64 protein-coding genes and 2 tRNA genes (1 of these 66 cut by a window edge) are annotated in these 54,823 nt (G+C 66.0%); 45 read left to right on the top strand and 21 right to left on the bottom strand.

The window, feature by feature from the left end:
* The 3 genes from WEB52_05235 to WEB52_05225 form a co-directional block, all read left to right on the top strand.
* Positions 1–114: the 3' portion of a class F sortase gene (locus WEB52_05235; GenBank protein ID MEX2225837.1), read on the top strand. 561 nt of this gene lie to the left of the window's left edge; 114 of the gene's 675 nt are visible here — the last part of the coding sequence; its start codon lies off the left edge, out of view; the stop codon is at positions 112–114.
* Positions 115–390: 276 nt separating this feature from the next.
* Complete coding sequence (gene gyrA / locus WEB52_05230) at positions 391–3,138, top strand: DNA gyrase subunit A (GenBank protein ID MEX2225836.1); 2,748 nt, start codon at positions 391–393, stop codon at positions 3,136–3,138.
* 84 nt (positions 3,139–3,222) lie between these two features.
* The gene (locus tag WEB52_05225) at positions 3,223–3,720 is read left to right on the top strand and encodes a GNAT family N-acetyltransferase (protein MEX2225835.1); all 498 of its coding nucleotides are present in this window, start codon (positions 3,223–3,225) and stop codon (positions 3,718–3,720) included.
* On the opposite strand, the gene ndk is transcribed toward WEB52_05225, so the two are convergent.
* Both ndk and tsaB read right to left on the bottom strand, forming a co-directional pair.
* Positions 3,721–4,170, bottom strand: coding sequence for a nucleoside-diphosphate kinase (ndk, locus tag WEB52_05220; protein ID MEX2225834.1), 450 nt, complete (start codon positions 4,168–4,170; stop codon positions 3,721–3,723). It abuts the gene before it with no gap.
* A gap of 58 nt (positions 4,171–4,228) precedes the next feature.
* A complete protein-coding gene (tsaB, locus tag WEB52_05215; GenBank protein MEX2225833.1) occupies positions 4,229–4,888 on the bottom strand; it encodes a tRNA (adenosine(37)-N6)-threonylcarbamoyltransferase complex dimerization subunit type 1 TsaB in 660 nt (219 codons plus the stop codon).
* A 163-nt stretch (positions 4,889–5,051) separates the two neighbouring features.
* On the opposite strand from tsaB, the gene WEB52_05210 reads away from it, so the two are divergent.
* From WEB52_05210 to WEB52_05195, 4 genes are read left to right on the top strand one after another with little or no spacing between them, the layout of a single operon-like run.
* Entirely contained in the window at positions 5,052–6,449 is a 1,398-nt protein-coding gene (locus WEB52_05210) for a S41 family peptidase (GenBank protein MEX2225832.1), read from the top strand.
* 9 nt (positions 6,450–6,458) lie between these two features.
* Positions 6,459–7,124, top strand: a complete 666-nt coding sequence (locus WEB52_05205; protein MEX2225831.1) for a histidine phosphatase family protein — start codon at positions 6,459–6,461, stop codon at positions 7,122–7,124.
* 55 nt (positions 7,125–7,179) lie between these two features.
* The gene (lysA, locus tag WEB52_05200; protein ID MEX2225830.1) at positions 7,180–8,505 is read left to right on the top strand and encodes a diaminopimelate decarboxylase; all 1,326 of its coding nucleotides are present in this window, start codon (positions 7,180–7,182) and stop codon (positions 8,503–8,505) included.
* A gap of 3 nt (positions 8,506–8,508) precedes the next feature.
* Positions 8,509–9,561, top strand: coding sequence for a D-2-hydroxyacid dehydrogenase (locus WEB52_05195; GenBank protein ID MEX2225829.1), 1,053 nt, complete (start codon positions 8,509–8,511; stop codon positions 9,559–9,561).
* Here WEB52_05195 and WEB52_05190 read toward each other — a convergent pair whose 3' ends face one another.
* From WEB52_05190 to WEB52_05170, 5 genes are all read right to left on the bottom strand, one after another.
* Positions 9,562–10,236, bottom strand: coding sequence for a glycerol-3-phosphate acyltransferase (locus WEB52_05190; GenBank protein ID MEX2225828.1), 675 nt, complete (start codon positions 10,234–10,236; stop codon positions 9,562–9,564).
* Positions 10,236–10,595, bottom strand: a complete 360-nt coding sequence (locus WEB52_05185) for a hypothetical protein (GenBank protein ID MEX2225827.1) — start codon at positions 10,593–10,595, stop codon at positions 10,236–10,238. The genes WEB52_05190 and WEB52_05185 overlap by 1 nt, the downstream gene beginning before the upstream one ends.
* An 8-nt stretch (positions 10,596–10,603) precedes the next feature.
* The gene (locus WEB52_05180; GenBank protein MEX2225826.1) at positions 10,604–11,311 is read right to left on the bottom strand and encodes a cytidylate kinase-like family protein; all 708 of its coding nucleotides are present in this window, start codon (positions 11,309–11,311) and stop codon (positions 10,604–10,606) included.
* Between the two features lie 256 nt (positions 11,312–11,567).
* Positions 11,568–11,993: a GxxExxY protein gene (locus WEB52_05175; protein ID MEX2225825.1), complete on the bottom strand. Its 426-nt coding sequence runs from the start codon at positions 11,991–11,993 to the stop codon at positions 11,568–11,570.
* A gap of 167 nt (positions 11,994–12,160) precedes the next feature.
* On the bottom strand, positions 12,161–12,574 hold the full coding sequence (locus WEB52_05170; protein MEX2225824.1) for an S-adenosylmethionine decarboxylase: 414 nt from the start codon (positions 12,572–12,574) through the stop codon (positions 12,161–12,163).
* A 551-nt stretch (positions 12,575–13,125) separates the two neighbouring features.
* Between WEB52_05170 and WEB52_05165 the strand changes: the two genes are divergently transcribed.
* The 3 genes from WEB52_05165 (at position 13,126) to WEB52_05155 (ending at position 16,546) form a co-directional block, all read left to right on the top strand.
* Complete coding sequence (locus tag WEB52_05165; protein MEX2225823.1) at positions 13,126–14,250, top strand: citrate/2-methylcitrate synthase; 1,125 nt, start codon at positions 13,126–13,128, stop codon at positions 14,248–14,250.
* Between the two features lie 86 nt (positions 14,251–14,336).
* Positions 14,337–15,689: a hypothetical protein gene (locus WEB52_05160; GenBank protein MEX2225822.1), complete on the top strand. Its 1,353-nt coding sequence runs from the start codon at positions 14,337–14,339 to the stop codon at positions 15,687–15,689.
* 26 nt (positions 15,690–15,715) lie between these two features.
* Entirely contained in the window at positions 15,716–16,546 is an 831-nt protein-coding gene (locus WEB52_05155; protein ID MEX2225821.1) for a maleylpyruvate isomerase family mycothiol-dependent enzyme, read from the top strand.
* 9 nt (positions 16,547–16,555) lie between these two features.
* On the opposite strand, the gene WEB52_05150 is transcribed toward WEB52_05155, so the two are convergent.
* A complete protein-coding gene (locus WEB52_05150) occupies positions 16,556–17,194 on the bottom strand; it encodes a hypothetical protein (protein ID MEX2225820.1) in 639 nt (212 codons plus the stop codon).
* Positions 17,195–17,296: 102 nt separating this feature from the next.
* On the opposite strand from WEB52_05150, the gene WEB52_05145 reads away from it, so the two are divergent.
* Positions 17,297–17,944, top strand: a complete 648-nt coding sequence (locus WEB52_05145) for a hypothetical protein (protein ID MEX2225819.1) — start codon at positions 17,297–17,299, stop codon at positions 17,942–17,944.
* A gap of 436 nt (positions 17,945–18,380) precedes the next feature.
* Here the strand turns inward: WEB52_05145 and WEB52_05140 are convergent, their stop codons facing one another.
* On the bottom strand, positions 18,381–19,682 hold the full coding sequence (locus WEB52_05140) for an FAD-dependent oxidoreductase (protein ID MEX2225818.1): 1,302 nt from the start codon (positions 19,680–19,682) through the stop codon (positions 18,381–18,383).
* Between the two features lie 189 nt (positions 19,683–19,871).
* Between WEB52_05140 and WEB52_05135 the strand changes: the two genes are divergently transcribed.
* Complete coding sequence (locus WEB52_05135; GenBank protein MEX2225817.1) at positions 19,872–20,003, top strand: hypothetical protein; 132 nt, start codon at positions 19,872–19,874, stop codon at positions 20,001–20,003.
* A gap of 90 nt (positions 20,004–20,093) precedes the next feature.
* On the opposite strand, the gene WEB52_05130 is transcribed toward WEB52_05135, so the two are convergent.
* From WEB52_05130 to WEB52_05120, 3 genes are all read right to left on the bottom strand, one after another.
* Entirely contained in the window at positions 20,094–21,026 is a 933-nt protein-coding gene (locus WEB52_05130; protein ID MEX2225816.1) for a YegS/Rv2252/BmrU family lipid kinase, read from the bottom strand.
* 242 nt (positions 21,027–21,268) lie between these two features.
* Positions 21,269–22,522 carry a crotonyl-CoA carboxylase/reductase gene (gene ccrA, locus WEB52_05125; protein ID MEX2225815.1) on the bottom strand — a complete coding sequence of 418 codons (1,254 nt, stop codon included), beginning with the start codon at positions 22,520–22,522 and terminating at the stop codon, positions 21,269–21,271.
* 38 nt (positions 22,523–22,560) lie between these two features.
* Complete coding sequence (locus WEB52_05120; GenBank protein MEX2225814.1) at positions 22,561–22,758, bottom strand: hypothetical protein; 198 nt, start codon at positions 22,756–22,758, stop codon at positions 22,561–22,563.
* A 167-nt stretch (positions 22,759–22,925) separates the two neighbouring features.
* On the opposite strand from WEB52_05120, the gene WEB52_05115 reads away from it, so the two are divergent.
* From WEB52_05115 to uppP, 4 genes are all read left to right on the top strand, one after another.
* On the top strand, positions 22,926–24,656 hold the full coding sequence (locus WEB52_05115) for a peptide ABC transporter substrate-binding protein (protein ID MEX2225813.1): 1,731 nt from the start codon (positions 22,926–22,928) through the stop codon (positions 24,654–24,656).
* Positions 24,657–24,716: 60 nt separating this feature from the next.
* A complete protein-coding gene (locus tag WEB52_05110) occupies positions 24,717–25,673 on the top strand; it encodes an ABC transporter permease (protein ID MEX2225812.1) in 957 nt (318 codons plus the stop codon).
* A complete protein-coding gene (locus WEB52_05105; protein MEX2225811.1) occupies positions 25,673–26,605 on the top strand; it encodes an ABC transporter permease in 933 nt (310 codons plus the stop codon). Before WEB52_05110 ends, WEB52_05105 begins: the two co-directional genes overlap by 1 nt.
* A 115-nt stretch (positions 26,606–26,720) precedes the next feature.
* Positions 26,721–27,560, top strand: a complete 840-nt coding sequence (gene uppP, locus WEB52_05100; GenBank protein ID MEX2225810.1) for an undecaprenyl-diphosphatase UppP — start codon at positions 26,721–26,723, stop codon at positions 27,558–27,560.
* A 45-nt stretch (positions 27,561–27,605) separates the two neighbouring features.
* Here the strand turns inward: uppP and WEB52_05095 are convergent, their stop codons facing one another.
* From WEB52_05095 to WEB52_05085, 3 genes are read right to left on the bottom strand one after another with little or no spacing between them, the layout of a single operon-like run.
* Positions 27,606–28,643, bottom strand: a complete 1,038-nt coding sequence (locus WEB52_05095) for a stage 0 sporulation family protein (GenBank protein MEX2225809.1) — start codon at positions 28,641–28,643, stop codon at positions 27,606–27,608.
* 56 nt (positions 28,644–28,699) lie between these two features.
* Positions 28,700–29,773: a DNA polymerase III subunit delta' gene (locus tag WEB52_05090; GenBank protein MEX2225808.1), complete on the bottom strand. Its 1,074-nt coding sequence runs from the start codon at positions 29,771–29,773 to the stop codon at positions 28,700–28,702.
* 11 nt (positions 29,774–29,784) lie between these two features.
* Complete coding sequence (locus WEB52_05085) at positions 29,785–30,513, bottom strand: metallophosphoesterase family protein (protein ID MEX2225807.1); 729 nt, start codon at positions 30,511–30,513, stop codon at positions 29,785–29,787.
* Positions 30,514–30,573: 60 nt separating this feature from the next.
* On the opposite strand from WEB52_05085, the gene thiL reads away from it, so the two are divergent.
* The 3 genes from thiL to WEB52_05070 are packed head-to-tail and all read left to right on the top strand — an operon-like array spanning position 30,574 to position 32,692.
* Positions 30,574–31,590, top strand: coding sequence for a thiamine-phosphate kinase (gene thiL, locus WEB52_05080; protein MEX2225806.1), 1,017 nt, complete (start codon positions 30,574–30,576; stop codon positions 31,588–31,590).
* The gene (tsaE, locus tag WEB52_05075; GenBank protein MEX2225805.1) at positions 31,587–32,057 is read left to right on the top strand and encodes a tRNA (adenosine(37)-N6)-threonylcarbamoyltransferase complex ATPase subunit type 1 TsaE; all 471 of its coding nucleotides are present in this window, start codon (positions 31,587–31,589) and stop codon (positions 32,055–32,057) included. The genes thiL and tsaE overlap by 4 nt, the downstream gene beginning before the upstream one ends.
* A gap of 14 nt (positions 32,058–32,071) precedes the next feature.
* Positions 32,072–32,692: an alkylmercury lyase family protein gene (locus WEB52_05070; GenBank protein MEX2225804.1), complete on the top strand. Its 621-nt coding sequence runs from the start codon at positions 32,072–32,074 to the stop codon at positions 32,690–32,692.
* A 9-nt stretch (positions 32,693–32,701) separates the two neighbouring features.
* Here the strand turns inward: WEB52_05070 and rsfS are convergent, their stop codons facing one another.
* On the bottom strand, positions 32,702–33,067 hold the full coding sequence (gene rsfS / locus WEB52_05065) for a ribosome silencing factor (GenBank protein ID MEX2225803.1): 366 nt from the start codon (positions 33,065–33,067) through the stop codon (positions 32,702–32,704).
* 88 nt (positions 33,068–33,155) lie between these two features.
* On the opposite strand from rsfS, the gene mnmA reads away from it, so the two are divergent.
* Together mnmA and WEB52_05055 are read left to right on the top strand one after the other, a co-directional pair.
* The gene (gene mnmA / locus WEB52_05060) at positions 33,156–34,241 is read left to right on the top strand and encodes a tRNA 2-thiouridine(34) synthase MnmA (protein ID MEX2225802.1); all 1,086 of its coding nucleotides are present in this window, start codon (positions 33,156–33,158) and stop codon (positions 34,239–34,241) included.
* A gap of 1 nt (position 34,242) precedes the next feature.
* Positions 34,243–35,094: a metallophosphoesterase gene (locus WEB52_05055; protein ID MEX2225801.1), complete on the top strand. Its 852-nt coding sequence runs from the start codon at positions 34,243–34,245 to the stop codon at positions 35,092–35,094.
* Between the two features lie 12 nt (positions 35,095–35,106).
* Here the strand turns inward: WEB52_05055 and WEB52_05050 are convergent, their stop codons facing one another.
* The gene (locus WEB52_05050) at positions 35,107–35,352 is read right to left on the bottom strand and encodes a hypothetical protein (protein MEX2225800.1); all 246 of its coding nucleotides are present in this window, start codon (positions 35,350–35,352) and stop codon (positions 35,107–35,109) included.
* A 209-nt stretch (positions 35,353–35,561) separates the two neighbouring features.
* Here WEB52_05050 and WEB52_05045 point away from each other — a divergent pair, with 209 nt between their 5' ends.
* From WEB52_05045 to WEB52_05015, 7 genes are all read left to right on the top strand, one after another.
* Positions 35,562–36,056: a DinB family protein gene (locus WEB52_05045; protein ID MEX2225799.1), complete on the top strand. Its 495-nt coding sequence runs from the start codon at positions 35,562–35,564 to the stop codon at positions 36,054–36,056.
* A 186-nt stretch (positions 36,057–36,242) separates the two neighbouring features.
* On the top strand, positions 36,243–36,971 hold the full coding sequence (locus WEB52_05040) for a phosphocholine cytidylyltransferase family protein (GenBank protein ID MEX2225798.1): 729 nt from the start codon (positions 36,243–36,245) through the stop codon (positions 36,969–36,971).
* Entirely contained in the window at positions 36,955–37,566 is a 612-nt protein-coding gene (locus WEB52_05035) for a CDP-alcohol phosphatidyltransferase family protein (GenBank protein MEX2225797.1), read from the top strand. Before WEB52_05040 ends, WEB52_05035 begins: the two co-directional genes overlap by 17 nt.
* 117 nt (positions 37,567–37,683) lie before the next feature.
* Positions 37,684–38,034 carry a hypothetical protein gene (locus WEB52_05030; protein MEX2225796.1) on the top strand — a complete coding sequence of 117 codons (351 nt, stop codon included), beginning with the start codon at positions 37,684–37,686 and terminating at the stop codon, positions 38,032–38,034.
* 43 nt (positions 38,035–38,077) lie between these two features.
* A complete protein-coding gene (locus WEB52_05025; protein MEX2225795.1) occupies positions 38,078–38,692 on the top strand; it encodes a hypothetical protein in 615 nt (204 codons plus the stop codon).
* A 69-nt stretch (positions 38,693–38,761) separates the two neighbouring features.
* Positions 38,762–38,848, top strand: a tRNA-Ser gene (locus WEB52_05020).
* Between the two features lie 55 nt (positions 38,849–38,903).
* Positions 38,904–38,993, top strand: a tRNA-Ser gene (locus WEB52_05015).
* 48 nt (positions 38,994–39,041) lie between these two features.
* On the opposite strand, the gene WEB52_05010 is transcribed toward WEB52_05015, so the two are convergent.
* From WEB52_05010 to WEB52_05000, 3 genes are read right to left on the bottom strand one after another with little or no spacing between them, the layout of a single operon-like run.
* The gene (locus WEB52_05010; GenBank protein MEX2225794.1) at positions 39,042–39,389 is read right to left on the bottom strand and encodes a GNAT family N-acetyltransferase; all 348 of its coding nucleotides are present in this window, start codon (positions 39,387–39,389) and stop codon (positions 39,042–39,044) included.
* A 52-nt stretch (positions 39,390–39,441) separates the two neighbouring features.
* Entirely contained in the window at positions 39,442–39,930 is a 489-nt protein-coding gene (locus WEB52_05005; GenBank protein MEX2225793.1) for a hypothetical protein, read from the bottom strand.
* Positions 39,893–40,111 (bottom strand): hypothetical protein, encoded by a 219-nt coding sequence (locus WEB52_05000; GenBank protein ID MEX2225792.1) that lies wholly within the window; start codon positions 40,109–40,111, stop codon positions 39,893–39,895. Before WEB52_05000 ends, WEB52_05005 begins: the two co-directional genes overlap by 38 nt.
* A gap of 188 nt (positions 40,112–40,299) precedes the next feature.
* Between WEB52_05000 and WEB52_04995 the strand changes: the two genes are divergently transcribed.
* The 5 genes from WEB52_04995 to WEB52_04975 all read left to right on the top strand — a co-directional run bounded on the left by WEB52_04995 (position 40,300) and on the right by WEB52_04975 (position 43,852).
* A complete protein-coding gene (locus WEB52_04995; GenBank protein MEX2225791.1) occupies positions 40,300–41,082 on the top strand; it encodes an SDR family NAD(P)-dependent oxidoreductase in 783 nt (260 codons plus the stop codon).
* Between the two features lies 1 nt (position 41,083).
* Entirely contained in the window at positions 41,084–42,064 is a 981-nt protein-coding gene (locus WEB52_04990) for a 2-dehydropantoate 2-reductase N-terminal domain-containing protein (protein MEX2225790.1), read from the top strand.
* A gap of 43 nt (positions 42,065–42,107) precedes the next feature.
* A complete protein-coding gene (gene npdG, locus WEB52_04985; GenBank protein MEX2225789.1) occupies positions 42,108–42,755 on the top strand; it encodes an NADPH-dependent F420 reductase in 648 nt (215 codons plus the stop codon).
* Positions 42,752–43,501 (top strand): coenzyme F420-0:L-glutamate ligase, encoded by a 750-nt coding sequence (gene cofE / locus WEB52_04980; protein ID MEX2225788.1) that lies wholly within the window; start codon positions 42,752–42,754, stop codon positions 43,499–43,501. The genes npdG and cofE overlap by 4 nt, the downstream gene beginning before the upstream one ends.
* 66 nt (positions 43,502–43,567) lie before the next feature.
* Positions 43,568–43,852 (top strand): hypothetical protein, encoded by a 285-nt coding sequence (locus WEB52_04975; protein MEX2225787.1) that lies wholly within the window; start codon positions 43,568–43,570, stop codon positions 43,850–43,852.
* A gap of 8 nt (positions 43,853–43,860) precedes the next feature.
* On the opposite strand, the gene raiA is transcribed toward WEB52_04975, so the two are convergent.
* Positions 43,861–44,442 (bottom strand): ribosome-associated translation inhibitor RaiA, encoded by a 582-nt coding sequence (raiA, locus tag WEB52_04970; GenBank protein ID MEX2225786.1) that lies wholly within the window; start codon positions 44,440–44,442, stop codon positions 43,861–43,863.
* A gap of 157 nt (positions 44,443–44,599) precedes the next feature.
* On the opposite strand from raiA, the gene WEB52_04965 reads away from it, so the two are divergent.
* The 12 genes from WEB52_04965 to WEB52_04910 all read left to right on the top strand — a co-directional run bounded on the left by WEB52_04965 (position 44,600) and on the right by WEB52_04910 (position 54,721).
* Positions 44,600–46,087, top strand: a complete 1,488-nt coding sequence (locus tag WEB52_04965) for an aldehyde dehydrogenase family protein (protein ID MEX2225785.1) — start codon at positions 44,600–44,602, stop codon at positions 46,085–46,087.
* Between the two features lie 75 nt (positions 46,088–46,162).
* Positions 46,163–46,777, top strand: a complete 615-nt coding sequence (locus WEB52_04960; protein MEX2225784.1) for a class I SAM-dependent methyltransferase — start codon at positions 46,163–46,165, stop codon at positions 46,775–46,777.
* 142 nt (positions 46,778–46,919) lie between these two features.
* Positions 46,920–47,867, top strand: coding sequence for a GNAT family N-acetyltransferase (locus WEB52_04955; GenBank protein ID MEX2225783.1), 948 nt, complete (start codon positions 46,920–46,922; stop codon positions 47,865–47,867).
* Between the two features lie 5 nt (positions 47,868–47,872).
* Entirely contained in the window at positions 47,873–48,307 is a 435-nt protein-coding gene (locus WEB52_04950; protein MEX2225782.1) for a GNAT family N-acetyltransferase, read from the top strand.
* 201 nt (positions 48,308–48,508) lie between these two features.
* On the top strand, positions 48,509–49,042 hold the full coding sequence (gene rplJ, locus WEB52_04945; GenBank protein ID MEX2225781.1) for a 50S ribosomal protein L10: 534 nt from the start codon (positions 48,509–48,511) through the stop codon (positions 49,040–49,042).
* An 89-nt stretch (positions 49,043–49,131) separates the two neighbouring features.
* Positions 49,132–49,518, top strand: a complete 387-nt coding sequence (rplL, locus tag WEB52_04940; protein ID MEX2225780.1) for a 50S ribosomal protein L7/L12 — start codon at positions 49,132–49,134, stop codon at positions 49,516–49,518.
* Positions 49,519–49,584: 66 nt separating this feature from the next.
* Positions 49,585–50,139: a LysM domain-containing protein gene (locus tag WEB52_04935; GenBank protein ID MEX2225779.1), complete on the top strand. Its 555-nt coding sequence runs from the start codon at positions 49,585–49,587 to the stop codon at positions 50,137–50,139.
* A 7-nt stretch (positions 50,140–50,146) separates the two neighbouring features.
* Positions 50,147–50,581, top strand: a complete 435-nt coding sequence (locus tag WEB52_04930; protein MEX2225778.1) for a hypothetical protein — start codon at positions 50,147–50,149, stop codon at positions 50,579–50,581.
* 72 nt (positions 50,582–50,653) lie between these two features.
* Positions 50,654–50,932, top strand: a complete 279-nt coding sequence (locus WEB52_04925) for a hypothetical protein (protein ID MEX2225777.1) — start codon at positions 50,654–50,656, stop codon at positions 50,930–50,932.
* Between the two features lie 149 nt (positions 50,933–51,081).
* Entirely contained in the window at positions 51,082–52,815 is a 1,734-nt protein-coding gene (locus WEB52_04920; GenBank protein MEX2225776.1) for an ABC transporter substrate-binding protein, read from the top strand.
* Positions 52,816–52,859: 44 nt separating this feature from the next.
* Positions 52,860–53,810: an ABC transporter permease gene (locus WEB52_04915; protein MEX2225775.1), complete on the top strand. Its 951-nt coding sequence runs from the start codon at positions 52,860–52,862 to the stop codon at positions 53,808–53,810.
* Positions 53,810–54,721 carry an ABC transporter permease gene (locus WEB52_04910; protein ID MEX2225774.1) on the top strand — a complete coding sequence of 304 codons (912 nt, stop codon included), beginning with the start codon at positions 53,810–53,812 and terminating at the stop codon, positions 54,719–54,721. Before WEB52_04915 ends, WEB52_04910 begins: the two co-directional genes overlap by 1 nt.
* Positions 54,722–54,823: the final 102 nt, after the last annotated feature.

Genomic DNA, 54,823 nt, shown 5'->3' with positions numbered 1-54,823 from the left:
GAGACGCTGACGCTGATCACGTGCAGCGGCACGTTCAGCAGCAGTACGAGCCAGTACGACAAGCGCCTCGTGATACGAGCGGAGCGGGTGTCGGAGACGCCTCCGACGACGTAGCCCGGGCGTCCTGGATGCCCGCAGCCGGCCGTCGGCGCTCAGAGCCAGACCGCAGGGCCCATTCGAGCCTCCTAGAAGACGCCCTGGGGCCTTCTGGGGCTGAAGAAGTTCAGATACCTGCGTTACACCGAGCGGTGGCGTACAGCGCCCCCGGGAGGTGGTCATGGTGGGCATGCGAAACGGTGCCACGAACGCCCGGAAGTGCTAAAATTGCTACATCAGATAGAGGCTGCGCTGAATCTACGCGCATGAGCTCGACGGGCAAAAACACACCACATGACGACTGACTCCGGCTTCGGCAATATCCGCAACAGGGGCATCGAGGACGAGATGCGCGCGTCGTATCTCGACTACGCGATGAGCGTGATCGTGGCGCGGGCGCTTCCGGACGTCCGCGACGGCTTGAAGCCGGTCCAGCGCCGCATCCTCTACGCCATGCACGAGATGAACCTGCGGCCGAACGCTTCGTTCCGCAAGAGCGCGGGGATCGTCGGTGAGGTGCTCGGGAAGTACCACCCGCACGGCGACAGCCCCGTCTACGAGGCGATGGCGCGGCTCGCACAGGACTTCTCGATGCGGTACCCGCTGGTTCACGGGCAGGGTAACTTCGGCAGCGTCGACGGCGACCCGCCGGCCGCCATGCGCTACACCGAAGCGAAGATGTCGCCGATCACCGAAGAGTTGCTGGCGGATATCGACAGCAACACCGTCGATACGACCGCCACCTACGACGATTTGCGCAACGAGCCGGTGTACCTGCCCGCGCGCATCCCGAACCTGCTGGTCAACGGCTCGACCGGCATCGCCGTCGGGATGGCGACGAACATCCCGCCGCACAACATCCGCGAGATCGCCGATGCTGTCGCGGCGTTGATCGAAAACGCCGACACGACGACGGAAGAGCTGGCGAACATCGTCAAGGGGCCGGACTTTCCGACGGGCGCCATCATCTACCGCATGCGCAAAGACTCCGCGATGGACGACGACGGTAAGCGTCACGACGTCATGCGCGACGCGATCCGCGAAGCCTACGCCGATGGCCGCGGCCGCATCATCATGCAGGCGCGCGCGTCGATCGAGGAGATGGCGCGCGGCAACCGCGAACAGATCATCGTGTCGGAGCTGCCGTACCAGGTGAACAAGGCGACGCTCGTCGAGAAGATCGCCGAGTTGGTGAAGGATCGGAAGATCGTCGGTATCAGCGATTTGCGCGACGAGTCGGACCGCCACGGCATGCGCATCGTCATCGAGCTGAGCCGCGATGGGCAGGCGGCGAGCGTGCTCAACCAGCTTTACAAGCACACGGCCATGCAGTCGTCGTTCGCGGTGAACATGGTCTCGCTTGACCAGGGCCAGCCGAAGACGATGGGCCTCAAGAAGATGCTCGAGGCATACATCGACCACCGGCGGATCGTCCTGCGGCGCCGGACGGAGTTCGAGCTCGAGCGCGCGCGCGACCGCGAGCACATCGTGCTCGGCTACCTGATCGCGCTGAAGGACATCGACAAGATCGTCGCGCTGATCCGCGGCGCCGCTTCGGCGGAAGACGCCAAGAACAAGATGATGACGAAGCCGTGGAACATGAGCGACCGCCAGGCGCAGGCCGTCCTGGACATGCAGTTGCGCCGGCTCGCCAAGCTGGAGCGCGACAAGATCGAGGACGAGTACAAGGAGCTGATCAAGCGCATCAGCTACCTGGAAGACTTGCTCGCGAATCCGCGGAAGATCGACTACCTGATCCGCGATGACATGACCGAGATCAAGGACAAGTACGGCGACGATCGCCGCACGAAGATCATCGACGGCGGCGCCGACGACATCGCCGAGGAAGACCTGGTGCCGCACCAGGAGGTCGTCGTCACGCTGTCGAACCGCGGCTACGTGAAGCGCTTGCCGCTCGAGACGTACCGCTTGCAGCGGCGCGGCGGCCGTGGCATCACCGGCATGGTGACGCGCGAGGAAGACGCCGTCAGCCGTCTCGCGGTGTGCGACACGCATGACAACGTGCTGTTCTTCACGGAGCGCGGGCGCGTGTTCATGGCGCGCGCGTACGACCTGCCGGACGCCAAGCGCCAGGCCAAGGGTATCCCCGCCGTCAACGTCATCGACTGCGACCCGGGTGAGACCGTCACGGCGATCGTCACGATCCGCGACTACGACAAGGACTTCATGGTCATGGCGACCGCGGATGGCGAAGTGAAGAAGACGCCGCTCAAGGACTTCAAGGAAGTCCGCAAGAACGGCAAGATTGCCATGAACCTCGACAAGGGCGATGTGTTCGTCGCGGCGAAGCTGGTCCACGAGAGCGACGAGGTCGTGCTGGTCACGTCGAACGGGCAGGCGATCCGCTTCCAGGTGAAGGAACTGCGCTCTGCTTCTCGCACGTCGGGCGGCGTGCGCGGCATCAGCCTCGCGAAGGGCGGCAAGGTCGTCGCGATGGAGGTGGTGCAGCCGAACCACGAGCTGTTCACGATCACGGAGAAGGGCTACGGCAAGCGCACGCCGTACCCGGATTACCCGCGCAAGCACCGCGGCGGCATGGGCGTCCGCAACTACGACATCACACAGAAGACCGGCAAGATCATCGCCGCGCGCACCGTCGACGCGTCGCAGGAGTTGATCGTGATCAGCCGCGATGGCATCGTCATTCGCACGCGCATGGACAGCATCCGCATGACGGGGCGCTCCGCCCAGGGCGTGTCCGTGATCAATGTCGCGCCGGGCGACTCGGTGGCGTCGTTGGCGACGATCGACATGGGTGTCATCAACGGCAACGGCGGGTCGAAGGGCGCGGAAGCGGAGGAAGCCGAGCAGGCGCCGCTCGCCGGCCTCGACGAGGAGCCCGCGAAGGGTGGCAAGAAGCCCGCCGCGAAGGCGACGAAGGCGCCGGCGAAGAAGCCAACGCCGATCCGGCCGAAGAAGTCCGGTGGAAAGTCGATGACCATGCGCACCGCGAAGGCGCAGAAGCCGAAGCCCGCTCCGAAACCATCGAAGGGGCCGAAGGGCAAGAAGCCGCGGCGGTAGGAAGCATCAAGCGAATGCTAACGTAGGGGCGCACAGCTGTGCGCCCCTACCGCGTGATTCGAGTACGTGCGCTAGACTCCGCCCATGCCATCCTGGGTGGTGACCGAAGACGTGCTGTCGAGCGTCGCCGTGCGCCGCGCGATGGTCGACGATCTGCCGCGCGTGGTCGAACTGCTGCAACAGTTATCGATGGACGGAGCGCAGCGCGAGGATCCTGGCCCGCCGCTGCCGCAGCGCTACCTCGACATGTTCGCCGTCATCGACGCCGACCCGAACAACGACGTGCTCGTCGCCCTGCTGCAAGGCGAAGTCGTCGGCACCTTCCAGCTCACGATCGTCCCGAGCATGCGCCGAGGCGGCATCCGCAGCGCGATGGTCGAAGCTGTCGTCGTCGACGAGCGGGTGCGCGGCCAACGCGTCGGCGAAGCGATGATGCGCTGGGCGATCGACGAGGCGCGGCGCCGGGGATGCGATATGGTGCACCTCACGAGCAACAAGTCGCGCACCGATGCGCACCGCTTCTACGAGCGGTTGGGGTTCCGGAAAACGCATGAAGGCATGCGTCTCGTGCTCGAAGAGTAGCTACTCGAACACCCAGCGGTCCGTATCCCGCGACCACGGCGTCGGGGCCATGTCGCCGAAGAACAGTGCGATCTCGCGTTTTGCGCTCGCGGGCGAGTCGGAGGCGTGGGTGAGGTTGCGGCCCTTCTCCAGCCCGAAGTCGCCGCGAATGCTGCCCGTCTCCGCCTCGATCGGGTTCGTCTTGCCCATCGTCTGGCGCGTCGCGACGATCGCGTTGGCGCCTTCGAACACCGCCGCGACGATCGGCGATGACGTGATGTACTCGACGAGGCCCGCGAAGAACGGCTTGCCCTCGTGCTCGGCGTAGTGTTTCTTGGCGAGCGGCTTGCCGACCTTGAGCATGCGGACGGCGACGATCTTGAGGCCGCGGCGCTCCAGCCGCGAGATGATCTCGCCGGCGAGGCCGCGCTGCATGGCGTCTGGCTTGATCAGGACGAGCGTGCGCTCCAAATCGTGCTCCTCTGGTAGCTGTTGCTGCCGCAACGTTCACTTGCGTCGAAGGCGCGCCTCAGGCGGACTTCTGTGGGCCGATCGCCGGCGCTCGCAAGTATAGGGGCACGATGGACGTAGGATCATCGGCGCGCCCCGCTTCGAGGCGAAGGTGCCCGAGCATGGCGAGCGCGGTCACGCGGTGCTCGCTTGGCGTCGCGACCGCGGCGCCTGCTTCGCGGATGCGCAGGTGCAGTTCGTCGTCGATGTCGCCGGTGACGATGTCGTCGGCTTGCAGTGCGGCGTGCAGAGCGTCCGGTGGGCTCATCCGCGGCGCCGCATCTTCGATGCCACTTCGATACGCCGCCCACGCGACGTCGCCACGCCCGGCGCGGTGCACCGCGACGATCCGCCGGTCGCCGGCGTCGTTACGCACGAGGTGCGCATCCAGCTCGAGCCGTCCGATGCCGGCGATCGGCACGGCGAGGGCGTGCGCGAGCGCCTTCGCCGTGCTAACGCCGACCCGCAGCGCCGCATAGCCGCCGGGGCCGATGTCGACGAAGACGGCACTGAGGTCGGTTTTTGTCGCGCCGGACTCTTTGAGTATGCGGTCGATGTTCGGCAGCAGTTCCTTCGAGTGGTTCTGCCGCGTCTGCCACGTCAGGCTGACGCCGACCGCGCCGCCACTGCCCAGCACGAGCCCCGGTTCGTCGGAAGCCGCCTCGATGGAAATATGCATCGCGCACAGTATGGAAGTGGGAGGCGGGAAGCGGGAGGCGGCAGGCGGGGAGCGGGAAGCGCGAGTGTGAGGACGGATGGCGCGGGGACGGCCGCTGGCATCGATGACCCGAAGGCCGACTACTGATCCGTTACACTGGCGCCGGTCCCTCGATTGCATCCGCATGACAATTCCGCACCTCCGCTCGAAGCTGCTACGCCCGCTCGCCGGGCTACCTCTGTTGGCGCTGATGCTGGCGGGCTGCGGCGTCTCGGCCGGCGACGCGACGCCAACCGCCACCGTCACGCCGCCTGCGGCCGCCGCTACGCCGACGCCGTGGGGGCCGACCGCGACGCCGACGCCCGACCTGGCGGTGCTGCTCAAGGACGGCGGCATCGCGATCATCGAGACGGCCTACGATCGCCTGCTCGACGAGTACATCACGCCGCTCGAGCCGCGGCGGTTGCTCGACGACGGCTGGGTGGCGATGACGCAGGAGGCGCAGACGCTCGGGGTTCAGCCGCCAGCGCCGCCGGCGTTCGACGGCGACCGGACGGCGGCGTTCGAGGCGTTTCGATCGGCGTACGTGCCGATGGCAAACAGCACCGGCGATCCGACGAAGCTGCGTCACGCCGTCATTCGCGGCATGTCGCAGTCGCTCGCCGACTGTCACACGTTCTTCCTCAGTCCGGTGCTCAGTGACACGCTCAACGACACGCGCGCCGGCAAGGGCAGCGTCGGCATCGGCGTCGAACTGGCAAGCGTGCCGCCGCTCGTGACGGAAGTGATCACGGGCGGGCCCGCCGCGCTCGCCGGCATCCGCGTCGGGGACCGGATCGCGTCGATCGGCGGCGCCGACGCGTCGGGGTTCGGGCCGGCGGCGGCGTACGACCTCATCAACGGGGACGAGGACACGACGGTGCAGTTGCAGATGCGCCGCGGCGCCGAGCTGATCGATCTGACGCTGACGCGGCGGCGCGTCAACCCTCCGAACGTCGACTTTCGCACGATCAACGAAGCGATCGGCTACGTGCGCATCCGCAACTTCGTCGATGGCGGCGTGAACGGAGACCTGCGCGCGGTGCTCGAGGACTTCGAGCGGCGCGGGATCGGCGGCTGGATCATCGACCTGCGCGGCAACCCGGGCGGGCGGCTCGATGTGGAAGCGATCAGCCTGTTCGTGAAGGAGGGCGCGGTGGTGAAGGCGCGCGGGCGTGATGGCGCCATCGAGGAGAATCGCGCGTCCGGCGGTGTGCTCGCCACGCTGCGGCCCACGGTATTGCTCACCAACAATCAGACCGGCTCCGTCTCCGAGGTCTTTGCGGCCGCGCTCCAGGAGTACGACATCGCATACGTCATCGGCGCGAGTACCAACGGCTGCGTCGGATACACCAACGTGCAGTTCTTCGGCGATGGCTCGTCGCTGGCGGTGACGACGCACGTGAACCTGGGACCAGTGTCCGATACCGTGCTCAACGGCGCCGGCGTCGTGCCTGACGAGGTCGTCGCGCGCACGCAGGATGACATCGCCAACGCGCGCGACCCGCAACTCGATGCGGCGGTGGCGTATCTTGCGCGATGAGGGGCAAAGATGACGGAAGGAGCGATCGTGGGGGAGCGGCGGTTGGTGTTGCACCTGGTGCGGCACGCCGAGACCGACTGGAACGCGGAGCGCCGGATCCAGGGCCAGCTCAAGGACGTGGCGCTGAGTGCGAACGGACGCGAGCAGGCGCGCGCCATCGCGGAAGAGCTTGCGTCGGCGTCGGCGACGCTGATCATCGCCAGCGACCTTGACCGGACGATGCAGACGGCGCAGATCATCGCCGGCCGCCTGGCGCTGCCGGTGACGCCTGAGCCGGCGCTGCGCGAGCGGCACTTTGGCATCGTCGAGGGGCAGCTGTATGCGGACGTCGCGAAGTTGGTCGACGGCTGGTGGCAGACGCCGGACCACCGCGTCGAAGGCGGCGAGAGCAACCGCGAGATGTACGATCGCGTCGCGCGCTGCCTGGAGCGTCTGGTCGCAGAGCCGCCAGCCGACGAGATCATCCTCGTCACGCACGGCGGGACCATGAACATGGCAGTGGCGTGGCTGGCCGGCGTGCCCGTCGACGCCCACGAGTGGCAGCGCTTTGACAACTGCGCGCTGCGGACGGTGGTGGTGGAGCCGCTAGACGTGAGCCGGGCGCGTTCAGCCGACGGTCCTCCCGCAGGTGGCGCGAGGAACCCAGAACCTCGAACCGAGAACCTCTGCGAATAAGTTCTCGGTCCAGGGTTCGAGGTTGCGCGTCCCACCTCCTATACTCGATCCCACTATGCCTTTCGATCCGGCGTTCGCATCGATCTTTCCCCGCACGACGGCGGTCGTCGACGGCCGCCTGAGCATCGCCGGCTGTGACGCGCAGGAGCTGACGCGCGAGTTTGGCTCGCCGCTCTACGTCTTCGATGAAGTGGAAGTCCGCGAGACGTGCCGCGAGTACGTCGACGCATTCACGTCCCGTCATGCCGACACCGAGATCACGTACGCATCGAAGGCGTACCTCAGCCGGTGGATGGCGAACCTTGCGCGCGAGGAAGGCATCGGGCTCGACATCGTATCGGGCGGCGAGTTCGCCGTCGCGCGGGCGGCCGGCTTTCCCGCCGAACGCTGCCACTTTCACGGGAACAACAAGGGCGAGCAGGAGCTGCGAGAAACGATCGATGCGGGCATCGGGCGGGTCATCGTCGATAACTTCCACGAGCTGGAACTGGTCGATACGGTCGCGCGGGCGCTCGGCAAGGTCCAGCGCATCATCCTTCGACTGTCGCCCGGCGTCGATCCGCACACGCACGCGAAAACGACGACCGGCACGCTCGACAACAAGTTCGGGCTGCCGCTCAGCACGGGCCACGCCGAGCAGGCTGTCGTAGACGCGCAGCGCCTCGCGGGCGTCGACCTGGTCGGTCTGCACTGTCACCTGGGTTCGCCGCTGTTCAGCGTCGAGCCGTACGACGAGGCGAACGCCATCATGCTCGGCTTCGCGGCGGAGATGCGCGCGAAGCACGGCCTGGATCTGCGCGAGTACAGTCCCGGCGGCGGCTTCGCGTCGCAATACCTGCGCGAAAAGCCCGCGCCGCCCGTCGACGACTATGCGGAAGCCATCGTCTCGTCGTTCAAGCGCCGTTGCGCGGAGAACGGCCTGCCGCCGCCCCATCTGTTCGTCGAGCCGGGACGGTCGCTCGTCGCGCGAGCGGGTGTTGCGCTGTACACCGTCGGTTCCAGCAAGCACGTCGAGGGGCTGCGTACCTGGGTTTCCGTCGATGGCGGCATGGCCGACAACATTCGCCCCGCGATCTACGACGCGAGGTACGAGGCGGTCGTCGCCAACCGCGCCGACGATCCCGCGACGGAGACCGTGACGATCGCCGGCAAATACTGCGAGTCCGGCGACATCCTGGTGAAGGACGCGCACCTGCCGCCGACGCGCCCCGGCGACGTCATCGCGCTGCCGGCGTCTGGCGCGTACTGTCTGACGATGGCCAGTAACTACAACATGGCGCTCCGGCCGGCCGTCGTCGTGGTGCAAGACCGGCGGGCGCGCGTGATCCGGCGGCGCGAGACGTACGCCGACCTGCTGGCCACCGATGTTTTCGCGGGGTAACGCATGACCGGAGACAAGCTGCGGATCCTCGTGACGTTTGCGCTCGAACCAGAGTTGATCGAGCAGATCCGCGCCGTCGACCCGTCGCGCATCGAGATCGACGTGCTCGGGCGCGACCAACGCCAGTTGCTGCGCGGCTTCAAATATCCCAGCGAGCGCGAGCGAGCGGCGGTGGCGGAGGGGCTGCAGGGTGCCTTCGCGACGACCGACGTCGTGTTCGGCTTCTGGGGCGCCGAGCTGCACAACGCGATCCGCCTCGAAGGCTCCATCCGCGAAGTCGCGCCGCGCCTCAAGTGGATACAACTGACGAGCGCCGGCGCCGATCGCCTGCTCAGCAGCGGCTTCATCGAAGAGGGGATCACCGTGACGACGGTGAGCGGCCTGCACGCGACGCCGATCGGCGAGTACGTGCTCGCCGCGATCCTGATGTTCGCGAAGGGCATGCCGCGCACGATGCGCGCTCAGGTACGCGGCGAATGGTCACGATTCGCGCCGACGGAGCTGCGCGGCAAGACCGTCGGCATCGTCGGCATGGGCCATATCGGCGAGGAAGTGGCGCGGCTCGCGAAGGCGTTCGGCTGTCGCATCATCGCCACGCGCCGCTCCGTCACCGAACAATCGAGCACCGAGTGCTGCGACGAGCTGATGCCGGCGTCGGAGCTGCCCCGGCTCCTCGGCGCGAGCGACTACGTCGTGCTCTGCGTGCCTCTCACGCCGGAGACCCGGGGCCTCATCGGCGAGCGAGAGCTGCGCGCGATGAAGGAGGGCGCAGTGCTCGTGAACATCGCGCGCGGGCCGGTCACGGTGGAGGCGGACCTGATACGCGCGTTGAGCGAAGGCTGGATCGCCGGCGCCGCGCTCGACGTGTTCGACCAGGAACCGCTGCCCGCCGGTCACGCGTTCTGGTCGATGGAGAACGTCGTCGTGACGCCGCACATCTCAGGCGGCACCGAGATCTACAATCAGCGCGCGGTGGAGATCTTCACCGCCAACCTGCGCCGGTACCTGGACGGCGAGCCTCTGCACAACGTCGTCGATCCGGCGCGCGGCTACTGATCACGCGCCCCTCGACCGTTGTGGTCCGCTCTCCAGTTCACGGCGCACCCACGCCTCGCGGTCACGGATGTCGCGGTCATACAACAGCCGGTTGACGTATACGCCGAGACGGTCCTCGTCTTGCGCGGGGGTGCCGTTCGCCAGCAGGCGCTTCGTGAACGCGATCGCGGCGAGAAGCGCGCAGCCCAGGACGATCGCCGGCGACTGACCGGCGACGAGCGCCGCGAACGGCGTCGCGAGCAGGCCGAGGGCGACGCCCTGCGGGATCGCGCGCACGCCCACGCCCGCGACGGCGATCACGATGAAGCTCACGAGCGCCGCCGGCGAGAGTACGATCAGCGCGCCGATCGTCGTGCCGACGCCGCGTCCGCCGCCGAAACCAAGCCAGGGATTCCAGTCGTTCGCCAGCACCGCCGCGACGGCCGCCGCCACCTGCACGCCCTGGCCCTCGTCAAGCAGCCACGCCGCGCCGGGTCCGATGCACCCCTGTGCGATCTGCGCCAATCCCACCGGCACGACGAGCGTCTTCGACACGCTCTGCCAGATGTTCGAGGCGCCGGCGTTGCCGCTGCCGTACTCCCGTATATCGATGCCGCGCGCCAGGCGCCCCGCCGCGTACGCGACGGGTATCGAGCCGATGAGATACGACCCGCCGATGATGGCAACCGCAAGCATCACTCGTCGGCGCTGCCCGTCGCGGCGCGCTGCTCTGCGGACATCCGTGCGCGCCAGAGGCTGGACGCGTGTTCCAGGGCATGCTCGACCATGTGCTCGAGCCCGCGGCGCGTCGCTTCTTCGATCTGCTGGTCGTGCGTCGCGATGTGCAGCAGGATGCGCGCCGGCGACCAGCCGCCGTCCGCCGCCGCAGCTTCGAGGTGCGCTTCGTCCATGTCGCCGACGGCCGACTCGAGCGCTTCGTACACGGCGCGGAAGCCCCGTAAGTGCGACTCGTCGCCGTGGAAGTGCTGCAGCAACTGCCGGTGGGCGTGCTCGATGTCGTGCAGCAGGCGTTCCGCCTCCGGGCTGATGTACATATGCTCTCCTAGCCCGGCCGCGGCTCTCGTTCGTGCACCGCCGCTGCGATCAATCGCGCCGCAATCGGCGTGGCGATGCGTCCGGCGTTGATCACCAGATCGTACAGCGCGGGGTCGCCTGCTTCGACCTTGAAGTACCGGCGGTGAAACATCTCGCGGTTGTGGTCGCTCTGCTTGATGCGCTTCTCGGCGTCGCCGGGCGTCATGCCTTCGCGCTCGACGAACGAGGCGATGCGCGCGCTCTTCGGCGCGATGACGTAGACGTGCAGCGCCTCGGGCTCGTCGCGGAGGATCGCCTGGCTGCCGCGGCCCAGGATGACGACGTTGCCGCGTGACGCGACGCCGCGGATCACCGACGTCAGCGTGCGCAGGTAGTTGTCATCGGTGAACTGGCCCTGTCCCGCCTCGGGCAGTTCCGCGGCTTCGCCGTAGGTGCGCGCCAGGACCATCTCCAGGCCGCCGCCGCTCATCGGATCGGGCGCGCCTGCCGCCGCGGAGCGCTCCATCAGCGTCCGCATGATGCCGGCGAGGCGCTCACCCATGCTGCTTGGCCGCTCATCGCGGCTGGCGATGTCGGAGATGCTGACGCCGAGCTCACGCGCCGCTTCGACCATGATCTCCTGGTCGACGTAGTCCAGCTCGAGCGTCGCCGCGACGGCCTGCGCGATCTCCCGGGCGCCGCTGCCAAGCTTGCCGGAGACGGTAATGACTGGCATCGGGACTGCCTCCTCTCGTCGAGGATCCTACGGGGTATTGTAGGCCCTTCTCGGAGGGCGATCACCACAGAGGCACAGAGGGAGGATGGGTTTGGGGGCCGATCACCACAGAGACACAGAGGCACAGAGGGAGGATGGGTTTGGGGGAGCTCATGGTGCGGAGACAAATCTGGAGTAGGAGAGAGTCCGTTCCCCTACGTCGCGATCATTACAGGCAGCACTCGGGCATGGAGAATGAGCAGCGCGGCAACACAATCTATGGGATCGGAGAGAATCCGTTGGTGATGCGCTTGATTCCTTGCTTGAGCACAGGCACGTTGAAATTGATTAATAGTCCGACACGCCGATTCATCAACTTGAGGTAGGTCAGTAGCTGCGCCTCATGGATTGGCAGCAGACGCTCTACCGTCTTCAACTCGACAAGAACGCGATCTTCGACGAAGATGTCGATCCGGTAACCGCAGTCCAACAGAACGCTCTTGTACGCAACCGGCAACTGCTTCTGACGCTCGAATCTCAGCCCGGACAAACTCAGCTCGTGACACAGGCACTCTTCGTACGCGGACTCCAGGAGCCCAGGGCCGAGGATTTTGTGCACTTCGATCGCGGCGCCAATGATCTGCTGCGTGAGTTGGCGATGAGCGACGGCAACCGCGTCGAGCTCATTGCCTCCCCCACCCACAACGCTCTGTGCCTCTGTGCCTCTGTGCCTCTGTGCCTCTGTGTCTCTGTGGTTCAAGTCATCCCGCCTGTCCTCAAGGTTCGATGATTGTACGATGGGATCGGCATAAGAAACACAAGGGGCACGACGCATGTCGTGCCCCTCAGATTGTGCCCATACAGACGCCGCTAGACCGGCGTCACCTCCCTGCGTTCCTGCCGGTTCAGCGGGATGCTCGCATCGACATCGTGCGGGTACTCCAGGCCGCGCTCCAGCCTGTTGATCCGCGTCGAACGCAGCCCGAACGCCTCGACGATCCTGTCGATCGCCGGCGTCTCTTCAAAACCCTTGCAGGAGAAAATGTCCACCCAGACCTGACCGTGCTCCGGGAACGTGTGGACCGCGATGTGGCTTTCTGCGATGAGGACGAAGCCTGAGACGCCCCAGTCATCTTCCTTCACGCCGTGGTACTCGAAGACGTGCGGCTCCGAGATCTTGGTCATTCCGATTTCGTCCGGATAGCGGTCGAGTAGGTTGCGGACCAGCTCCTGGTCACTGAGCTGAGCGGAGTTGCCTCCGAACCCGTCGATCGTAATGTGCATTCTTCCAATCCCTTCTCATCCGCTAAGGCGGACAGAATGCCCGGACGATCCGTCCGGGACGCTAGGTAAACTCTCGCGGTTTGTCTGCGTCCATGATGTCCTCCGTGCAACGCAAAAGGCCCCCGGCACTCCCGCACCACGGCGAAAGCTGCCAGCCAGGCCCTTGGTCGTCTCGCTATCGAGCGCTGTAGCCTACGTGTTGTCTTCGCGATCCCATCGGACACGCGACAATCATAGTAACAGCGAGGCGGTTAGAGAGACAAGCTCGCGTTCGAGCACTGGAGGCTGGAGGCTGGAGGCTAGACTGCGGTAACCGTCGGCGGTGGCGTTCGGCACAGCTTCGAGCGTCGAGCATCTATGCGGGGTGCAGCGACGAGGCTCCACTCTCCGGCTTCCAGCCTCCAGTGCCCGGCGAAGCCACGCCGAGAGCCGCAGGATCCCGACGACTGCTACCATAAAGGTGCTCTATTACGCGGATTGGACCGCCGAATATGACTGAGGGCGCTCCGCCACGGGGGACGCCTGCGCTGAGCGAAGGAGCACACCCTGCCATGACCATGGGATCCGGCCTCAAGGGCGTCGTACTCGACGAGACGCGCATCGCGTTCATCGACGGCGACGAGGGCAAACTCGTCTATCGCGGCTACAACATTCACGATCTGGCGACCCGCGCCACGTTCGAGGAGACGAGCTACCTGCTGCTCTACGGCGTTCTGCCGACGCGGGAACAACTGCAGGCCTTCGACCGCGACCTGCGCGCCGCGCGCACGATCCCCGAGTCCGTCGTGCGCATCATCGACGACGTGAAGGCGGCGCACCCGATGGACATCCTGCGGACCGCGGTCTCGGCCGTCGTTGCGCTCGACGAGTCGAGCCACGACGCGCGCGTCGATGTGGCGCTGCCCGTCGGCAAGCGGCTGATCTCGCAGGTCGCGACGATCGTCGCGACGATGCACCGGCTGCGCAACGGCCTCGACCCCGTCGCGCCGCGCGAAGACCTCAGCCACGCCGCGAACTTCCTGTACATGATGTTCGGGCAGGAGCCCGCGCCCGAAGACGCGAAGATCATCGACCTCGATCTCGTGCTGCACGCCGAGCACAGCTCGAACGCATCGACGTTTGCGGCGCGCGTCGCGGCCGGCACTGGCGCCGACATCGGCTCGGCGATCGTCGCCGCCATCGCGACGCTCAAGGGCCCGTTCCACGGCGGCGCGGCCGAAGCGGTGCAGAAGACCGTCGAGGAGATCGGCGACCCCGACCGCGCGATCGACTACGTGAAGGAGAAGATCGAGGCGGGCGAGAAGGTCATGGGCTTCGGGCACCGCGTCTACAAGACAAACGACCCGCGCGCGCACGAGTTGCGCGGCGTCGCGCGCGACCTGGGGCACAAGAAGGGCAACGACAAGTGGTTCCAGATCCTGCAGGAGATCGAGAAGGCCATGGAGCCGTACCGGTCGAAGGGGATCTACCCGAACGTCGACTTCTACGCCGGCGCCGTCTACTCGCTCCTCGGCATCCCCGACGAGCAGTTCATCCCGATGTTCGCCGTCGGCCGCATGCCGGGCTGGGTGGCGCACGTGCTGGAGCAGTTCGAGGACAACGTGCTGATCCGGCCGCTGCTCGAGTACACCGGCCCGCGGCACCTGCGGTACGTGCCGATCGAGGTTCGGGCCTAAGCGGCGGGACATCCCGGGCGGGGAACCCAGAACCTGGAACCTGTTTGCGTCTGAGGCGTTTGCCGTCGTGATAGGATCGCGTCGAGATGGTGGCGCTTCTTCGGTACGCATTCGTGCTCTGTACGCTCACGCTCGTCGCGCTCGCGACCGGCTGCGACGGCGATGGTGATGGTCAGGTACGCGCTGATGATGAGTGCACGAATGACACGACTCGTGAGGCCATGCGAGCTTTAGACGCGACGAGGATCACCGATCACGCGTTTGAGCGCTTCGATCCCAGGGCAAACGATGACGAGGCGACATGCCGCGCCCGCCGTGCACTGCTGACCATTGCCGATCTTCCCGAGGGCTGGGAGCGCCAGAACTCGTCTTCCCTCGATCGGTTCGGTCAGCTTCCCGCTTGTGGCCTGGTTTCAACGCCTGCGCTCATTGCCTCCGTGGCGGTCGGTTTCACCGAGGACGGCGATGCGCCGCTGGCCGACTTCGACTTTCTCGAGCAGGCGGTATACGGCTTCAAGCCGGGTTACGCGGCCCGTGCGCTGGAGGCCGCTCGACGCCTGTGTATGGCTCAACATGATCAGCGTGGCCAATACAGTGAGGTGGCCTTCGACGCGACCAAGGGGGAGGGGATGCTAGCGTTCACGCACCGAACTGGCGAGGACAGCGAGTGGTCGGCGCGTCGCATCTTCATCCGCACTGGCGACACGATTCTGGCGTTTTCCGCGTTAGCGAACACCTCGCTCGACCTCGGGGCGCTCACAAACAAGGTCCTGAAGGAATCCGCGTCGATAGGTCCCTACCCCAGCGATGCTGCGGTCCTTACTCAAGATGCATGCCGGCTCGGACCTGCGAGCGAGACTTCCGAGTTCGTCCAGCGGGTGTCTGCGGCGCTGCTTACCATCGACGATGTTGCGCCGGGATACGTGTCAGATCCATTGGAACCTTGCGGCGTGGTCGCGGAGGAGAGCGGCTGCCATTCCCCGAAGGCGCTCGCGTCGATTGGAATCCATCTGGAGAAACGCTTCGGAGGCGTTAGTCATTCGATCGACGTGTTTCCGCGGGGCGAGTCGGAGGAGGTTTTGTCTCGCTTGGTTCAAGCAGCGTCGCAAGAACTCGAGTGTCGCCACTCGTTGAGCGACGGCACGGTGATTCTCACGCGCTATCTGCCGGTGCCGGGCGAGCCGTTTGGACCGGACGTGGGAGTCATACGCTACAAGCAGGGTGAGCAGTACCAGAGCCAGGGGAACTATGTTGCCGTTGCGTTCGCGATGGATGCGGCCATTGTCTCGATCGCCATTGAGGACGTCCAGGCAAGCACGTATCGTCCAGCTCCGATAACGGGATCAGTACCTCTCTCGCAGACGCAGATCGACGAACTCACGCCGCTCATTGAAACCGCTCGCCGCAAGCTTGAGGCGGTGCAGGCACAGCTCAACTAATGCCGCTCCATGCTATAACCCACCCCATGCACCCACTCCCACCCGTGCACACGATCGACCTGTTCGCGCCCGAACGCGACGCGCTGATCGCGCTGCTCGAGTCGCTAGCGCCCGATGAGTGGGACGCGCCGACCGTCTGCGCCGGCTGGTCGGTGAAAGACATCGCCGCGCACATACTCGCCGATGACTTCGGCAACATCGCGCGCGGGCGGGACGGCTATCGCGTTAGCTGGTTCGACGCGCCGTCGTGGGAGGCGCTGCTCGACTACATCAACCGCCAGAACGAAGCCTGGGTGGACGCGATGCGTCGCGTCAGCCCGCGCCTGATCCGCGAGCTGCTGCGGTTCAGCGGCGAGCGCTTCGTCGCGACGATGCGCGCGCGCGACCTCGATGCGATCGGCGACCCGGTGTCGTGGGCGGGGCCCGAGCCGGCGCCCGTTAGGCTCGACGTCGCACGCGAGTACACGGAGCGATGGCTGCACCAGCAGCAGATCCGCGACGCCGTCGGCCGGCCGGGGTTGAAGAACCGCTCGATGTTCGGGCCTGTGCTCGACACGTTCGTGCGGGCGCTGCCGTTCACCTATCGAGACGTCGTCGCGGCCGACGGTACGCACGTCCGGCTGATCGTAGAAGGCGAGGCGGGCGGCGCGTGGTCGCTGCTCCGTCACGACGGCGCGTGGGCGCTCGTCGCGGGCATCGATGCGGCTGCAGCGTCGAAGGTGATGCTGGATCAGGAGACGGCGTGGCGGCTGTTTACGAAGGGCATCACCCCGGAAGCCGCGCGAGAACGCGCCACCATCGACGGCGATGTGACTCTTGGCGCGGTCGCTTTGACCATGGCGTCGATCATCGCGTGATCTGGCGGCTCACCGCCGCCTGCTACCCGCTCGCAGCGCCAGCCCCAGCACCAGCGCCGCCGCGACGAACGATGCGATCATCGCCTGGAGATACGTCGAACGCCACGAGCTTGTCGCGGCGCGGAGCCCCGTCGATGGCAGCGTCGTCTGCAGGGCAGGCGTTGTTTCAGGCGCGGGCGCCGTTGCGCTCGGGGCCGGTGGCGCGCACTCGGCGATGACGACGGTACGCCCCGTGTCGGAGAACGCCGATTCGCCCCGTTCGTTGAACGCCACGATGGACAGCATCAGCGCGTAATACCCGTCGTCGCAGATGCGCGGGGCGCCGGGCGGCAGCATGAACGTCGTGGTATCCGCCGGGACTTCGTACACGAACTCTACCGATGCTCCACCTTCGCCGGAGAGTCGATATCGAAGGCGAAATCCAGCCTCGTCGGCGGAGTTGTCGCTCCACGAGATGGACTCGCCGAAAGCGATCGCCAGTTCGGTAGGCGGCGACGGAGCGCCGGGGGCGGGCGTCTGGGGCGCGCCGCTGGTCGGCGACGGCTCTTGCGCCGAAGCTACAGTCGGACCAGCGATCAGCATCACGCATGTCAATGCAAGCCCGGCGATGAAGCGAAGCGCCATAGCGGAGTAACGCGTGAGTGCCACGGCGGGTTAACCTCGACCCGCCGTTTGTCACACTGACGAAGGCCGCGGACCCCTTCGCCGGACCGTCGCGCGCGGCCTATCATGGAACGAAGGAGACAAATGATGAAGAAGAAACTCCTCCTGCTCGCGGCAGCCGGCTCCGCGGTCGCCGGTTATGCCCGCTTCGTGCGCCCGTGGCACCTGCGCTGGGGCGCCACCGACGACGAGGTCGAGCGCAGGCTCCCCGGCGACGAGAACGTCCCGGAACCGCTGCTCGACGCCACGCGCGCGATCACCATCGAGGCGCCGGCGGAGCAGGTGTGGCCGTGGCTGGTCCAGATGGGCCAGCGGCGCGCCGGCTTCTACAGTTACGCGTGGCTCGAGAACGCCGTCGGTTGCGACATGCACAACGCCGACCGCATCGTGCCGGAGTGGCAGAACATCGCCGTCGGCGACGAAGTATGGCTGCACCCGAAGGCGCCGCCGTTGAAGGTCGTAGAGGTGGTGCCGGGGCGTTCGATCGTGCTCGGCGATGACTGGTCGTTCCACATCGAACCGGTCGATTCGCAGACGTCGCGGCTGATCGTGCGTTCGCGCGGCACGTACACGATGCCCGACCTGAAGCTCGACCCGCTGAACTTCCTGTACTGGCGCGGCATCTTTGAGCCGGCGCACTTCATCATGGAGCGCAAGATGATGCTCGGCGTGAAGGAACGCGCCGAGCGGGCGTACGCGCAGTCGAAGGAGATGATGACGTCGCCGGTGTTGTGACTGACGGCGGTCGCCGTTGCGCGCGAACGCTCTTCCGCCTTGGAGTGACGATTGTCGCGCCAGGAGATCCTTCGCATTCGCTCAGGATGACGTTATGCGGAGAGCGTCTCCGCGCGGGGCCGGTGCGCGCGAACAACCGACAGTCGGCGGAGTGACGATTGTCGCGCCAGGGGGTCCTTCGCATTCGCTCAGGATGACGTTATGCGGAGAACGTCTCCGCGAGGGGTTGTCCGGGTGCGCGGGCGGTGGCTGTCGGCGGAATTTCTGATTGTCGCGCCAGGAGATCCTTCGCATTCGCTCAGGATGACGTTATGCGACGCGCGGTGCGGATCACGGCTGTGCTGCCGGTTAATGCGACGTGCGTTCGGTTGACGTTATGCGGCGGGCGTTGTGAATCAAGAGTGCTCGGCCGGTTAAGTGAGCGGTGCGGCGGCGCTCAAGGTGACGTAGCGGGGAGGATCGCGCCTGCGTCTCGCAGCGCCCGCTGTAGCGTTCCGACGTCGACGTCTTGCACCGCAGAGGTGGCGCGCAGCGCTTGCACCGCGGCGATGCCCGCCGCCTCGCCCGTTGCGAACGCCGGCGGGATCTCCTTCGTCGCGTGATGCACGCGATGGTCGACGCTGATGCACCGCCCGACGACCAGCAGGTTCGAGGAGCGCTTCGGCAGCAGGCTGCGATACGGAATGTGATAGATCGCGCCGTACTTGGTCCAGTGGCCCGTCGTGGCGACCGTGTCGTCGAACACCGTGCCCATGTCGTCGCGCGCGAGCGTGTAGGCGCCTTCGAGGCGCCGCGACTCCGTGATGCCGAGCGTCAGCGCGACGTCGGTCAAGTACGCCTGTTCGAAGCCGGGCACCTGCGCGCGCAGGCGCTCTACTTCGTCCATCACCATGCGCCTGCACTCGACCTCGGCGAACGTCAGGTCGTCTGGGTCAGTGGCGTCGATGCGCCGATCGATGCGTTCGGCGGCGCCCCACGGCATCAGCGCCTGTCCCGGCATGACGGTCTGAAAGAAGAAGCCGCCGCGCGCGGATTGCGCCGCATCGGCCTCGCGGACGCCGGCCATGCGGAACCAGAGCCACGGGTGCACCTTCTCCAGGTCGAACGCCTCGCCGGCCATCGCGAACACGTCGCCGTCGCCGGTCGCGTCGATGACGTAGCGCGCGCGTATCGCCTGCGCTCCCGCCTTCGACGTGAAGACGACGTGCGAGATGTGGCCTGCCGGCCGTCCGTGCGGACGATCGACTTCGTACACCACGTCGCTCGCCCAGCGGTGATACATGAGCCGCACGCCGGCCTCCGCGACCCACGTGTTGGCGACGTGCTTGTACTCCTCCGGGTCGTAGGCGACGGAATAGCGCACGCGATGCGGCCCGGCGCCCCACACGAGGCCGCGCCGCCGGTACTGCTCGACGAGCGCCTCGTCGTAGTTGCCCCATTCGGTCTGCGGCGGGTAATAGCAGCCTCCGCGCGCCTCCAGCCGCTCGACCAATTCCTGGCACTGCCCGGCGATCACCTGCTTGCCGTCGCCGTCGTCGAGCGTCAGCAGCAGCACGATCAGTCCGCCGGAAGCGAGCCCGCCCATGTAGCCGTAGCGTTCGACGAGCACGGTATCCGCGCCCTGCCGCGCCGCCGCGATCGCCGCCGACATGCCGGCCGCGCCGCCACCGACGACCAGCACGTCGCACTCGGCGATCACCGGCACCTTGCGCTCGGGCAGCGTCACCACGTCCGCCATGGCATCGATGGTACGCCCGGGCGGCGGGGTGGGCTAGCAGGCTGGCGCTCTGCCTTCAGCGCCTCTCCGCGAGCATTGCGGTAAGAGGTTTAACGGTTCCTTCACGCCCCAATCAGGGATTGCCCTGTAGGATGGAACTGGTGGCGCCCATACAGTGGGGAGAGCCATCGAATTGACAGGAGGCACGGCATGAAGAAGTTCGTATTTCTCGCGGGGATCGCCGCCGCGGTGTTCGGCGCCATGAAGATGCTGCGCAGCAAGGACGAGAACTCGTTCGACGTCGATGCGCCGTACGAGCCGCAGCCGCAGCCGCAGATCTAAGCACAGAAGAACGCTCCCCGCATTGCCGGCGCGCCGAACGGACTCGGGCGCCGGCGAACGTCTTTTCGCCCGGCCCGTCGCTGAGTGGCGTTAGCTCCCTGCGACCGGGCTCGCCTCTGGCGCCCGTCCGAACAACGGCGAGCGCAGGTCCGACGGCACGATCACATGCAAGGCGAGCGGCGCCACCTCGATGCGGATCGGCGTTTCACCGGCCGCCTCGCCATCGACCTGCACGGGGATGCCCGGCGTCGCAATCTCGATCGCGCGCGCGCGGCCGAAGCGGACGTTCGGCGACCGGTCGTGGCGTTTGAAGACCATACGCGCGCCGTCGCGGACCAGGTTCATTACGCCGCCGCGGCGCATCAGTGCGACGTCGAGTTCGGCGTCATCGGCGACGGCGCGATACGAGATCTGCGTGACGCCGCCGTAAAGCCGCGTGTTGCTCACCAGCATGAAATACAGCGCTCGTTCGGACGCATCGCCGTCGATCGTGACGTCTGCGGGCCACGCTCGCGTGCGCAACGCCTGCACGACGCCGGCGACGACGTACGCGGCCGCGCCGAGCCATCGTTTCATGCGCGGCCCGACTGCTTCGACGATGCGGGCGTCGAGTCCGACGCCGCACATCAGCAGGAAGTAGCGGTCGCCCGCGCGGCCGAGGTCGACGCGACGGCGCACGCCGGTGACGATGGCGCGCATGGAGCGCACGGGATCCTTCGCGCCGTGCGTTTCCTTCGCCCAGATGTTCGCCGTGCCGCCGCGCAGCACCGCGACCGCCGTGCTGCTGCCGGCCAGACCGTTGATCGCTTCGTTGAGCGTGCCGTCGCCACCGTGCACGACGACGACGTCGACGCCGGCGGCGGCCGCCTCGCGCGCGATCCGGGTCGCCGCTCCTGCGCAGTCCGTCGCGACGACGTCAATCGTCCATCCGGCTTTCTCGGCGATAACGCGAATCGCAGCGAGATGCGCTTCGGACAAGCGACGCCGCGCGATCGGGTTGCGGATGAGGAGGGCTGTGGTCATCGGGACATTGTTGCGCTATCGGGCGCTGCGTTCGCGGGCTGAAAGCGCATGTGCCGGTCTCCGGTGAGCGTGGACGCGCTGTACGGGTGAGCTATCGACATGCGTTTGTCGCAAGCTGAAAGCCCGCGCCCCGTTGCGGTGAGTTATCGAAGTGCCTCTTCGCGGGCTGAAAGCCCGCGCCACGTACCGACTGCGCCAGCATCGAGCCTCCCGCGCTCGGTTTGACGACGAGGTCGCGCCGACTACGGCAGCTCCTTCATGCCCTCACGGGGGGCGCCGACGAGCGCGGCCATGTTCCCGTCGGGGTTCTTGCCTTCGTACATGAGCTGATGACACTCGCCGATGCCATCGAACGGGAAGGTGCGCGACAGGCAGGGGTCGATCTTGCCATCGACGACGAGCTGGTTGAACGCGTACGCCTGGCTATCGTTCGCGAAGTGCGAACCCTGGAAGCGTTTCTGGCGCATCCAGAGATACCGCAGGTCGACCGTGGCGTTGAAGCCGCTCGTGCCGGCGCAGATCACGACCATGCCGCCGTTATCCGCGACGAAGATCGATGTCGGCACGGTGTCTTCGCCGGGGTGCTCGAAGACGATGCGCGGATTGCGCCGCTCGCCGAGCACGTCCCAGAGCTTCTTGCCGAACGCGCGCGCGCCCTTCGTCCAGTCGTTGAACTTCTCGTCGTCGGTCCAGTGCGGGAGCATGCCCCAGTGGTCGAAGTCCTTGCGATTGATGTAGCCCTTGGCACCGAGTTTCATGCAATACTCGCCCTTCGCGTCGCTCGACACGACGACGACCGGAATACCGCCGAGAATCTTCGTGATCTGCGTCGCCATCGTGCCGAGGCCGCCGGCGCCGCCCCAGATCAGGACGATGTCGTTCTCGCGCACGTTGTGCGGGCTCCAGTTCGTCAACATGCGGTACGCCGTCGAACCGACGAGTGTCGGCGCGGCGGCTTCTTCCCACGTCAGGTGCTTCGCCTTCGGCATGCACTGGTGCGCCCACACCTTCGTGAACTGCGCGAAACTGCCCCAATTCGTCTCATAGCCCCAGATCTTGAATGACGGCGCGAACATCGGATCGTCGACGGCCTTGACGTCCGGCGCTTGCGGGTCCCAGGCGCCGCAATGCACGACGACCTCATCGCCGATCTGCCAGTCGGTCACTTCATCGCCGACCGCGTAGACGATGCCCGATGCATCGCTGCCGCCGATGTGGAAGTTGGTATCGTCGCCGGCCTGCGCGTGCACCTTGATGACGTCGACGGGGACGCCGAGCGCCGCCCAGACGTTGTTGTAGTTGATGCCGGCGGCCATCACGTAGACGAGCAGCTCGCGCGGACCGATCTCCGGCGTCTCGACGATCTCCTTTTTGAAGGCGGCTTTCGGCTCTCCGAAGTTTTCACGGCGCACGGTCATCGCGTACATCTTTGGCGGCACGTGGCCGGCGGGCGGCGCCTCGCCGATCTCGTACAGGTCCTTCGTGACGGTGCTCATGGCGGCCTCCATTGCCTCGATCCGAGATGTGGCGATGCTCAGCGCTCGAAGCATGTCGAGCGCCGCGACAGCAGGATAACGTCGCGGTTTCGCTCGTGCATGTGGATGCCCGACGCGGCGGCGCCCGCCTGCGGATCATCCGCGAGGAGAAGACCGGCGTATCTCAAATAGCTGCGTGGGAAGACGAATGCGTTTGCGATCAGAACAAATGTGCAACGCGCGGCGGCTCCTTGCATGTTGAATCTGATACAACTATCTGGACCTTGACATTTGGCTGTACGATTGCGGCAGCTTGGCTTCGCGGCCGATCGTTCAAGGAGGTGCCTGCGAGACTTACCCCGCCCGGGGCAGCGCCCTGTTCCGAAGTTGGAGTGGCGGAGGAACCGCCCATCAGGGAGGAAGAATGAACGTAAGAAACCGCTGGTTTCTGATCCTCGCCGGGCTACTGGCGAGCGTGCTCGTCTTTGCGGCCGCGTGCGGTGGCGATGACGACGACGGCGATGGAGGCGACCAGACGCCTTCGGCGACCCAGCCCGCGGGCGGCAACGGGGAGACGGCCCCGGCCGACCAGCAGAACATCACGATCCAATCCGGGGAACCACAGTTCCTCGACCCGCACCGGTCGAACTTCGAGCAGGACATCGGCGTCATCCGCATGATGTTCCGCGGCCTGTACAACCTGACGGACGACGGAGGCGGCGGCGTCGAAGTCGTCCCCGGCATGGCCGAAGGCGACCCGGTCGTAGAAGGCAACGTGTACACCGTCACGCTCAAGGAAGGACTGCTGTGGTCCGACGGCGAGCCGATCACCGCGCAGAATTTCGTCGATGGCGCAAAGCGCGGTTGCGACCCCACGGTCGCCGAGACATACGGCTACCTGTGGGGCGCCGGCTATCTCGACCTCGTGGGCTGCGCGGAAGTGCAGGCGAATACGGATGCCGCGCAGAAGCAAACGCTCCTCGACGCTATGCAGGTGCGGGCTGTCGATGAGCGCACGGTCGAGTACACGCTCAAGCAGCCGAACGACCGATTCACAACCATCATGGCTCTCTGGGTGACATTCCCGGCGCGCCAGGACGTGATCGACGCGAATGGCGATGCGTGGACGCAGCCAGAGAACATCGTCAACAACGGTCCGTTCGTGTTGTCGGAGCTGACGCCGGGCGAGAGCCTGAAACTCGTGCCGAACCCGAACTGGGCCGGCCAGGCGCCGGCGCTGCAGGAGATCACGGTCCGGTTCATCGACGACCTGGCCGCAGCATTCCGTGGTTACCAGAACGACGAGTTGCAGATGACGCGCATCAGCGCGACGGATATCGTCGTCGTTGAGGGTGATAGCGGCCTCTCAAGCGAACTGCTCCAAGTCCCCTCGGGCCGCATCGAGTCGCTCGAGATGCAGATGGAGGATGAGACCCTCGCGGACTTCAACGTGCGGCTCGCGCTCTCGCGCGCGATCGACCGCGAAGCGCTGAACGAGGCCGTGTTCGACGGCACGAACCAGCCGGCCCTCTATTGGGTCGTCGAGGGCATCACCGGCCACCAGGGCAACGAGCCGTTCACCGACATCATCGGCTTCGATGAGGAGGCGGCGAAGGCGGCGCTCGCCGAGGCCGGATACCCGGGTGGCGATGGCTTCCCCGAGCTGGGGATCATCGTGAACACGCCGGAGCGCATCGCCGTGGCGGAGTTCCTGCAGCAGCAGTTCAGTGAGATCCTTGGCATCGATATCCGGATCGAACAGGTCGATGGCCAGACGAGGTCCGCGCGCTTCAACGCCGAGGACTTCGACCTGTTCGTCGGCGGCTGGCAACTGGACTACCCGGACATCGAGAACCCGCTCTTCGGCCTCTTCGAGACGACGGGCGGCAACAACAAGTACAACTGCTCGCACCCGGACGTCGATGCTGCGCTGGAGGCGGCGCTCGCGGCGACCGATGATGAAGCGAGGATCGCGGCGTACCAGGACATGGAGACGGCGATCGTCACCAACCTGTGCGGCGTCGCGCCTATGTATCAAAGCTCGCTGCCGTTCCTTGTCGCGTCGCGTGTTGGCGGCGTCGTGCCGAACGGTACGATCGATGCGGGCCAGCCCGGCAACTACTGCGCCGAGTGCTGGTTCGTGAAGGCCGAGTAGGCACAGTACAGGTATGGCGCGGGGGTTGTCGCTATTGCGGCAGCCCCCGCGAATCTTCCGATGCTGGGATACACGATCAGGCGCATCTTCTGGATCGTCCCCGTCCTGTGGGTGATCGCCACGATCACGTTTTTCCTGATGTACGCCGTACCCGGCGGGCCGTTCACCTCGGAGAAGCAGCGGCCGCCCGCCATCGAGGCGGCGCTCCAACGCGAGTACGGGCTCGATAAGCCGGTCTATCAGCAATACGGGATCTACATGAAGAACCTGGCGCAGGGCGACCTGGGCATTTCGTTCCAGGACCGGCGTCCGGTCTCCGACACGCTCAAGACGACGGGTTTCATCTCGGCGCAGATCGCTGTAATGGCGCTGGTGCTCGCGGTGAGCGTCGGGTTGGTGCTGGGTACGCTCGCCGCACTGAACCATAACGGCGTCATCGACTATCTCAGCGTGCTCTTCGCCACGATCGGGGCGAGCATTCCGCACTTCATCCTCGCCGCGTTCATGGTGATCATCTTTTCCGTCAATCTTGGATGGTTCGACCAGTTCGAATGGGGCGGCCCCGAGCGGGCGCGCGACCTGTTGAATCCTTCGGCGTACGAATACAAGAAGATGATCCTGCCCGTCATCGCGCTGGCCGCGCTTCCGGCTGCATACATCGCCCGCGTGACGCGCGCGAGCATGCTGGAGGTGTTGAACCAGGACTACATACGCACGGCGCGCGCGAAGGGTCTTCGTGAGTTTCGCGTGGTTTCGCGGCACACCGTGAAGAACGCGCTGATCCCGGTGCTGACGGTCATCGGGCCGATCGCGGCGCTGCTGCTTTCGGGCTCCTTCATCATCGAGAGCATGTTCAACATCAATGGCATCGGCCGCGAGTTCATCGTCGCGGTGCAGCGTCGTGACTACGGGTTGATCATGGGGACGATCCTTCTGTATGCGTTCACGGTGGCCGTCATCAACCTGGTCGTGGACTTGATGTACGCCGTGGTTGATCCACGGATCAGGTATCGCTGATGGCGACGCAAGAGACCGCGATCTCTCCACTCTTCCGCGACGAGCGGGAGGCACTTACGCGCGACCACCGCGGGCTCTGGGCGGATGCGTGGCGCCGCCTGCTTCGCAACCGCCTGGCGATGGCCGGCCTGGCAATCTTAGTTCTGGTCACGGTGGTGGCGTTCGCGGCGCCATATGTCTCGGCGCTGGAGCGCCACGAACCGTCGAATATCACGACCGATAAGCAACTCGGCCCGACGGGCGAGCACTGGTTCGGCACGGATCAACTCGGCCGCGATATCTGGTCGCGCACGCTCGAGGGGCTGCGTATCTCGATCCAGATCGGGCTCGGCACGCAGGTAATCGTGCTCGCGCTTGGCTTGACGTTCGGCGCGCTCGCGGCGTTCGGGGGGCGCTTCACGGACAACATCGTCATGCGGTTCACCGACATCATGTTTTCGTTCCCGGATCTGTTATTCATCTTGCTGTTACGCGAGATCCTGATCAGACGCGATCTTCCGTTCGTCTCGACCACGGTCGTCATGATGCTCGCGATCGGCATGGTGGCGTGGACCACCGTCGCACGCCTCGTGCGCGGACAGATGTTGTCGCTTGCCGAGCGTGACTTCGTCGTCGCGGCGCGCGCGCTCGGCGCCTCCCAGTCGCGCATCGTCATACAGCACATGCTTCCGAATACGCTCGGCCCTGTGATCGTGGCGATCACGTTCGGCATCCCGACGGCGATCTTCGCGGAGGTCGCGCTCAGTTTCATCGGCCTGGGCATCCCTGCGCCGGCGGTCAGCCTGGGGACGCTTGTGTCGAACGGCTACAACGTCATCCAGCGCAACATCTGGAACCTGATCTTCCCGGCCGGAGGCGTCGCCCTGCTGATGCTCTGCTTCACGTTCCTGGGCGATGGCCTGCGCGACGCGCTCGATCCCCGCTCCCGCTAATCAACGTTCATACTGGGACGCCGTCCGTGGCTGGCGCGTACGGTACGATTGCGGCGGTGCGCATCACACGCTCTAAGAACTGCCGCGTCGTCGTCGTGCGGACGCTGTCGCCGGCATGATCGAGGACCTGCTCAAGGCGGCACTCCTCGGCATCGTGCAGGGTCTGACGGAGTTTCTCCCCGTCTCGTCGACCGGCCACCTGATCCTCTCGCAGAAGGCCCTGGGCATCGATGAGGAGCGTTACGGCCTGTCGTTCGACGTCGCGCTCCACCTCGGGACGCTGATCGCCTTGCTGGCGTACTTCGGTGGCCGCTGGCGGCCGCTCATCGAAGCGGGCCTGCGTTCGTTGTCGACGCGCTCGCTTGCCGATGACGACGCGCGCCTCGCCTGGCTGATCGTGCTGGGCACGATCCCCGCGGCGGTCACCGGGCTGCTGTTCGAAGACCAGATCGAAGACGCGTTTCGCTCGCCCGCGCTCGTCGCGACGATGCTCATCGCGTTCAGCGCTGTGTTCGTCGTGGCAGAGGCGTTCGGCAAGCGCACACGTCGCATCGACGCGCTGACGTGGCGCGATGCGCTGGTGATCGGCGTTGCGCAGGCCGTGGCGCTGGTCCCCGGTGTGTCCCGCTCGGGCGCGACGATCTCGGCGGGCCTCTTGCGCGACATCGACCGCGGCGAAGCGGCGACGTTCGCGTTCCTGATGTCGGCGCCGATCATCCTCGGTGCGGTGATATCGCAGATCCCCGGCGTCGTCATGGACTTCGCCGATGGCGCGCTCGGTTGGAGCGATGCAGCGTTCTTCATCGTCGGACTAACGTGCGCGGCAATCGTCGGCTACGCGTCGATCGCGTTCCTGCTGCGGTTCCTGGTGACGAACTCGTTGATTCCGTTCGTGTATTACCGGGTCGCGCTGGGGCTGTTGGTATTCGCGGTGCTGGCGGTACAGGCGCTGTAGCCGGCGCGGCGGCAAGCGTCGGACGGCACACGGCGGCGAGACGAGCTAGCCGGTCGGGGGCGTGCCGCCGCCATCGCCCGGCCCACCGCCCTCACGGCGGCGGTTGCGGCCGCCGCGACGGCCCCGCCTGCGGCGCTTAGGCTCGCCATCGTCAGTAGCGGCGCCGGGGGCCGCGTCGGCAGCAGGCGCGCCGGGGCGGGGAGGGCCAGGGGGGCGGGATTCGGGCGTCTGCGCTTTGAGCGGCGCCTCGATCTCCTCGACCAGTTCGACGGGGCGCACCGTCAGGCCGTACTGCATCTGCAGGTCGATCGCCGGCATCTCCAGCACCTGCTTTTGTTCGGGCAGCCATAGCGTCACGGTCTTCTTGAGCACGTTGACGCTGTTCACTTTCGCCTCGCCGACCGGCGTCGAGACCATCGAGCCCACTTTCGGCATCTGACCGCGCAGCTCGCGGTAGCCCTCGTACTCGAACGTCAGGCAGCAGTAGAGGCGGCCGCAGACGCCGGAGATCTTTTGCGGATTGAGCGGCAGGTCCTGCTCTTTCGCCATCTTGATCGATACAGACGGAAACGACGTCTGCCACGATGCGCAGCACAGGCGCTGCCCGCAGACGTCGTAGCCATCGAGCATCTTGGCGCGATCGCGTTCGCCGACCTGCAGCATCTGCACCTTCGAACCGAGCCGCGTCGCGAGGTCGCGCACGAGCGGCCGGAAATCGACGCGGTCCGCCGCCGTGAAGTAGAACGTGATCTGCGATCCCTCCAGGTTGTACTCGCCGGAGACGATCTGCATGTCCAGCCCGTCCTCGGCGACCTGGCGCTTCGCTGCGCGCAGGTGCTCGCGGGCCTTTTCCTTGAGTTCGTTCCAGTTGCGCACATCGTCCGGGCTGGCGACGCGAAGGATCGGCTTCAGCGAATCTTTGATCTCGCTGGCGATGACCTGCTCGGCGGAGATGACGACGCGCCCGATCTCGAGCCCATGCGACGTCTCGACGACGACGTAGTTACCGACGTCGAGATCGAGATCGCCGGCATCGAAGTAATAGACCTTGCCGGCTTCTTTGAAGCGCACTCCAATAGGCACGCGCTGGTGTTCGCTCATTCGTCACCGGCCACGCCATGGCGCGGCTATCCTTTCGTCTAATCCTGCGCGGCGAGCCGCCCGGCTACGGCGTTCAGCCGCAGCGCCGGCAAGGCCAGCATCATCGCTTCGAGGGCGAGCACCGGGCTCGCGTTCTCCTCGAGTTGCTGGCGGGCGTCCGTGATGGCGCGGAGCGCCCGGACCGCCGGGCCAACGCCGCATTGTGCCGCCAGCGGCCGCAGCCTGTCCAATCTGTCGCGGTGCATGGCCTGCTGCTCGCGCCCGCCGGCGATGAGGAGGACATCGCGCCACCATTCCTGCCAGGCGGCCAGCGTCGCCTGGACGCCGGCGCGGTCCTTCGTGTATTTGCCGCCAAGCTGCCCCCCGAAGGCGAAGCGCTCCGCCAGCGGCGCGCCCGCCATCGCCTCCGCGCGGTCGAGCAATTCCCGGTGCTGTGTCAGCATCTCCGCGTCGCGAAGCGCGATCAGCGCCCACCCCAGCCGCCCGCCGGAGAGGCCCGCCAGCTCGGCGGCCCGCGGCGGCTCCGCGTCCCAGCGCGTGCGCAGGGTCTGTTCGATGACGCTCTTCGGCACGCCCTGGAACTCGATGCGGCGCGTGCGAGAGCGGATCGTCGGCAGCAACATCTCCTCGCGGTCGGTGACCAGCACGAAGACGACGTTCGGCGGCGGCTCTTCGAGCGTCTTGAGCAGCGCGTTGGACGACGGTTCATTCATCGCGTCAGCGGGATCGATGATCCAGACGCGGTACGCTCCCTCGAACGGCGGATTGTGGCTCAGCCGCCCGACGCGGAGGATCTGGCAGATGCGAATGTCGCGGGAGTTGTCCGACTTGTGCTCGCCGGGCTTATGGTCCTTGTCTTCGCACATGGCGGTGCGGTCGATGATCTCCACGTCGGCGTGCATGCCGGAGGCGACGCGCTCGCACTGGCGGCAGCGGCCGCAGGGCGGATCGCCGGCGGTGCAGTTGAGCGCCTGCGCGAACTGCATCGCCGTCATCGTCTTGCCGACGTGCGCCGGGCCGGTGAACAGGTAGGCGTGCGCCAGGCGCTCGCCTCGCGCGGCGGCGCTGAGCACGCGAATCGCGTCATCCTGCCCGACGACCGTCCAGCCCATGCAAGGTCCTCCTACTGGCCTCGTTCGAGGCGCGCTCCCAGCCACTCCGGCAGCCCCGCATCGCGGATCTTCCGACGCGTTCCGCCAATGTCGTACGGCACGCGATGAAACGAGACGGTTGCGGATTCCTCATCGTACAGCAAGTACGGCGCCCGGGGATCGCCGTCGCGCGGCTGCCCGAGGCCGCCCGGATTGAGGATGAGCCGCTCGCCTCCTAACTCGATCGTCGTGTCCGGCAGCAGCCGGAGCATGGCAGGGCGGCCTCCGTCCTCGCGCACGACCATCGGCAGGTGCGTATGGCCGACGATGCTGTACGGCGTCGCTTGCAGTTCGAACTGCGCGATGGCCTGCTCTGGCGTCAGCAGGTACTCCCACTCCGGCTGCCGCAGGGTGCCATGCACCATCGTGAAGTCGCCGGAGGTGCGCGTCAGGGGCAGCGAAGCGAGCAACGCGCACTCGCTCTCCGAGAGCGTCCGCCGCGTCCACAGCGCAGCTTCCGCAGCGACGGGGTTGAACTCTTCGACGCCCATCTTTCCGCACGCCGCCAGGTCGTGGTTGCCGGCGACCATCATGGCGTCGCGCTGGACCAACGCATCGAGCACGGCCGCGGGATCAGGGCCGTAGCCCACCGTATCGCCGGCGCACCAGACCTGGGTTTCGCCGCGGCCTTCGGCATCGCGCAGGACGGCGGTGAGCGCTTCGAGGTTGGCGTGGACGTCGGAGATGATGGCGATGCTCATGCGGCGATCCTACCCCGCGCAGCATCTGTGCGATGCCCCCACAGCGGTCATACTGCCGCAATGGAACGCGATGGTCTGACGGCCGGCGACCTCGGCGAATTCGGCCTGATCGAGCGGCTTACGCGCATGCTGGGCTTGCCGAGCGATGAGCGCTTGATCGCCGGCATCGGCGACGACGCGGCGGTCTGGCGTTGCGGCGATGCCTTCGTCATCGCCACGACGGACACCATGGTCGCCGGCGGGCACTTCCTGCCCGACCAGGCCGCCTGGCGCGACATAGGCTGGAAGGCGCTGGCCTCTAACGTCAGCGATATCGCCGCGATGGGTGGCGCGCCGTCGTTCGCGCTCGTCACCCTCTGCGTCCCGGCGGAAACGCACCTCGATGCGCTCGACGAGTTGTACGCCGGCATCGGCGAATGCGCCTCCGCGTACAACGTGACCGTCGCCGGCGGCGATGTCGTGGCGTCGCCGGTCTTCACCGTCACGATCGCGCTTATGGGTGAGGCCATGTGCGCCGCCGACGGCTCGCCGCTGTTGCTGCGTCGCAGCGCCGCCCTCCCTGGCGATGGCGTCGCGGTCACGGGTCCGCTCGGCGGCTCGGGCGGCGGCCTGCGCGCCCTGCTCGAAGGCGGCGGCAGGCGCAGCGACGTTCACGCCGCACTCGTACGGCGGCACATGCGGCCGCGGCCGCGCGTCGATGCCGGCCGAGCGGCGGTCACGGCGGGCGTGCACTGCGGCATGGACATCAGCGACGGGCTCGTGCAGGACCTGGGGCACATCTGCAAGGCATCGAACGCCGGGGCGGACCTGGCGATCGACCGCGTCCCGATCGATCCATCACTGGTCGCCGCGTATCCCGACGCTGCGCGCGCGATCGCCGCGACGGCAGGCGAGGACTACGAACTGCTGTTGGTCGCGCGCGATGACGTGCTCGCCAACGTCAGCACAGGTCTTAACGCGCCTCTGACGATTGTCGGCCAGATCGTCGAAGGCGACGCACGCGTCCGCGTGCTCGATGCCGCCGGCAAGGAAGTGGCGCTCGACCATGCGGGCTTCGATCACCTGAAACGCGGATGAGCGTCGAACGGCACACGTCGACGCCCGCGGCGACGCGTCGCATCGGCGAGCGCATCGGCCGCATGCTGGACGCCGGAGACGTCGTGCTGCTATCGGGCGAACTCGGCACGGGGAAGACGGTGCTGGCGCAGGGCATCGGCCGCGGGATGGGCATCGATGACCCGATCAAGTCTTCGTCGTTCGTGATCATGAACGAGTACCAGGGTCCGCGCCTGCGCATGTACCACGCCGACCTCTACCGGCTGGAAGACCCTGAGCAGGTCGCCGAGTTGGCGCTGGACGAACTGGCGGCCGCCGGCGTGCTGATCGTCGAGTGGCCGGAGCGGGCGCCGGGCGAGTTGCCGCCGGAGCACCTGCGCGTCGAACTGGGGTACGAGGGCGCGAAGGGACGCCTGATCCGCATCGAGGCCCACGGCGATCGCTATATCGAGATCGCGCGCAAGGTCGCGCCGGGGGCCAGGCGTTAGTACGATCCATGCGTATGCCGATCCAACTGCCACGTCGCGATCCGCTGCATCGATTCGTCCTGGAAACCTTCGCGGACTGCGGGCGCTCGCCAACGCTAGATGAGATTCAGGTGCGCTTTTCGCTTGAGAGCGTCGCGGAAGCGAACAGGATGGTGATTGCATTGGAACAGCGTGGCGCGATTCATCGCAATCCCAACGATTCGACGATTACGCACGCGTATCCCTTTTCGAACGATCCGACCCCTCATCGCGTGCTGCTCGCGGGCGGCACGCATGTGTACTCGATGTGCGCCATCGACGCGTTGGGCATGCCGTTCATGCTCCGCCGCGACGCTCGCATCGCGTCCGAATGTGCGAACTGCGGCAGCGCGATCGAGGTTGAGGTGCGCGACGGCCACGTCCTTGCGCACGCGCCGGTTGGCACGGCCGTATGGCTGGGGGAGATGCAAGATGGCTGCGTGGCGGCCACCGATCTGTGTCCGGATCTCAATTTCTTCTGTTCCGGCGATCACCTCGTCGCATGGCGATCGCGGCATCCGGGGAAATCGGGTGAACAACTGACGTTCGAGCAGGCCGTCGCGCGTGGCCGCCAGGTGTTCGAGGATGTTCTCTACGGCGACGACGATGGCGCTTAGCCGGGCCGGCTATTGCATGTGGACGACGGACACGCCCTTAGACCACAGCCCTTCGAGGTTGTAGTAGGTGCGCTCCTCCGGGGCGAAGAGGTGGACGATCGCGTCGCCGAAGTCGATCAGCACCCAGCCGGAGTCCGGTTGCCCCTCCGTGCGACTCGGACGGATGCCGTCGTCACGCAGATCGCGGTCAAGCGATTCGATGATGGCGCTCATCTGCCGCCGGTTACCGGCGGTGGCGAGCACGAAGTAGTCGGTGAACGACGAGACTTTGCTGATGTCCATCAGCACGATGTCGTCGGCCTGTCGTTCGGACAGGACATCGGCGATGCGCTGGGCGAGATCTGCGGACTCCAGTAGGCGGCTCCGTGCTTCCATGCCCCAGACTCGGCAGCGGGCATTCGAAGTATACAACCGTGCGCGCCGGCGCCGTTTGCTACGATCGGTGCGGGAGGATGGCGATTCCATGTCGCGGAAGCAGCGCGCAGTCGTAGCCATGAGCGGCGGCGTCGATTCGGCCGTCGCAGCGGGCATCCTGGCGCGCGAAGGTTACGACGTCATCGGCATCACGATGCGCCTCTGGACGCTCGATGATAAGGAGGCGCCCGCCGGCAAGCGCCGCTGCTGCTCGGTCGAAGACACCGACGACGCACGCCAGGCCGCCGACGCGATCGGCATCCCGCACTACGTGCTGAACATGGAACGCGAGTTCCACGACCGCGTCATCCACTACTTCGTCGCAGAATACGGCCGCGGCCGCACGCCCAACCCGTGCCTCGCCTGCAACGAGCACGTGAAGTTTCGTGCGCTGCTCGACCGCGCCGTCGCCTTCGATGCCGACTTCCTCGCCACCGGCCATTACGCACGGATCGACCGCGACGGCGCGCGCTACCGGCTGCGGCGAGCGGTGGACCCGGACAAAGACCAGTCGTACGTGCTGTACACGATGGGCCAGGTGGAACTCGCGAAGACGATGTTCCCCGTCGGGGCGTACGCCAAGCCGCAGATCCGGGATATGGCGCGCGACTTGCGGCTCGAGTTGGCCGAGAAGCCAGACAGCGCCGATATTTGCTTCGTGCCGGACGGCGATTACAAGCGATTCGTGCGCGAACGCAGCGAAGCGCGCCCCGGCGACATCCGCGACGCGCGCGGCGATCTGCTCGGCGAGCACGATGGCATCGCCGGCTTCACCGTCGGGCAGCGTCGCGGTATCGGCGTCGCCGTCGGTGCGAAGCGCTTCGTGACGGCGATCGATCCCGAGCTGAACGTCGTGACGGTTGGTTCCGAACAGGACCTGATGTCACGTGAGGCGATCGTCGAACGCGTGAACTGGCTGAGCGGCGCGCCGCCGTCCGGCGACATACGCGTCGATGCGAAGATCCGTTATCGCACACCGGCGGCGCCCGCCACGGTGACCCCGCTCGATGAACGATCAGCGCGCGTCGTCTTCGACCGTCCGCAACGCGCGATCACGCCGGGCCAGGCCGCCGTGTTCTACCAGGGCGATGAAGTGCTCGGCGGCGGGCCCATCCTGCGCGCCGCCCGCGATTAGTGTGCTCATCGGACTGCTTGGCGATGTACACGGTCGCGTACTCGACGCGTTCCGCGCCATCGTGGCGCTACAGCATCGAATCGCGCGGCGGTTCGACCTCGTCATCCAGGTCGGAGACATGGGCGCGTTTCCCGATATGGCGCAGGCCGATGGCGCCACGTTCATCCACTCCGCGCTCGACCCGTCCGAGGGTGATTTCGCGCGGCTTCTTAACCCGGGCGCTGCGGAATCCACAGAGTTTCGCAGCCTCCGCCGGCAACTCGTCGCTCCCATCTACTTTCTGCGGGGCAATCACGAAGATTTCGCGTGGCTCGATGCACTTCCGGTCGACGGCACCGGCACCGCTGCCGTCGATGCGTACGATCTGCTTCGCTACGTCCCGGACGACACCGTTATCGGGCTTGCGACCCTCCGCATCGCGTTTCTCGGCGGCGTCGAGGAAGGGCGTGGCGCCGACGTCATCTCTCGGGCGGCGTACGAACGGCTATTGTCCTCCACCCCGGGTTCACTCGACTTGCTCATCACCCACCAGGGGCCGTATGGAAGCAGCACGGGCTTCCGCGGCGACGTTCAGGGATCCATGCTCATCACCGCACTAGTCGATCAAATTGCGCCGCGATGGCATGTCGCGGGACACGCGCATACGCTCGTTGGCCCAGCGCTACATTCCGGTACGGTCTGCCTGCTGCTCAGCGCGCTCGTGCCGTCCCGCCGTTGGGCGCCCGAAGCGCGCGGACTCATGCAAGGCTGTATGGCGATCCTCGACACCGACCGTGGCGAACTCAGCCCTGTTACCGGAGATTGGCTCTCGACGTTTAAGACACGTCACGACGCTGCGCGCGCAAGCACCTGAGTGTCGTTCGCCTCATGCCTGGTGCTTTTGCATCGCAAGCCCGTACACCTGCAACGGGTCGCGGACGAAAGGCTCGTGATCGTGCTGGAGGCGCTCCAGGTCGAGCAGCATGCTTTCGGCGTGGCCCGGCGCTAGCTGGCGATAGCCCTCGGAGCGCAGCCAGGCAATCGCCGCGTTCCAATCGCCGGCGTTTGTCTGCTGGAACAGCATCTGGACGTCGCGCCGGTCATACCCGTGCATCTTCTCGAGGTTGGCCATCGTGTCCCTCCGGTAAGAGCTTGCCTATTCAGCCTACGCCTCGCGGCCGGCGCACGGAACGCCACGATGGCGGCTGCGTTCAATCTGCAATGCCGCCGCGAGACCGCACGGGCGGCCTCTTGACGTTGAGCGCGCAGAATGGCATTCTGCCGTGGCTTGCATAACAATAGTCGCTTGTCGAACGTCGGGCGACGAACCAGGAGGACCAGATGGACGCCGTTACCTACGCCAAGACCGACCTGGAGACCGCGTTTGGGCTGTTCAACACGTGCGCCGGCGGTATGGACGAGGCGCAGTACAACTGGAAGCCCGAGGGCACCTGCAACTCGATCGCGAAGTCGCACGTGCACGCGCTCTCATCGATCGACTTCTTCGTGATCACGCTGATCAAGGGCGGACAGCCATCATGGGCGCAGGTCGCGCAGGCGAACGGGTTGCCCGCCAGCCCGCTCGAAGTGTGGAACTACGACGGACAGATCTCGATGGACGCGATCATGGACTACGGCAAGAACGTCCAGAAGGCGGCGCTCGACCACGTCGCGACGATGAAGGACGCTGACCTCGACCGTGAGATCGAGACACAGTTCTTCGGCACGAAGACCGCGGCGTGGCTGATGCAACTGGCGGGCGTGCACTCAGTCGGTCACGGCGGCGACATTGCCGCTGTGAAGGGCATGCAGGGGCTCAAAGGTCTGCCGTTCTAACGCGCACAAGAAACGGTTGACATGAGCCTGGTTCGAGTGGATTCGATATAAATTCGCCATACCCGATGTGGCAAGCACCTTTGACAACTGCGCGACACTCGACGTAAGGTCAAGGTGGATGGGAGGCGTCCGCACGTTGCGGGCGCCATTCGCGTACTCGTCAGGTACGCCCAGAAGCGTTGAGTGATGCAAGCAGTAATCATCGCCGCCGGCGACGGTGGCAGACTGTACCCGCTCACATCGGACACCCCGAAGCCGCTGTTGAAGCTGCGCGGCCGCCCGATCATAAATCACGTGCTCGATGCATTGCGCACAGCCGGTGTGAACGACGTGGTGGTCGTGCTGGGCTACCGCGGCGAACAGATCCGCCGCGCGCTCGATGACCTTTCACCGTGCGGTATGCGCATCCGTTTCGTCGAGAACGAGGAGTTCATGCTCGGCAACGCACGCTCGCTCTGGTCGGCGCGCACGGTGGTCGATGGCTCCTTCGTGCTGGCGATGGCGGATCACCTCGTCGAGCCGGATCTGGCGCGCGCCCTGATCGACAATGCGGATGGACGCTGCAGGCTCGCCGTCGAGCACACGCACGGCGCCGACACGCGCGCCGGTGAGGCCACGCTGGCGCACGTGCGCGAAGGGCTCGTCATCGACCTGGGCAAAGGCATCGCCGAGTGGAACGCGCTCGATACCGGAATGTTCTGGTGTACGCCCGGCATCTTCGACACGATGACGCCCGACCTGCGCGACGGCGAGGCCGGCGCCGTATTCGCCACGCTGGCGCGCTCCGGCGGGCTGGATGCGGTCGATGTCAGCGGCTACCGCTGGATCGATATCGACACGCCCGAAGACCTGCGCCGCGCGGACGAGATGCTCGCAGGCGGCGGGCTCTGGCGTGAGCATGCCCGGGGCGCTTGAAGGGCCGGTCTCCCGCTACATCAACCGCCGGTTTTCCGTCCCCATCGCCGCTGCGCTCGCGCACACGCCGCTGACGCCGAACCAGGCATCGGTGATCGCGTTCGCGATCGCCGCCGGTGCGCTCGCGCTGCTGGCGATCGGCCGCAACATCGAAGCTGGCGTGCTGATCCAGTTGTCGTCGATCGTCGATGGCGTCGATGGCGACCTCGCGCGCGTCAAAGGCATGGCGAGCAAGTTCGGCGGCCTGTTCGACGCGGCGCTGGACCGGTACGCCGACGCGGCGATCGCGGGCGGCATGGCGTGGTGGGCGCTCGAGCACGAGGACTGGCCGGAGCCGTTGCTCGTCGGGCTGGCGGCGGCCGTCGGGTTTCTGATGGTCTCGTACTCGCGCGCACGCCTCGAACGCGAGGGCGGGTTGGACATCGCGTCGGACCTGCTAGGCGTGGCTTCACGCGACGTGCGGCTGCTCGTCCTCGCTGCGGGCGCCGTGCTCGGGCAGGCGTACTGGGCCCTGGTGGTCATGGGCGCGCTCAGCTACGCGACGGTAGCCTGGCGGCTCTGGCGGTTCCGGCGCATGACCGTTGCCGGATCATGACGGCGGCAGGCTCCGCCTTACTCGCGCATGGCAGTCCGCGGGCGTGTCAAACCATGCCATTTGGCGGCCCCCGCGCTCATGCTATGATCGTCGCGCGCCGCACGAAGGAGCTTGACCGTGTTCGATCCTTCATTGCTGTTCGTGGAGACCTTCCGCGACTGGGTGATCATCTTCATGGGGATCGCCGTCGCGGCATTCTTCGTCGTCGCGATGGTCATTACCATCGTGCTCGGCTTGCTGCTCCGCGCGCTGCTCAAGAAGTCGAACTCCGTGCTCGATGACAATGTGCGGCCGCTGCTCGATTCCGCGAGGAGCACTACGAACCAGGTGCGCGGCACCGTCACCTTCGTCTCGGAAGCGGCGGTCACGCCGATTGTCCGCGCGTACGGCGTCGCCGCCGGCGTGCGCCGCGCGGCGAGCGTGATCGCCGGGCTGACCGGCGCAGGTGGCGACAAGCCAAAACATTAAGTTACGCGCTGTCTTCGATTGCCATCACACAAGGAGGTGCCACGTGGCAAGCGACGAACACACCACTAACGGAACCGCAGCCGTCCTCGACCGCGAGGAAGAGAAGCCCGAGGTCTTCGCGCCCGCATCATCGGACGTCGTCCAGGCGAAGCCGGATGAGGGCAAGAAGCGCAACAAGAGGAAGAAGGACGAAGACGACGAGCTCGAGCGAGAAATCGAGTTCGTGACGCCGTTCGGCAAGATCGAATTGGAGTTCGAGCCGACGTCCAAGAAGAAGAAGAAGGACGAAGACAGGCGCGAGAAGGTGGCACGCGACGCAGCGAAGGCCGCCGCGAAGACGCAGCAGAAGCTCGCCGCGCAAACCGCGAAAGGGCAGAAGGGCGGCGGCGGCAAGCTGCTCATCGTCCTGCTGATCGTCGGGCTGATCGGCGCCGCCATCGCTGTTGCGTGGTGGCTGTTCGCGCGCTCGGCCGATCAGCTTGACCACATCCCGGACGACCTCCGGGCTGAGCCTGTGCCGGAGCCCGAGCCACAAGGCGCACTCGCGAAGATCCGTATGCGCGTGCGTCAGGGTGTGCGTGCCGGGCAGAAAGCATCGAGCGAAACGCAGCGGGAGCAGATGCGCCGCTACGAAGAGATCACCGGCGGCGGAGCGTAAGCCTTCGCCGGCATAGACGGATGCTATACTGACGCCGTGAGGTGGCCTGCAAAGGTCACCTCATTGTTCGGAGAGGTGTCCGAGTGGTTGAAGGTGCCGCTCTCGAAAAGCGGTAGGCGATGAGCCTCGTGGGTTCGAATCCCACCCTCTCCGCCACGTAGACTGGCCTGAACCCGGGACCCGGTTCCGGGTTCTCGTTCGTTCCGGCCGCGGAGAGGTGCCAGAGTGGCCGATTGGGCACGACTGGAAATCGTGTGTGCGCGCAAGCGTACCGTGGGTTCGAATCCCACCCTCTCCGCCACACTTCGGGTGGTTTGCCGCCGCGAATTCGGAGCGGTCAGCCCGCACGCTATCCTGCCTGCGTCACGAGATCGGCGTACTCCGGGTGTCGCTTGATGTACGCGGCGATAAAGGGGCACCACACTACGATCTCCAGACCGAGAGAGCGCGCATCGGCGAGTGCGTACGCGGCGAGTTTACTGCCGATGCCCTGTCCTTCGAGTCGGGGATCGATCTCGGTATGCGTGAAGACGATGCGGTTGTCGCTCCGCTTGTAGTGGAGAACCCCGCGACCTCTCCATCCAACACGACTTCGTAACGACTTGCATCGCCATCGTTTGAAAAGGCGATGTCTTGCGGTTCGCGTGCGACCACGACTCCTCCCGACCCCTCTGGGCGTTGCTGCGTCTGCGCTCACCAAACTGCTGTCTGCAATTGAAGTCTAACTCGCCTGCACGAATGCGGCGTTGTCATTGTTCCCCGTCCGCGCCGTCGCCCGATCCCCACGGTTGATCGCTCTCGCCGGACTTCCACCGCCGCCACGCTTGCAGCTGCGGCTTCTCGATCCACTCGCGGCGCCGTTCTTCCAGCCCCATCGTGCTCTGCGGCCCGTAGGCAAGTTCATCGAGAAACGCGATCATCTCCGTCATCCTGCCTTCGATGAGGTTGCAGGCGGCGGGTCGCGCCCAGCGCTTCTTCGCGTCCTCGTGGCAGGCGTGGATCAGGCCGTCGAGCTCCAGCATCTTGTCGCGTGGCGTGCGCGCGAGGGGCCAGCGGTTGATGAACGCCTTGAACACGGGGTACGCGTTGCCGCCGACCAACTGTTTGCCCTTGTACGACCTCTGGTACTCGCCCCACGTGGTGCTCCAGCCGCACGCGCACGCCATCGGCTCGTCCTTGCGCCACTGGCGCCAGTCGTCGTCAGCGCGTTTGATCGCGTTGCGGCAGCGGGGGCACATCGCGCGGCCAACGTGCGCGCGTGTGACGGTCTGGATGCTGTGGCAACGTGCAAAAAAACGCGTATCCGACCTCGTCGATCAGCTCGTCGTCGACGATGCCTTTCGCATCGAGCGTGTAGAGACGGCGGATCGTCTCAGGTCGTACCCTGCGTGCCCACTTGATTTCGTCCGCACCGGCCATCGGTTCACCTCGAAAGCAAACTACCCGCCCGCTTCACGTCGGCAGGCGGAATCCTGCCAGCGTCAAGCGGACGGGCGGTTCCCGTCTGCTTTCTTCGCTTGCCCTTCAGGCGCAATGGTACTACAAGCCATGCGGGTGGATGGCGACGTTCGGCTCGCACCCTGCGCCATGCGAGAAAGAGGACCACGATGGAACTGCAAGGAGCCGCCGCCATCGTCACCGGCGGCGCGAGAGGCATCGGGCGCGGCATCGCGTACGAACTGGCGAAGGAAGGCGCGCGCGTCGCCATCGCGGACCTGCCGGCGACGGCGACCGACCGCCACGAGACGATAGCGGAGATCAAGCGCCTCGGCAGCGACGCCATCGGCATCGACGTCGACGTGCGCGACTGGTCGCAAGTGCAGGCGATGGCGCAGCGCGCGATCGATCACTTCGGGCAGGTCGACATCCTTGTGAATAACGCCGGAGTGATCAAGATCGGTCCGGTCGTGGCGTTTGCGGAAGAGGACTGGGACCTGATCATCGACGTCAACCTCAAGGGCGTCTTTCTGTGCACGAAAGCGATCGCCGGGCACATGGCGCAGCGGCGCAGCGGTCGCATCATCAACATCTCATCGATCGCGGGAAAGCGCGGACGCGCGTTCGCGTCGGCGTACGCGACGTCGAAGTGGGGCGTGATCGGCTTCACGCAATCGATGGCGCACGAACTGGCGCCGGCGAATGTCAACGTGAACGCTATCTGCCCCGGCGAGGTGGCGACGTACATGTGGAACGACGTGCTGATCCCGGCGATCGCCGCGGCCGGTGGTACTTCGAAGGAAGACGCGTGGGAGGGCATGCTCAAGCGCGATGTGCCACTTGGCCGCGAGCAGACGCCGCAGGACATGGGCCAGGCGATCGTATTTCTCTGCAAGGCAGACAACATCACCGGCATCGCCATGAGCGTCAGCGGCGGCACGGAGATGGGTTAGCGTGCGGTACATCGTCTACGGCGCCGGCGCTATCGGCGGCATCATCGGCGCCCGCCTGTTCGAGCGCGGTCACGATGTGACACTGATCGCGCGCGGTGCGCATCTCGAAGCGATCCAGCGCGACGGACTGACGCTCCGCACGCCTGATGACACTGCGAACATGCGCGTGCCAGCCGTCGCGCACCCGCGCGAGATCGCGTTCTCGCCGGATGACGTCGTCTTCCTGGCGATGAAATCGCAGGACACCGCCGCCGCGCTCGACGATCTGGCGGCGTTTGCGCCGCCGCAGATCGCCGTCGTCTGTGCGCAGAACGGCGTCGACAACGAACGCATGGCGGCGCGCCGGTTCGCGAATGTCTACGGCATGCTGGTCTACATGCCGGGCACGTTCCTCGAGCCGGGCGTGATCCTGAACCACATGACAGGCGCCTGGGGTGTGCTCGATGGTGGGCGCTATCCCGCGGGCATCGACGGCAGGATCGAGCGCATCACCACGGACCTCGACGCGGTGCGTTTCAGCAGCCGTGCCGTGCCGCAGATCATGCGCTGGAAGTACAACAAGCTGCTCTCGAACCTCAACAACGCGTTTGTGGCCGCGTGCGGCACCGATGCGCGCGCGCCCGAGTTTCTCGCGGCGGTGCGGTCCGAAGCGCTGGCCTGCTACGAAGCGGCGGGCATCGACTGCGCATCTGAGGACGAGAACGCGTTGCGGCGACAGGAGTCCGGCATGAAGTTCGGCGCCATCGATGGCGCGCGACGTGACGGCGGGTCGTCGTGGCAGAGCCTCATGCGCGGCTCGCCGACGATCGAGACGGATTACCTGAACGGTGAGATCGTCATGCTCGGCCGGCTGCACGGCGTGCCGACGCCCTGCAACGAAACGCTGCAGCGCGTGGCAAACCGCATGGTGCGCGAGCGGCGCGCCGCCGCCAGCCTGCCGGTCGAAGAGCTGCTACGTGAGGCCGGCGTCACACCCGCATAACGGCCGCCCGCGGTACGCTTTCCCGGCTGCAATCGGAGTGTCCATGAAGATCGCATTCATCGGCGGGACCGGCGAGGAAGGCATGGGTCTCGCCTACCGGTTCGCGCTCGCCGGCCACGCGTGCATCATCGGATCGCGCGCGCTCGAAAAAGCGCAGGCGGCGGTCGAGGAGTTGCGCGAAAAAGACGCCGCGCTCCCGCTCCATGCCGCCGCGAACGAAGACGCCGCGTCTGCCTCGGACATCGTGGTAGTGACGACGCCATACTCGGCGCAGGCGGCGACGTTGCCGCCGCTCGCCGCCGCGACCGCCGGCAAGATCGTCGTCAGTACGGTCGTCCCCATGGCGTTTGAAGCCGGCAAGGCGACGCTGGTCGACGTGCCGGAGGGCTCCGCAGCGGAACAACAACAGGCGCTGCTCCCCGCGTCGACGGTGGTCGGCGCCTTCCAGAATCTCGGCGCCCGCAAGTTGTTGCGTGGCAGCCCGATGGATGCCGACGTGGTCGTCTGCGCCGACATGGATGACGCGAAGAAGCAGATCATGCAGCTCGCGGACCAGATCGAAGGCGCGCGCGGCATCGATGGCGGTCCGCTCGCCAATGCAAAGCTCGTCGAGGGGATCACAGTGCTGCTCGTCGCGGTCAATCGCGCCTACAAGGTGAACGCCGGCATTCGCATTGCAGGAGTGAAGTGAGCGAGATTCGCATCTTCGGCCTGCCGGGCATCCCCGAGGTGCACGCAGGCGACGACCTTGCCGGCATGATCGTCGAAGCGGCGCGCGCGCACGGCGGCATCGAAAACGGCGATGTGATCGTGGTGACGCAGAAGGTCGTCTCGAAGGCGGAAGGCCGCGTGGTCGACCTGGATGGCGTCACGCCGTCGGCGTTCGCCACGCAGATCGCCGAACAGTGGGAGAAGGACGCCCGCCAGGTCGAAGTCGTCCTCGGCGAGACGAAGCGCATCGTCCGCATGGGTCACGGCGTCGTGATCTGCGAAACGCATCACGGCTTCATCTGCGCAAACGCCGGCGTCGATGCATCGAACGTCGAGAAGACGGGCACGGTATGCCTGCTGCCCGTCGACTCCGACGCCTCGGCGCGCAAGCTCTATGACCGCATCCGGGAGGCGTTTGGCGTCGATGCCGGCGTGATCATCTCCGACTCCTTCGGCCGGCCCTGGCGCGAAGGTATCGTCAACTTCGCGATCGGATGCGCGGGGATGCTGCCTCTGCTCGACTACACGGGCCAGTTCGACCCGGCGGGCTACGAGCTGCGCGTCACCGCGATGGCTGTGGTCGATGAGCTTGCGGCGGCCGCGGAGCTGGTACACGGGAAGCTCGCGCGCATGCCCGTGGCGATCGTGCGCGGCGCCGAGTACGCGCCCGGCGACGGCGCGATCGCGCAGATCATCCGCGATGCGGAGCGCGATCTGTTTCGGTGAGTGCGAGTGCACCGGGTCAGCCAGTGTTCTCGGCGCTTCTTCGTCAGCGCTCAACTGGGAGCCGAGATGAACGACGTCGAGACGGCTGACCTTCTATCGCGTGATCAGCCCCTGGTTGCTCGCGTCCGCGTTTCGCTCTGGAAGCGAAACCTCAATGGGGGCGCGGACTGGGGCGGCGGTATCGAGCCGATCGGAAACGTGCTCGCGATCGAATTGGGTCTCTACATTCTGCGGCTGAGCGACGGCCGAGAGGCGCAAATCATCATCAACAATGTTCGCGTGACCGCAGCAGTCGGCGGCAGCGTGCTCAGCGCCGCAACCTTTCTTGGTGACGACTACGCCCCATTGTGAGCGGCTGATCACCCACGCCGCGGCGTCAGCAAGCCGTAGTCCCCGTCGCGCCGCTTGTACAGCAACGCGTAGTCATTCGCCGCCGCGTCGAGAAACAGGAAGAAGTCGTGGCCGAGCAGGTCCATCTGCGCGAGCGCTTCTTCCTGCGACATCGGCTTCGCTTCGAAGTGCTTCACGCGCACGATCTTGCCCAGCAGGTACTCGTCGTACTCCTCGTCGCCGTCCGGCTCCGTGATCGGGCCGGCCGGCTCCGGTTCGGCGGCGATCTGCTTCGCTTCGTTCGTGCGATGCCGCCCGTACAGACGCCGCTTGTGCCGTTGCGCCTGCCTCGATAGCACGTCGGCGGCCATGTCGAGCGCCGTACGCTGGTCCGACGCACGCTCCTCGGCGCGCAAGATCGTGCCCGCTGAGTGCACGGTCACCTGGATGGCGTAGCGGTGCGCCGCCGAACGCGTTTCTTCGTACTCCACTTCGATGGTGATGTCGTCGACGCGGGGGAGGTAGCGCTCAAGCCGCGCGAGCCGCTTCTCGGCGTGTTCGCGCAGATCGTCGTCGGCTCGGGTGTTGTGCGAACGAATCTTCAGGTTCATACGGGCGAGTGTAGCTCAGCGGCACGCGGCCCGAGGTTGCGCGCGTTGACCTCCGGCGGACAGGGGCGTAGCATGTAGCTTAGTGAGTGCTTAAGGTTATGCTGACTGAGGCATATCGAACGGAGCGCCCCGGGCGGCGCTGATAGCGGAGGTCCATATGGTCACCCAGACGAAGGACGCCACGACGGCGGAAAGCCGCACCTACCAGCAGTTCATCGGCGGTGAGTGGGTCGCCGGCGCCAGCGGCGAAACATACGAACGCAGGAGCCCCGCCACCGGCGCGCTCGTCGAGACGATCCCCTGGGGCGACGTGGAAGATGCGCGCCGCGCTATCGCCGCCGCCCGCGCCGCCTTCGATGGCGGCACCTGGTCGAAGGCGCCCGCGGCGCAACGTGCGCAGGTGCTGCGCAACGTCGCCGCGAAGATTCGCGCCGAGTTGATGCCACTCGCCCAACTTCTGTCGAAGGAAGTTGGCAAGCCGACGAACATGGCGATCGGCGAGGTCGCGATGGCGGCCGATGTCTACGACTACTACGCCGGGCTCGCACTGGACCTGCGCGGTGATGCGATCACGAACTACGTGCCGGATGCCGTCGGGCTGACGGTACACGAGCCCGTCGGCGTCGTCGGCGTCATCACGCCGTGGAACTTCCCGGTGCTGCTGATCACGTGGAAGCTGGCGCCGGCGCTCGCTGCGGGATGCACGATCGTCGCCAAGCCGTCGGAGTTCACCGCGGGCACGACGTTCGAGCTGGCGCGGATCATCACCGAGGCCGGCGCGCCGAGCGGCGTCATGAACGTCGTCACCGGCCCGGGCGCCGTCGTCGGCGCCGAACTTGCCGCGAGCGACAGTGTCGACAAGATCGCGTTCACGGGCTCTACGGCGGTCGGCAAGACGATCATGCAGGCGGCGTCCGGCAACCTGAAGAAGATCTCGCTCGAGCTGGGCGGCAAGTCGCCGAACGTCGTGTTCGACGACGCGAACATCGACCAGGCCGTCGGCGGCTCGTTCTTCGGCATCTACCTGAACACCGGCCAGGTCTGCCAGGCGGGCTCTCGGCTCCTGCTGCAGGAGTCGATCAAGGACGAGTTTCTCGCGAAGCTGAAGGCGTTCACGGCCACCGTGAAGGTCGGCGATCCCGAAGACCCTTCGACGACGATGGGCCCCGTGATCAACGAGGCCCAGCTCGAGAAAGTCGTGCGCTACGTCCACGTCGGGCAGGAAGAGGGCGCCGAGATGGTGTGCGGCGGCGGCCGCCTCACCGGCGAAGGCTTCGACGATGGCCTCTTCGTGCAGCCGACCATCTTCGACGGCGTCAGCAACGACATGCAGATCGCGCGCGAGGAGATTTTCGGGCCCGTCCTGAGCGTCATCACGTTCAAGGACGCCGAAGACGCGCTGCGCATCGCGAATGACACGATCTACGGGCTGGCGTCTGCCGTGTGGACGAAGAACATCGACACGGCGTTCAAGATGGCGAAGGGGATCCAGGCAGGCACCGTGTGGGTGAACTCGTACCACCAGGCAGGCATGCCGTTCATGCCGTACGGCGGTTACAAGCAAAGCGGCATCGGCCGCGAGCTTGGCCACGAAGGCCTGGAAGAGTACATGGAGACGAAGGCGATCCAGATCAAGCTGAACTAGCTGCGTCGCCGCGCATGGCGATCTATGATTTCTGCGCCCGTCCCGCATCAACGAGGCGGGCGCGACGGTGGACGTATGAGTGAGATCGCGACCGAAACGAAAGGTCACCGTTGGTTCGCCGCCATGTACGACAAGCTGTCGCGCGTGAGCGAACGCAGGCAGGTTGCGCGGCTTCGACGCGAACTGCTCGGCGATCTGCACGGCGACGTGCTGGAGATCGGCGCCGGCACCGGGCTGAACTTCGAGCACTATCCGGCGGACGCGCGAGTCGTCGCGCTTGAGCCCGATCCCCACATGCTGAGACGCGCGAGAGAGAAGCTTCGACCCAACATCGAGTTGCGGCAGGCTCCCGCGGAGTCGCTGCCGTTCGGCGACGCGTCGTTCGATGCCGTCGTTTCGACGCTCGTGCTCTGCACCGTCGACGACGTGCAGCGTTCGCTGGCGGAGATCAGGCGCGTGTTGCGCCCCGCCGGCCGCCTGGTCTTCATCGAGCACGTGCGCGCGGACGGGTTCTCCGGAAGCGTGCAAGACGCCATCCGCCCCGCATGGGGCTACTTCGCCGCCGGCTGCAATCCCAACCGCCGTACGGGGCAGGCGCTCGCCGACGCCGCGTTCCGCGTCACGTCGCTCCAGCACACGGAGTTCGCACCGATCATACCGGTGATCTACGGCACGGCGGAGCCGACGTGAGTGATATCATGCGACGTAGAACTCCGGATCCGATTCGGAGCGGCATCAGATAGAGGAGTCCGATGATTCAGGCATGATCGACTCGCCCGGCGTCCAGTGACGGGGGCCACTTCGGGGCCACCCGCGTGACGAGGAGTTCATCGTGCCTGACTATACTGCCCGGCCCTACGAGAGGGCCTCTGATCTCCGTTTACTGATCGAATTCGCGCAGCAGGTTACGCGCGCGCGCCCGCAACTCACGTACTACCATCCCGGCGATTTCGTCTGGCAGCTCTACGCGTTCGATCGCTCCGACGACGTGCGCCTGTGGACGATCGACGAGACGGGCGAGATCGTCGCGTGCGCGATCTTTGAGCCGCCGCTGAATTTCCAGTTCGAGGTACGTCCTGGGGTCCGCGACGATCGCGGATTGGCGAGCGACGTACTGCGTTGGGTCGAACAACGGCGGGCGCTGGTCGCGCGTGAAGCCGACATTCCGCTCGCCTATCGTTGGCTCGGTACCGGCACGCTATCGGCGTTTGTGTTCGACTCCGACGCCGAACGCGGCACGCTGCTCGCCGAACACGGTTACGAACGCGCCGGCGAGTCCGGAGTGCGCTTCGCACGGGCACTCGATGAGCCGCTGCCGGCCGTCGTGTTGCCGCGCGGCGCGCGATTCCGAAGCATCGGCGACGACGATTCGGAGGCGCGCGCGGAACTGCACCGCGACGCGTGGTCGGTGTGGGGTGAGTCGAAGTTCAGCATCGAGCTGTATCGCCGTCTACGCGCCGCGCCGCTGTATGATCCGGATCTCGACATCGTCCTCGAGCACGAGGGCCAACTCGTCAGCTACTGCGTGTGCTGGCTCGACACGGCAAACGGCGTCGGCTACTTCGAGCCAGTCGGCACGCGGTCAACGGCGACGGGTCGCGGGTTCGGGCGCGCAGTGGTCCGCGAGGGCATGCGCAGGCTCAAGGAAAAGGGCATGCAGACGGCGCTCGTCGGCGGGGCGACCGTGAACAAGCCGGCGCAGGCGCTCTATGCGTCCGCGGGGTTCGAGATCATCGAGCGGGAGCACGGATACGTGAAATCCGAGGCGAGCTGGAAGTGAGTTCGATGGCCGAGATCCGCATCGCACGCACGGGCCGGGAACGATCCGACGCGTTCCGCGTGCGGATCGCCGTGTTCGTCGATGAGCAGGGTATCTCTCGTGAGGACGAACTCGACGAATACGACGACACGGCGGTCCACTGCGTCGGATACGTCGATGGGACGGCGACCGCGGCGGGGCGGCTCGTGATCATGGATGGCTACGGAAAGATCGGCCGCATGGCGGTGCTCGCATCGCACCGCGGCACCGGACTTGGCGCACGCGTGCTGGAGGCGCTCGAGCGGGAAGGCGTCACGCGGGGCATCGGCGTGTTCCGTCTGAGCGCGCAACTCACAGCGCGGGAGTTTTACGATCGGTTCGGATACACGCCTGTGGGCGACGTGTACGACGAGGTCGGCATTCCGCATGTCGGGATGGAGAAGAAGCTGGAGCCGAAGTGAAAAAGCGACGGTCGCCCACGCTTGATTGGCGCTCGCGGCGCCGGTACACTCACCTTCGCTGAAGACAGCAGGCGCTCCCTTCGGGACATAATCACAGCCTGCCGAGGCGCAATACGCACTCTTGAAGCTGGCCGCGGCTGGCTCGCGCGTTGCCTCTGTCTTCCGACAGGGGTTTTTTGTTGGCCGGAGGAATGTGAGCCTATGCCGTCGGAGAAGAAGGTCCAGGCTGTTGCGGCGCTGAAGGAACTCGCGCAAAACGCGTCGATCATCGTCGGGGCGGAGTACCGCGGCCTCAGCGTGAAGGACATGACGACGCTGCGCCGGCAGTTGCGCGAAGCGGGCGTCGAAGCGCACGTAGTGAAGAACCGCCTGTTCCAGCTTGCGATGCAGCAAGCGGGCATCGAAGGCGCAGCGGGCCTCGTCGAAGGCCCGACGCTCGTCATCTTCGGCGCGGGCGACATCATTGCGCCGTCCAGGGCGATCGCGGACTACCAGCGCACGGCGCGGAACACGTTTGCGCCGCGCATGGCGTTCTTGGACGGCGCGCTTGTCGATGGCAAGGTCGTCGCCGAACTGGCGAGCCTGCCTTCGCGCGAGGAACTGATCGGCAAGCTCGCTGGAGCTTTCGTATCGCCCGTGCAGCAGCTAGCGAATCTGCTCAACGATTCCATCCAGTCGTTCGCACGCCTGATGGACGCCCGTGCAGGCCAGCTCGAGGAGCAGGGCGCGGCGTAACAACATCCGATCAGCGAGCCGCCCGCTCGCGCACCGACACGAACGGAGAGATCATTCGCCCGCCGGGCGAGCAACAGGAGGAACACAGTATGGCGAAGGTGGAAGAAGCGTTTGAGATCATCCAGGGCATGACGATCTTGGAGCTGCGTGACCTCAACAAGAAGATCGAAGACGAGTTCGGCATCACGGCGGCGGCGCCGATGATGATGGCCGCACCGGGCGCCGGAGGCGGTGGCGCCGCAGCTCCCGCCGTCGAGGAAGAGCAGACTGAGTTCGCGGTCGTCTTGAAGGACGCCGGCGCCAACAAGATCAACGTCATCAAGGCGGTCCGGGAAGTCACGACGCTCGGCCTCAAGGAGGCGAAGGACCTGGTCGAGAGCGCTCCGGTGAACGTGAAGGAAGGCATCGCGAAGGCCGACGCGGAAGCCATCAAGACCAAGCTCACCGAAGCCGGCGCGACGGCGGAACTGCAGTAGCTGGCGCGACATCGGCGCGTCCTCCGCGTCCCGGGATGCGGAGGCGTGCTGGTATAGTGCTCGACAATGGACTGCTACGCCTGCGATCAGCCGGCGGTCATCGCGTGCAAGCGATGCGCCAAGCCGTACTGCGAAGACCACGGTAACCAGCAGTACTGCGCTGAATGCCTGCACCCTGCGAGCGCCCTGCCGTCGTTCAACCTGTACCGCGGTTCGCTCCTGACGATGCTTGTCGGCACGGCCCTCGCGGTCTTTCTGCTCATCCGCCCGCCGGGCGAGACGACCGGAGCGGTGCCCGTCGTCGTCGGACAGTCTTCGCCCACGCCGACGGCAAGCGGCGGCGACGGCGATACGCCCGCGGTGCAGACGCCGCGCGGGACGAGCACGCCAGCCGGCACGCCCACGCCAGCGGTCGAAGCTTCGCCGACGGTGAGTCCGTTCCTCGAATACGTGATACAGGACGGCGACAGCCTGTTCCTCATCGCCCAGGCGAATGTGCCCGCAGGCGACGACGTGACGGCGTATGTCGAGGCGATCGCCAATCTGAACGGACTCAACATCGACGATCCGGTGCTGACCGTGGGCGAGACGCTGCTGCTGCCGCCTCTGCCAGAGCCCTAGACGAACGTTGCCAGACCCCGAATCTATCGCCCGCGCCTCACTCATTCGCAGCCTGCTGATCTATGGCGCGTTCCTCATCGCAGACGTCCTGGTCATAGTCTGGGTCGTCTCGAACGGGATCGAAGGGCCCGCGTACGTCACCACGTCGATCGTGGCTGTCGTCGGATTGCTGCTCCTGTACCAGGTCGTGCAGCACGTGCGCGACCTGCGGGCGCCGCTCGTCGAGAGCGAAGGCATCGTCACCCGAAAGTGGAAGAACGCCGACCTGATCATCGCCTGGGACAGCTACTACATCCGCGTCGAGCGCGTCGTCTTCCGCATCAAGCCCGAGTACTTCATCGACGTGCGCGAGGAGTCATACGTCAAGGTCGTGCACTTTCCGTACTCCTTGAACGTCGTCTCCGTGCACGAGTTACGACCGCCGGCGCCGGGGACGCGCTGAACCCATCGCCGCTGCCGCCGGACCGTGCTAGCATGCGCCCGACAGACCGTGAGTTCCGCTGAGGAATCACACATGCGCACATTGACCATCGTCTTCGCGCTCGCGGCGCTCGCGGCTGTGACCATGCAGTCGCTATCCGTCGCGCACGCCGCCGGCGACATCGATGACGCGCCGGTTGCAGCCGCCTTCCAGCAGGAAGTCGATGACAACGACGATACCCGCCTGGAAGTGCAACTCGTGGTGCTGGGCGTGGCGGCGTTCGTGGTGGGCATCGGCGCCGCCGGCTACGTCCTCCGGAAGCGGCTTGGGCTCGTGCCGCCGCCACCCGGGCCCGATGCGGGCGGCCATTGAATTCGCTCCTTACGGTGCATCACAAATTCAGAGAGCCGTATCCGGTGGTCCAGACGTACCGTTGACAGTGAGGAGTGCCCTCTCCACAATGAACCCCATTCATTGTCGTGCGGGCTAGCCGGGTCTATTCCGGCTCTGAGGAGGGGATCATGAGCGGACGCGACCTGGGGCTTCGTTATTGGACGGACCGGCGCGTTACACGCCGCAGGATGATCGTCGGCGCCGCCGCCGGCAGCGCCGGCCTCGCAGCGCTTGCCGCCTTCGGGTGCTCGAGCGATGACAACAACGGAAACGACGGTAACGGCCCCGACCGCGGCACGCCTCGCATCAACGATGGCTCGCAGGACGGGACGCCTTCGCCCGAGCAGCGCAATGGCATCCTCCGCACGCGCGCCGCGAACGCACTTCCCAGCATGAATCCGTTCGGCCCCGGCATCTTCGCGCTGGCGCAGCAACTGACGCTCGGGTTCACCGTCTTCGACCACATGTGGTACGTCCCCACCGACACCGGCGAGATCGAGCTGTTTCTCGCCACGAACGTCGAGCAGCCGGACGAACTTACCGTCATCGCGACGCTTGGCGATGCCGTGTTCCAGGACAAGGGCCCGGCGCCCGGCCGCGCCGTCGAAGCGGAAGACGTGGCCGCGAGTTTCAAGCGCTATCGTGACGAATCGCCGATCGGCTATAGCTGGCTGCACGACGTCATGGAGGACATCGTCGCCGAAGACACGAAGACGGTGAAGATCACGCAGCAACGGCCGTGGGCGTGGGTGTTCACCTCGTCGAACGCGGGATCGCCGATCAGCAGTTCCATCCTGCCACGAGAGATCCTCCAGGACCACGACGACCTGCTGCAGCGCGACGCCATCGGCTCCAGCCACTGGGTGCTCGACAGCCACGACAACGGCGCAAACATCAAGCTGCGCCGGTTCGAGAACTTCCGGACGCACCAGGGCACGCGAGACATCACCGGCCAACCCTTCCTCGCCGGCATCAACTCCATCCTCATCACCGATGAGAACGCCGCACTCGCCGCGTTCGTCGCCAACGAGATCGACACGACGAGTTTCAGCAGCCGCAAGCAGATGGAGGACACGGCTGCCGAGTTGAGCGGCAAGATCGGCACCAGTTTCGACCTCGCGCGCGACTACCTGAACCTCATGCTCAAGTACGAGCCGCCGTTCACCGACCTGCGCGTGCGTAAGGCGATCAACCTGCTGCTCGACCGCGACGAAGCCGGACTGCTGCTGCGCGACGGCGACGTGGTAAAGGCCGGACCGATGCCGCCCGTACACAAGCGCTATGCGCTGGCAGAGGACGATCCGGACCTGATGGAGTACTTCCGCACTGACGTCGCAGAGGCGAAGCAACTGCTCGAAGCGTCAAGCTTCGACTTCGACCAGGAGATCGAGCTGAAGCACTCCAACCGCCCGAACGACGCGGGCATCGCGCAGATCATCAAGGAACAGCTCGGGCGCGGCGATGTCAAGGTGAAGCTCGTGCAGGAAGACCTCGTGAAGTGGTTCAGCCAGACGCTGAACCAGGGCCAGTTCCAGATGACCTGCTTCCAGCACCTGGCCTACGAAGACCCCGACCTGCCCCTGCGCTTCTACATGACCGGCAACGGCATCACGAACTTCATGAATTACGACGAGCCAAAGGTCACCGAGGCCGTGCTCGCCGCCGCCGGCGAACTCGATGAAGAAGAGCGCGTCAAGAAGGTGCAGGACGCGCAGCGCCTGATCATGAGCGAGTACTCGCCGATGCTGAACCTCATGTCGTTCATCAACTTCAGCGGGCGCTATAACTACGTCAAGGGCGCCATCACGGGCCGCGGCTCGTACGGCCTGTTCAACCGCACGACGTGGCTCGACAAGGCATAATGGCCGGGGCAGGGCGTGGGATGCGACACCGGGGTGCCTGACTGATGCTTCGATACACGCTGCGCAGGCTCGCCTGGTTGCCCCTCATCCTCTTTGCCGTATCGATCATCGCGTTCGTTATGCTGCGGGCACTGCCGGGGCAAGACCCCGCAGCGGCGATGGCGGGGCAGGGTGCGACCCCCGAGCAGGTCGAGCGAATTCGGCAGGATCTCAACCTCGACCGGCCGATCGCAGAGCAGTACATCGAGTGGGTTAAGGACGCCGTCGTCCTCGACTTCGGCGAAGAGTTCCGCAGCGATAAGCCGATCGTCGACGAGTTCATGCGGCGCTTCCCGGCGAGCTTCCAGATCATCACCATGGCGTTGTTCTTCAGCGCGCTCTTCGGCATCACGTTCGGCATCCTCTCCGCGATGTTTCGGAACACAGGACTCGACTACGGAGTGCGGACGTTCGCCGTCGCCGGCTCTTCGATCCCGGACTTCTTCCTCCTCTCACTGCTGATCATCGTGCCGAGCATCCTATGGCACTACTCGATGCCCGTCGGCGGCTATCGTCCGCTCTGGGAAGACCCGAGCCACAACCTGCGGCTGATGTTGCCGCCCGCGCTGATCCTCGGCGTCGGCGGATCGGCAGGGCTCATGCGGTTGACGCGCACAACGATGCTGGAAGTGCTGCGCAGCGACTATGTGCGCACCGCGCACGCGAAGGGACTGCGTCAGCGCACGGTGATCGTGACGCACGCACTGCGCAATGCCGGCACGCCGATCGCGACGGCCCTGGGCACGGCGCTCATCGCGGTGTTCGGCGGCTCGGTGATCGTCGAGCGGATCCTCAGTATCCAGGGCGTCGGTGAGTGGTTCTTCACGGCGGCGTTTATCCGCGACTTACCCGTCGTGCAGTTCCTCACCGTGTACACCGCGTGCGTTGTCGTGCTGGTCAACCTGGCCGTCGATCTGTCGTACGCCTACATCGATCCGCGGATCAGGTACACCTGATGGCCACGCTTGCGTCTCCCTACACCAAGCGGACGGGTGCGGACTCATGGGAGATCCCACAGGACAAACCGCTGATCACGCGCGTGGCGCTGCCGTGGCTCAAGAACCCGGTCGGACTCTTCGGGCTTGTGATCGTGGTGGCGTTCTTTGTGCTGGGCATTGTCGGCCCCTACGTCACGCCGCAGGATCCGACAGCCCTCGACGCGCAGTCGCGGTTTCTCAGCCCGTCCGCCGAGCATCCCTTCGGCACGACACGCTTCGGACAGGACGTCTTCAGCCGCGTCATCGACGGCACGCGTCTTTCGATGACGTTTGGCTTCGCGGTGATGTTCTTCGGGTTCATACCGGGCACGCTGCTCGGCATTCTGGGCGGGTATTTCGGCCGCTGGGTCGACTACGCGATCCAGCGCTCCGGCGAGGCGTGGGCATCGATACCTCAGCTTCCGTTGCTGCTGGCGATCATCGCCGCCGTCGGGCCGGGGCTCAAGGCGGTGATCGTCGTGCTCGCGATCAGCGCCCTGTTTGGCGGATCGCGCTTGATGCGCGCGGTAGCGCTCGTCGAGAAGAACAAAGAGTACATACTTGCGGCACGCGCGACAGGCGCTAGCGAAACGCGCCTGCTCGTACGCCACGTCATACCCAACATCATGCCGTACGTGCTCGTCGGCGCGAGCAGCGTCTTCGCGTTGGCCGTGCTCGCAGAAGCCACGCTGAGCTTCCTTGGCCTGGGCGTCGAGCAGGGCACGCCCGGATGGGGCATTGACCTCAGCGTAGGGCTCGAGGTCGGCACCGAGTATCCGCACCTCGTGATCTTCCCGGGCCTCGCCATCAGTCTCGTTGTGCTCGGGTTCAATCTCATGGGCGACACGCTGCGCGACATCCTCGACCCGCGGCTGCGCGGAAGCCAGTAACGTCAACAAGCACCTGGCTGTTTGCGCCACGCGCGGATCACAATATTCCCAGCGACCAGCGACCAGCGACCAGCGACCAGCGACCAGCGACCAGCGACCAGC

The organism is Dehalococcoidia bacterium (assembly GCA_040902535.1).
In the GTDB taxonomy this organism is placed as follows: Bacteria; Chloroflexota; Dehalococcoidia; order DSTF01; family JACRBR01; genus JBBDXD01.
This window is presented reverse-complemented; position numbering and strand designations above follow the sequence as displayed.

Bases quoted from the DNA above. Each gene is read 5' to 3' on its own strand.
- gyrA (MEX2225836.1), top strand. From the start codon at position 391: ATGACGACTGACTCCGGCTTCGGCAATATCCGCAACAGGGGCATCGAG.
- WEB52_05225 (MEX2225835.1), top strand. From the start codon at position 3,223: ATGCCATCCTGGGTGGTGACCGAAGACGTGCTGTCGAGCGTCGCCGTG.
- tsaB (MEX2225833.1), bottom strand. From the start codon at position 4,888: ATGCATATTTCCATCGAGGCGGCTTCCGACGAACCGGGGCTCGTGCTG.
- WEB52_05210 (MEX2225832.1), top strand. From the start codon at position 5,052: ATGACAATTCCGCACCTCCGCTCGAAGCTGCTACGCCCGCTCGCCGGG.
- WEB52_05205 (MEX2225831.1), top strand. From the start codon at position 6,459: ATGACGGAAGGAGCGATCGTGGGGGAGCGGCGGTTGGTGTTGCACCTG.
- lysA (MEX2225830.1), top strand. From the start codon at position 7,180: ATGCCTTTCGATCCGGCGTTCGCATCGATCTTTCCCCGCACGACGGCG.
- WEB52_05195 (MEX2225829.1), top strand. From the start codon at position 8,509: ATGACCGGAGACAAGCTGCGGATCCTCGTGACGTTTGCGCTCGAACCA.
- WEB52_05190 (MEX2225828.1), bottom strand. From the start codon at position 10,236: ATGCTTGCGGTTGCCATCATCGGCGGGTCGTATCTCATCGGCTCGATA.
- WEB52_05185 (MEX2225827.1), bottom strand. From the start codon at position 10,595: ATGTACATCAGCCCGGAGGCGGAACGCCTGCTGCACGACATCGAGCAC.
- WEB52_05180 (MEX2225826.1), bottom strand. From the start codon at position 11,311: ATGCCAGTCATTACCGTCTCCGGCAAGCTTGGCAGCGGCGCCCGGGAG.
- WEB52_05170 (MEX2225824.1), bottom strand. From the start codon at position 12,574: ATGCACATTACGATCGACGGGTTCGGAGGCAACTCCGCTCAGCTCAGT.
- WEB52_05165 (MEX2225823.1), top strand. From the start codon at position 13,126: ATGACCATGGGATCCGGCCTCAAGGGCGTCGTACTCGACGAGACGCGC.
- WEB52_05160 (MEX2225822.1), top strand. From the start codon at position 14,337: ATGGTGGCGCTTCTTCGGTACGCATTCGTGCTCTGTACGCTCACGCTC.
- WEB52_05155 (MEX2225821.1), top strand. From the start codon at position 15,716: ATGCACCCACTCCCACCCGTGCACACGATCGACCTGTTCGCGCCCGAA.
- WEB52_05145 (MEX2225819.1), top strand. From the start codon at position 17,297: ATGAAGAAGAAACTCCTCCTGCTCGCGGCAGCCGGCTCCGCGGTCGCC.
- WEB52_05140 (MEX2225818.1), bottom strand. From the start codon at position 19,682: ATGGCGGACGTGGTGACGCTGCCCGAGCGCAAGGTGCCGGTGATCGCC.
- WEB52_05135 (MEX2225817.1), top strand. From the start codon at position 19,872: ATGAAGAAGTTCGTATTTCTCGCGGGGATCGCCGCCGCGGTGTTCGGC.
- WEB52_05130 (MEX2225816.1), bottom strand. From the start codon at position 21,026: ATGACCACAGCCCTCCTCATCCGCAACCCGATCGCGCGGCGTCGCTTG.
- ccrA (MEX2225815.1), bottom strand. From the start codon at position 22,522: ATGAGCACCGTCACGAAGGACCTGTACGAGATCGGCGAGGCGCCGCCC.
- WEB52_05120 (MEX2225814.1), bottom strand. From the start codon at position 22,758: ATGCAAGGAGCCGCCGCGCGTTGCACATTTGTTCTGATCGCAAACGCA.
- WEB52_05115 (MEX2225813.1), top strand. From the start codon at position 22,926: ATGAACGTAAGAAACCGCTGGTTTCTGATCCTCGCCGGGCTACTGGCG.
- WEB52_05110 (MEX2225812.1), top strand. From the start codon at position 24,717: ATGCTGGGATACACGATCAGGCGCATCTTCTGGATCGTCCCCGTCCTG.
- WEB52_05105 (MEX2225811.1), top strand. From the start codon at position 25,673: ATGGCGACGCAAGAGACCGCGATCTCTCCACTCTTCCGCGACGAGCGG.
- uppP (MEX2225810.1), top strand. From the start codon at position 26,721: ATGATCGAGGACCTGCTCAAGGCGGCACTCCTCGGCATCGTGCAGGGT.
- WEB52_05090 (MEX2225808.1), bottom strand. From the start codon at position 29,773: ATGGGCTGGACGGTCGTCGGGCAGGATGACGCGATTCGCGTGCTCAGC.
- WEB52_05085 (MEX2225807.1), bottom strand. From the start codon at position 30,513: ATGAGCATCGCCATCATCTCCGACGTCCACGCCAACCTCGAAGCGCTC.
- thiL (MEX2225806.1), top strand. From the start codon at position 30,574: ATGGAACGCGATGGTCTGACGGCCGGCGACCTCGGCGAATTCGGCCTG.
- tsaE (MEX2225805.1), top strand. From the start codon at position 31,587: ATGAGCGTCGAACGGCACACGTCGACGCCCGCGGCGACGCGTCGCATC.
- WEB52_05070 (MEX2225804.1), top strand. From the start codon at position 32,072: ATGCCGATCCAACTGCCACGTCGCGATCCGCTGCATCGATTCGTCCTG.
- rsfS (MEX2225803.1), bottom strand. From the start codon at position 33,067: ATGGAAGCACGGAGCCGCCTACTGGAGTCCGCAGATCTCGCCCAGCGC.
- mnmA (MEX2225802.1), top strand. From the start codon at position 33,156: ATGTCGCGGAAGCAGCGCGCAGTCGTAGCCATGAGCGGCGGCGTCGAT.
- WEB52_05050 (MEX2225800.1), bottom strand. From the start codon at position 35,352: ATGGCCAACCTCGAGAAGATGCACGGGTATGACCGGCGCGACGTCCAG.
- WEB52_05045 (MEX2225799.1), top strand. From the start codon at position 35,562: ATGGACGCCGTTACCTACGCCAAGACCGACCTGGAGACCGCGTTTGGG.
- WEB52_05040 (MEX2225798.1), top strand. From the start codon at position 36,243: ATGCAAGCAGTAATCATCGCCGCCGGCGACGGTGGCAGACTGTACCCG.
- WEB52_05035 (MEX2225797.1), top strand. From the start codon at position 36,955: ATGCCCGGGGCGCTTGAAGGGCCGGTCTCCCGCTACATCAACCGCCGG.
- WEB52_05005 (MEX2225793.1), bottom strand. From the start codon at position 39,930: ATGTGCCCCCGCTGCCGCAACGCGATCAAACGCGCTGACGACGACTGG.
- WEB52_05000 (MEX2225792.1), bottom strand. From the start codon at position 40,111: ATGGCCGGTGCGGACGAAATCAAGTGGGCACGCAGGGTACGACCTGAG.
- WEB52_04995 (MEX2225791.1), top strand. From the start codon at position 40,300: ATGGAACTGCAAGGAGCCGCCGCCATCGTCACCGGCGGCGCGAGAGGC.
- npdG (MEX2225789.1), top strand. From the start codon at position 42,108: ATGAAGATCGCATTCATCGGCGGGACCGGCGAGGAAGGCATGGGTCTC.
- WEB52_04975 (MEX2225787.1), top strand. From the start codon at position 43,568: ATGAACGACGTCGAGACGGCTGACCTTCTATCGCGTGATCAGCCCCTG.
- raiA (MEX2225786.1), bottom strand. From the start codon at position 44,442: ATGAACCTGAAGATTCGTTCGCACAACACCCGAGCCGACGACGATCTG.
- WEB52_04965 (MEX2225785.1), top strand. From the start codon at position 44,600: ATGGTCACCCAGACGAAGGACGCCACGACGGCGGAAAGCCGCACCTAC.
- WEB52_04960 (MEX2225784.1), top strand. From the start codon at position 46,163: ATGAGTGAGATCGCGACCGAAACGAAAGGTCACCGTTGGTTCGCCGCC.
- WEB52_04950 (MEX2225782.1), top strand. From the start codon at position 47,873: ATGGCCGAGATCCGCATCGCACGCACGGGCCGGGAACGATCCGACGCG.
- rplJ (MEX2225781.1), top strand. From the start codon at position 48,509: ATGCCGTCGGAGAAGAAGGTCCAGGCTGTTGCGGCGCTGAAGGAACTC.
- rplL (MEX2225780.1), top strand. From the start codon at position 49,132: ATGGCGAAGGTGGAAGAAGCGTTTGAGATCATCCAGGGCATGACGATC.
- WEB52_04935 (MEX2225779.1), top strand. From the start codon at position 49,585: ATGGACTGCTACGCCTGCGATCAGCCGGCGGTCATCGCGTGCAAGCGA.
- WEB52_04925 (MEX2225777.1), top strand. From the start codon at position 50,654: ATGCGCACATTGACCATCGTCTTCGCGCTCGCGGCGCTCGCGGCTGTG.
- WEB52_04920 (MEX2225776.1), top strand. From the start codon at position 51,082: ATGAGCGGACGCGACCTGGGGCTTCGTTATTGGACGGACCGGCGCGTT.
- WEB52_04915 (MEX2225775.1), top strand. From the start codon at position 52,860: ATGCTTCGATACACGCTGCGCAGGCTCGCCTGGTTGCCCCTCATCCTC.
- WEB52_04910 (MEX2225774.1), top strand. From the start codon at position 53,810: ATGGCCACGCTTGCGTCTCCCTACACCAAGCGGACGGGTGCGGACTCA.